Raw genomic sequence first — 57,671 nt, forward strand, 5'->3', positions numbered from 1 at the left:
CCACTGCTCGAAGAGATTCGTAAAGTAACCGAAGGACAGTCTTACCGTATTCCAGAAGAGACCTATATCAAAATTGCCAGACTGTCTTCAGATCAGATTAAAGAGATGAAACCTGTGGCAAGAGAGCTTGTCTCTCGGCTTATGGTGGACCAGATTACAGATGCATCTATTCCACGTGCAAAAGTAGCGGAAATGGTCAATACAAGCTCGCTTAATGACCGTACTTCTCGTGAGGTGGTTCAGGAACTTACCCGATTTGTTATTACATCAAATAAATTCTACGATGAAGAGGCGACAAAAGAAGCCAAAGCGAAGGCGCGGGAGAATACGCCGCCTGTTTACATCGAAGAAGGGGAAACGCTTGTAGCCAAAGGGGAGATTATTACTGAAGAAGTGTACAAGCTGCTTTCAGATAATAAACTTTTGCGTGATGAAGTAAATTATTGGCCGCAGTTTGGTTTATTGTTACTGTCGCTGTTTCTGTCGTTAGGCATACTCATGTACATGAAGCAAATGAGTAATCCGGAGTTCAAATATAACAATGCGCAGCTGCTCATGCTGTTATGTGTATTTGTGATTACGATAGGCAGTATGCATTTAGTTGCTTTTCTTCAGACAGATGGTAGAGTATTCGTCGGATACTTGGCTCCGGTAGGGATTGGAGTCATGTTAATTACCCTGCTGCTCGATATACCTTTGGCCTATATCTCTGCTATTATTTTTGGGATTGTAGCCAGCATTATACTAAATACGCAGCAAAACGAAAATTTTGACTTCAATTTTGGATTGTTTACTGTCATTGTCAGCTTTGTTGCTATTTTTGCTACGGACAAGGCTAGCCAGCGTTCTACTTTGCTCAAAAGCGGCATTATGGTGTCTTTGATTGGTTCGCTTGTGGTCTTCATGCTTTCGATCCTGGGAGATGGAGATTGGGATCGTACCAATGCGCTATACGGAGTAGGTTTTGCTTTTGCCGGTGGAATTCTGATGGCGATTCTTGCCATTGGTCTTATGCCGTTCTTTGAATCTACTTTTGGAATTTTATCCGCTTTGAAGCTTGTAGAGTTGTCGAATCCGAATCACCCGCTATTACGTAAACTGCTTACAGAAACACCGGGAACTTATCATCATAGTGTGATGGTAGGTAACTTGTCTGAGGCGGCTGCTGAAGCGATCGGTGCAGATGGCCTCTTATGCAGAGTGGGTTCCTATTACCACGATATCGGAAAAACAAAACGTCCGATTTATTTTATCGAGAATCAGAACAATATGGAAAATCCACATGATACACTGGATCCCAAGCTTAGTAAGTCCATTATTATCGCTCATGCAAGAGATGGCGTGGAGATGCAAAAAGATTATAAACTTCCCAAGCGGATTCGTGATATTGCAGAGCAACATCACGGAACAACCTTCTTGCACTTTTTCTATCAAAAGGCGATGAAGCAGGCAGAAGAGGCGGGAGTAGAACCTGATTTTACCGAAGAAGATTTTAGATATCCAGGTCCTAAAGCTCAGTCCAAAGAAGCAGCTATCGTAGGGATTGCAGACAGCGTGGAAGCCGCAGTTCGTTCCTTACGGAAACCGACGGTAGAACAGGTGGAAACGATGATTGAGAAGATTATAAAAAGCAGGCTCGATGATCATCAGCTGAATGATTGTGATTTGACCATGCGTGAACTCGATATTGTGTCGAAGACGTTAAAAGAAGCGGTAATGGGCATTTTCCATTCTCGAATTGAATATCCGGAAGAGATAAAGAAACCAAAAAGTTAAGTGAGAGCGGGTAGCCATTGCTTTAGACTTAACAGCTTATTATGATTAACTATAGAGTATACAGATAAGGAGCATACGAAAATGAGTGTGCAACTCGTATGGAATAATAACCAAGAGGTTGTTGAGATCACGGAAGAATTGATTGGGACTTTGGAAAGGTTGCTTGAAAAAGCTGCCGAGATGGAGAAGATTACAGATGGTGAGGTCGCCCTCACTTTTGTAACAGATCAAGAGATTCATGAACTGAATAAGGAGTATCGGGGAATCGATCGTCCTACCGATGTACTTTCTTTTGCCATGAATGAATCAATTGATGAAGAACTGGATATTATTTATGATCTTGGTGAGAATGAAGCTATAGATCTTCCTGAAATCCTTGGAGATATTATTATTTCGGTGGAGACTGCGATTGCTCAAAGCAAAGAATACGGTCATTCTATTGATCGTGAGATCGGATTTTTGTTTGTGCATGGTTTTCTCCATTTGTTAGGATATGATCATCAGGACGAAGCTAGTGAAGCTGAAATGATGGGAAAACAGGAAACAGTTCTTGCTGAGGTGGGGCTCAGTCGATAATGAAGAAGCGCTCATGGGGTGATGTATTTCGTAACGCAATGGAGGGCTTAATTGAAAGTTTTCTAACGCAGCGAAATCTGCGTGTTCATGCGGGGTGTGCTCTCCTTGCTGTTGTTGCGGGCCTATTTTTTCATATTTCGCGGGTGGACTGGATGTTCATCTGTGTGGCTATTGCTGGTGTGATGATAACAGAGCTGCTTAATACCGCTGTTGAACGGGTCGTAGACCTTGCCTCCCCTGAGTTTCACTTGCTCGCAAAATCCGCTAAAGATACCGCTGCTGGAGCTGTGCTGCTGGCGGCGGTTTTTGCCGTGATTATTGCAATGTTTGTTTTTTGGGAGCCGCTGATTACATGGGCTTTCTAAAATAAATAACATTTCGTTCTAGAAAGAGGTAAGATATATGGATAAGCAAAGTTTGATGAAAGAAGCTATTGAAGCTCGTAAGAAAGCTTATATCCCATACTCTCACTTTGGAGTGGGTGCTGCACTGGTTGGGGAAGATGGCCATATCTATCATGGTTGTAATATTGAAAATGCAGCTTACGGTCCAAGTAACTGCGCAGAGCGGACGGCTGTGTTTAGTGCAATCGCGAGCGGCCATAAGCCTAGAAAATTTAAAGCAATAGCTATCGTAGGAGATACAGAAGGTCCTATCTCTCCTTGTGGTATATGTCGTCAGGTGATGTTTGAATTGTGTGAACCAGATATGCCTGTTTACTTAGGAAATCTGAAAGGTGACATTGTGGAAACAACCGTCTCCGATCTACTGCCAGGGGCATTCGGACCTCAAGATCTTGCGAAAGTATAAAATCAATGTACAGGGCTCAGCCCTAATTTGGAGGAAATATGTCAAAAAAAGAATTTAAATCCGGTTTTGTAGCCATTATCGGTAGACCGAATGTGGGTAAATCCACTTTAATGAATCAAGTCATCGGGCAGAAAATTGCCATTATGTCCGATAAACCGCAAACAACGAGAAATAAAATTCATGGGGTATACACCGCTGACAATATGCAAATCGTTTTTCTAGATACACCAGGTATTCATAAACGTCAATCTAAACTGGGCGATTTCATGAATATGACGGCACTTAATACGCTTCGAGAAGTAGAAGCGGTTCTATTTTTGGTCGATGCTGCGGAAGGAATGGGCGGCGGTGACCGCTTTATTGCCGAACAGTTGAAAGATGTAAAAACACCTGTAATCCTTGTGTTGAACAAAATCGATCAAATCGAGCCAGAAGCTCTATTACCTTTAATCGAACAATACAGAAAGCTGCATGAATTTGCCGAGATCGTTCCTATATCAGCTAAACATGGCAATAACGTAAATACACTTTTAGATCAAGTTAAAAAGTATTTGCCGGCGGGTCCTCAGTATTATCCTGAAGATCAAATTACAGATCATCCGGAGCAGTTTGTTATTGCTGAGCTCGTGCGGGAAAAAATTCTGCATATGACGCGTGAGGAAGTGCCTCACTCCATTGCTGTTACCATTGAAGAAATGCGTGCACAAGAAAATGGGACAGTGTATGTATCTGCAGTGATTTATGTGGAACGTGATTCCCAAAAAGGAATTATTATCGGTAAACAAGGTGCTCTTCTTAAAGAAGTAGGGAAGCGAGCTCGTCACGATATTGAAAGACTCCTCGGGTCTAAAATATTTTTGGAACTTTGGGTAAAAGTGAAAAAAGACTGGCGAAATCAAGACCGAGTTCTCCGTGATTTAGGTTTTCATCGAGACGCGTAAATAGTTTGAATATTTGAGAAATGCCTTTTCTGCCGTACACTTCCAGTGTTATTTTGCGCATAGAAAGAACTCCCTTGTACATCCTATCTCTTAGATGCTTATCAAGTCATTTCCACAAGAGAGGATGAATACTTATGCGAGATTTTTCGTGGACGTATTTTGCAAAGACTGGAGATGTTGATGCTTACTTGCTGTACAAAGAAGCTTGTGCATCTGTCCTAGATGAGGTAGGAATCGAAGCTGAAGGGGAGGTTGAGCCTTTAGATGCGATTCAGATCGAATCTTAGTAAGGTACGGCAGGAGTGGCTTGTGGGGGACGAAACATGCTATACAGGGTGGAAGGGATCGTCATCCGCAGTATGGACTACGGCGAAGGGAACAAGATTATTACGCTTTGCACCGAAAGTGGAGGTAAAGTAGGAGTTCTTGTTCGTGGAGCTAAAAAGGCAAAAAGCCGTCATGCTGCCCTGACACAGCCGTTTACGTATGGGGAATATGTTTTTTTTCGTAATCAGGGACTTGGTACCTTAAATCAAGGCGAAATAATTGAATCTCACCATCTACTGCGTGAGGATATTATAAAGGCAGCATTTGCCTCTTATGCTTGTGAGTTATTGGATCGGGTGCTGCAGGATGATGAAACAGGGACCTTTTGGTTCAAACAATTAAAGGCATGCCTCGGGGCCCTTCAAGAAGATAAAGATCCGGCTATTATTATTCATCTTTATGAAATGAAAATATTACAATCCGCTGGATATGCACCTGAGCTCCAAGCTTGTATTTCCTGCGGACGGGAGAGACCGGATGAAGAATATTTCATTAGTCCGGGTCTTGGAGGCGTTCTATGCCGTGCGTGTAAACACTTTGATCCACCGGCTATGAATATAACCCCAAGGGCTCTAAAGTTGTTACGTTTATTTTCAGCGCTGGATTTACAGCGTCTTGGCAATATCTCTGTACGTGAAGAGACAAAGGCTGAAATTAAGGTGATCATGCGTGCTTTTATGGATCAGCAATTAGCCTTAAAACTAAAATCTCGTCATTTTCTTGATCAGATGGAGAAATACGGTTTATAAATTCTAGACTTATAAATGGCTTTCTGGATGTTTTCTTGACAAGCGCATTATCACTAAGTTATTATGAATCATAATAGTCTCTTTGAGACATGCGTTGATCGAGAAAGTACTGAACAGACAAACCTTAACTAGCGAGTCGGTGCAGGTGAGAGTCCGGCAGGTTTTGTTCAAGAAAAGGCACTCGTGAGCAGAACATGATACGGAAAAGTGGATTACTTTAGAAGCTCCTCCTGAGTTTTGAGGGTAATCAAGTAGGGTGGAACCGCGGGATTAACTCTCGTCCCTACGTCTGTATAACAGGCGTAGGGCGGGGGTTTTTTGCTGTCCTACAGCTGATGAAAAAGGAGAGAAGTATATGAATTTTCAGCAAATGATTTTAACGCTGCAAGAGTTCTGGGCAGGCCAAGAATGCATTATTGTACAGCCATATGATACGGAAAAGGGCGCAGGTACAATGAACCCAATGACTTTCCTTCGTTCGATTGGACCTGAACCTTGGAAAGTAGCTTATGTAGAGCCGTCAAGACGTCCTTCGGATGGAAGATACGGAGAGAACCCGAACCGTTTGTATCAACATCATCAGTTTCAAGTCATTATTAAACCTTCCCCTGACAATATTCAGGAACTATATCTGGACAGCCTCAAAGCGCTCGGTATCGATGCGAATAAGCATGATATCCGTTTCGTAGAAGATAACTGGGAGAATCCTTCTCTTGGTTGTGCAGGTCTTGGCTGGGAAGTATGGCTTGATGGTATGGAAATTACACAGTTCACTTATTTCCAACAAGTAGGCGGAATTGAAACAAATCCTGTTTCTGTGGAGATCACTTATGGAATGGAGCGTCTAGCATCCTATATCCAGGACAAAGACAATGTATTTGATCTGGAATGGGTAGGTGATGTGAAATATGGAGACGTATTCCATCAACCGGAAGTGGAACATTCTAAATATACGTTTGAAGTTTCTGATGTTCGTATGTTATTCACGCTCTTTAACATGTATGAAGAAGAGGCAAAAAAGGCAATGGATCAGGATCTGGTATTCCCAGCTTATGATTATGTGCTCAAATGCTCTCATACGTTTAACCTTCTAGATGCGCGTGGAGCGATTAGTGTAACGGAACGGACGGGCTATATTACGAGAGTACGTAATCTCGCGCGTCAAGTCGCTGCAACGTATCTAGCGGAGCGCGAGAAGCTCGGATTCCCATTGATTAAGCAAGGAGGTGCGGATCATGTCTAAAGATCTACTATTTGAGATTGGTCTGGAAGAAGTGCCTGCAAGATTTGTGCGCGGAGCGATTGAGCAGCTTCAGGACCGTATGGAGAAATGGCTGAGCAGTATCCGGGTAAACCATGGTGCTGTAGAAGCTTATGCGACACCACGCCGTTTGGCTGTCATTATTAAAGACGTTGCTGAAAAGCAAGAGGATATTGAAGAAGAAGTAAAAGGACCGTCACGCAAAATTGCAGTTGATGAAAACGGAAATTGGAGCAAAGCGGCACTTGGTTTTGCGAGAAGCCAGGGTGTTTCTCCAGAGCAGTTTACGTTTAAAGAACTTGGCGGAGTAGAATATATCTACGCAACGAAAAGCAGCAAAGGTACGGAAACTTCTGAAGTCATTGCAGAAGGTTTGTTGCAAATCTTACATGCCATGACATTCCCTAAGTTTATGCGCTGGGCTTCCTATGATTTCAAATTCGTTCGTCCGATCCGCTGGATGGTCGCGCTTTTTGGGACGGATGTTGTCTCTATAGAAGTTGCGGGTGTAACTTCAGGCAATATTACGCGAGGACACCGTTTCCTAGGAAAAGAAATCGAGATAAAAGAGCCTTCTGCTTATGTTGAAGCATTACGTTCGGAGCATGTAATTGTCAATATTGAAGAGCGTCGTGCGATGATTGTGGAACAAATCGAAGAGCTAGCTAAAGAGAAAAACTGGACAATTGGTGTTAAAGAAGATTTGCTCGAAGAAATTTTGTTCCTGGTTGAGACTCCAACGGTGTTATACGGAACGTTTGAATCTTCATTCCTTCATATTCCGCAGGATGTACTGATTACTTCTATGCGTGAACATCAACGTTATTTCCCTGTGTTTGACGACAAAGGTACACTGTTGCCATATTTCGTCACTGTACGTAACGGCGGAAAAGAATCGCTTGATGTGATTGCAAAAGGGAATGAGAAAGTCCTTCGTGCACGTTTGTCGGATGCGAAATTCTTTTACGAAGAAGATCAAAAATTGCAAATTAAAGATGCAGTATCCAAACTTGAAAGTATCGTTTTCCAAGAAGAAATGGGTACGGTTGGAGATAAGGTTCGTCGTATTCGCAAAATTTCAGATGCGCTTGCAGCGAAGCTGAATATCCCAGCAGATCAGGTTGAATCGGTCAGCCGTGCAGCTGATATTTGTAAGTTTGATCTTGTGACACAGATGGTATATGAGTTCCCTGAATTGCAGGGTGTTATGGGTGAAGATTACGCTTTGAAAGCAGGGGAACGTGCTGAGGTAGCTAGAGCGATCTTTGAACATTATCAACCAAGATCAGCTTCCGACAATGTTCCAGCATCGATGATTGGATCTATCGTAAGTATTGCTGATAAGATAGATACGATCGTAGGATGTTTCTCTATCGGTATTATTCCAACGGGTTCACAAGACCCTTATGCTCTACGTCGTCAAGCAGCTGGTATCGTACAGATTGCTTATGAGCATGAACTGCCAGTAACATTGGATGATATTTTCGAAATTGGAATCGGCGTTCATGAAAGCATGAGAGTTATGAAACGTCCGGCTGATGAAATACGTAAAGATTTACAAGAGTTCTTTGGTTTACGGGTCAAAAAACTCTTATCTGAAACGATGCGTTATGACGTAGTGGATGCAGTGATTAGTGCTCAGTACAATGATATCGTATCCGTTACGCGCCGCGGAGCTGCTTTGATGAATGCTGTGGTCTCTGAAAATGATTTCAAGACAACAGTGGACTCCTTTAATCGTGTAGGTAATCTGGCGGCTAAAGCTTCTAATGCTTCGGTTAGTGAAGAGGTATTTGTGGAGGCTGGAGAGCGTAAACTATATGATGCATGGAAGGCTACTTCTCTTGCTTACCAAGAAGCTATTGCTCGTCATGATGCGGAAAAGGCCCTAAGTTTGGCTAGCTCCTGGAAAGAGCCTATCACCGAATTCTTTGATTCTGTCATGGTTATGGCAGAAGACGAAGCTGTCCGTGCTAATCGCTTAGGCTTACTCGCTTCTATCGATCAAGACTTGAAATCGTTCGCTGATTTCTCCAAGTTGGTTTGGTAATAATGAGCGGGGTCTATACTGGACTTTGAGATCGCCAAAATAAAATAAAGAGAAACAAAGGATATATTAATGGACAGCGTATATCGCTGTCCTGTGTTATTTTCTTTGTTTGCCGTATTTGATGCCTGGGCAGGAATTAGGATGGTCTCAGGCGTATATAATAATATCCCGGACATAATTTTAAAATGAGACGGGTGATGGATATGCAAAGGCGAATTGTAGTCGATGGCGACGCTTGCCCCGTAAAACGTGAAATTGCAGAAACAGCTCCTAGGTTTGACATGCATGTGCTAATGGTATCTTCATTTGATCATCGATTAGAGGCAGCAGAAGGGGTAACGGTAATCCAAGTGGATCGCAGCGATCAGAGTGCCGACCTTTACATTGCGAATCATATACGTGCTCATGATGTGGTTGTAACTCAAGATTATGGACTTGCTGCACTGGCTCTTGCTAAGAACTGCAGTGTTATTACTTTTCGAGGTAAAATAATTGATAATCAAGACATCGATTTTCTGCTTGATTCTAGACATACTCATGCAAAAGCAAGAAAAAGAGGTCATTATGGGAAAGGTCCGAAGCCACTGACAGATGAGGATCGAAGGACATTTCAACATAAACTGACAAAACTTTTGAAAGATTTGCAGGAGTTTGTGTGAGTTTAGCGAATTATATTTACGTGTTAAGAGATGAAGGTGGTTAGGATGAGTGCCGGACAGGGTAACATACCGGAAAGTGTTATCGAATCAGTTCTTCAACAACATGATATCGTAGACACGGTAAGTAAATTTGTACATCTGACCAAGCAGGGCAAATACATGAAGGGACTTTGCCCGTTTCATTCAGAGAATACCCCTTCGTTTACGGTTACACCAGAACGCCAAATTTTCTATTGCTACGGTTGCGGCAAGGGTGGAAATGCCATCAAATTTAGGATGGAAATCGAAGGATTAACCTTCCCCGAGGCTGTAAAATCGATGGCAGAAGAAACTCATATCCCTCTAGGGGATTGGCATGGACGTGATGTTGCACACCACAATCCGGAAACGGAGCGTCTGCTGCAGGCGAACGAACTTACTGCGAAATTATACCATTATCTACTCAAAAATACGGAGTACGGAAAAGCAGCGATAGAATATTTGCGTGGTCGGGGTATGAACGATAAGGCAATTGATCATTTTCAGATTGGCTATGCTCCTGCAGGATGGAATACACTGGTTCAATTTCTTGAGAAACGTTCTTTCTCACTTCCTGAAATGGAGAAGGGTGGACTTATTTCTTCTCGACATGAAGGCGGGGGATATGTAGACCGTTTTCGAGATCGTATTATTTTTCCTATTAAGAGCAGTAGTGGCAAGGTCATTGCTTTTGCGGGACGGATCATGGGAGATGGCCAGCCCAAATATCTAAACTCACCCGAAACGAGATTATTTAATAAAAGTCGTGTCCTCTATAACATGTATAATGCGAAGTCTTCCATTCGTAAGAAAGGGCAGACGATTTTGTTTGAAGGATACGGTGACGTAATCTCGGCGTGGGAGCATGATATTCTTAATGGTGTCGCTGGAATGGGAACCGCATTAACAGAAAACCAAGCACGAATGCTTAAATCACTCAGTGATGAGGTAATTATTTGTTATGACGGTGATAAAGCCGGACAAGCTGCTGCACTAAAAAACTTGCCCATCTTGGAATCCGCTGGTCTTGTAGTAAAGATTGCGCTTTTAACTGATGGAATTGATCCGGATGAATTCATTCGAAAGCATGGCGGTGACCGCTTTACTCATCAAATTATTGATGGTGCAGTGTCTCCGATAAAATTTAAGCTTATAAACCTGAAGAAAAACCATATACTGCTAGAAGAAGGTGGTCGGATTGCTTACTCGCGAGAAGCCATCAAACTGATAGCTCCCCTGTCTTCACCGACAGAAAGGGAAGTATATCTTCGGGAACTTTCATCTGAAGTAGATGTTGATTTCGAGACTTTAAAGCAAGAATGCAACCTCGAAAGACAACAAATACAAAAAAACGAGCATCATGGGGATAATATCGATAATAGGTGGAATAATGGTAGGCAACAAAATAGGCAGATTCCTACACCTAATCTTCTTCCTGCCTATCATGCGGCCGAGAGAAGGCTTCTATCCTGGATGCTTCAAGACGAGGAAGCTGCAAGGTACGTCAATGAGCATCTTGGCGAGGCTTTTAACATTAACGATCATGCAGCAATTGCTGCTTATCTATATGCTTATTACGCACAAGGAAAAGCACCGGATACAGGGCTGTTCATGCTATCCCTTCAGGATGACCGGTTAGAAAAAACAGTGAGCTCGATCATTATGATGGATGCTCCTGGTCAGTGGGATCAGAGTGCCCTGGATGATTGTATACGAGAGGTGCTTAAATACCCTGTGCTTAGGCAGATTGATCAAAAGAAAGAAGAAATGATTGCTGCCGAACGATCCGGAGATTTTTTGCGCGCAGCACAAATTGCAAGTGAGATTATAACCCTAGAGAGACAGTGATTGTTTTTAGCATAGCATGTTTCTAGGGAGGAGGGAGTCGGAATATGGCGAATGATCAGCATACTGAACTAGAAACAGAATTGACGCTGGATCAAGTAAAAGACCAACTGATTGAACAAGGTAAAAAGAGGGCGTCACTAAACTATAAAGAGATCATGGAGAAGCTTTCTCCATTTGATCAAGATCCTGAACAAATGGATGAGTTTTATGAACAACTCAGTGATTTGGGAATCGATGTAGTGAATGAAAATGATGAGGAGAACCCACTTCGTCCAAGTGAAGACTCCGAAAACAATGATAGTGATGATTTTCGTTTTGATGATGATTTAAGCTTACCTCCAGGTATCAAGATTAATGACCCGGTGCGTATGTATTTGAAAGAAATCGGCCGTGTCCCACTTCTATCCGCAGATGACGAGGTTGAACTCGCTAAGCGTATTATGAATGGAGACGAAGAAGCAAAACGTCGTCTAGCAGAAGCTAACTTACGACTCGTTGTAAGTATTGCGAAGCGTTATGTTGGTCGTGGTATGCTTTTCCTCGATCTAATTCAAGAAGGAAACATGGGATTGATCAAAGCGGTTGAGAAGTTTGACCATAATAAAGGTTTTAAATTTAGTACGTATGCAACTTGGTGGATTCGCCAGGCGATCACCCGTGCAATTGCTGACCAGGCTCGTACCATTCGTATTCCGGTGCATATGGTAGAGACCATCAATAAATTGATTCGTGTATCTCGTCAGCTCCTTCAAGAATTGGGACGCGAACCAACACCGGAAGAGATTGCAGCTGAAATGGATTTGAGTGTAGAAAAAGTAAGAGAAATTACGAAGATTGCACAAGAGCCAGTTTCACTGGAAACTCCGATTGGTGAGGAAGATGATTCTCATTTGGGAGACTTTATCGAGGATCAGGAAGCACTTGCTCCTGCAGATGCAGCAGCTTATGAACTCCTTAAAGAGCAACTGGAAGATGTGCTGGATACGCTGACTGAGCGTGAAGAGAATGTGCTTCGCTTGCGTTTTGGTCTTGATGATGGACGTACAAGAACACTTGAAGAAGTAGGTAAAGTGTTTGGCGTTACACGTGAGCGGATTCGTCAGATTGAAGCAAAAGCATTGCGTAAGCTACGCCATCCAAGTCGCAGCAAACGCCTGAAAGATTTTCTTGAATAGTTGAAATAGTGGGCCTTCTGCTGTGTGATGTGGCAGGAGGTCCTCTTTATTTATAATTAACACGAACAAGTTTTCTTGTTTTTGGAACTAATGTATTGAATTTGCTAATAAACATTATTTTATCTCTTTTTTTGTCTGATTGCAAATGAGAATGCATTACTGCGTAGGTCCTCTTGGACTGTAAACCAAGTAAATACTGGATGGTGTTGTGAAGTGAAATTGTCAAAAAGATTGCAACTATTACATGATCTAATGGATCCGGGACGGATCCTTGCTGATATCGGTTCAGATCATGCTCTTCTGCCGGTAGCTTGTGTTCGCAGCGGGCAAGCTGTGAAGGCGATTGCCGGCGAACTGAACGAAGGTCCATTTGAAGCTGCAAAGAAACAAGTGGCAAGTGCGGGACTCTCAGCAAAAATTGAAGTACGCAGAGGAGATGGCCTTGATGTCATCGAACCAGGCGAAGTAGATACGGTTACGATTGCGGGTATGGGAGGAGCGCTGATTGCCGCTATCTTAGACCGGGGCATTCATAGGCTGGAAGGCGTCACTCGGCTTATTCTGCAGCCTAATGTTGGAGAAGATATACTCCGTAAATGGTTATATGAGCATGATTTTGTCGTTGAAGCAGAACGAATCATTGAAGAAGATGGGAAGATTTATGAAGTCATTGCTGCAGTTCCCGCTTATTTTTCACATATTGCCAATGATGAGATCTACGAACCGAAATTAATCGGTACTGGGAATAATGAAATGGAACTGAGCAAGGAAGAGCTAATTGCCATGGGTCCTTTTTTAGTAGAGCAAGGAGGCCCTGTCTTTATAAAAAAATGGCACTGGGAAATGGACAAGCTAAAATATGTATTGAAATCCTTATCTAACTCGGATCTACCTGCTGCAAAAGAAAAAGCCGAAGAGATTCAAAATAGATTGAAACGGATTGAGGAGGTTCTGTTATGTATGCAAAAGGACAAACAGTAATTTCATATATGGAACAGCTGGCACCCAAACACTTGGCTGTCCCTGATGACCGAATTGGTCTTCAGCTAGGAACTCTCCAGAAAGAAATCAAGAATGTTCTTGTTGCTCTCGATGTCACAGAAGAGGTTATCGATGAAGCCATTCGTATTCAGGCTGATTTAATTATTGCCCATCATGCCATTATATTTCGGCCATTAAAATCGCTTCAAACCGATTCTCCGATGGGGAAGTTGTATGAAAAGCTGATTAAGCATGATATTGCAGTATACATTAGTCACACGAACCTAGATGTCGCAGAAGGCGGAATTAATGATTGGATGGCAGAAGCCATCGGAATCCAAAATGGATCTCCCCTCGAGGATTTGCATACAGAAAACTTATATAAACTGGTGGTATTTGTACCAAAGACTCATCATGAGAAAGTATTGCAGGCCATTCTTGGAGCAGGAGCCGGTGCTATCGGTGATTACAGCCACTGCAGCTTCAATATAGACGGTGTAGGAACTTTTGTACCTGGAGCAGGAACTAAGCCTTTTATTGGCTCAGAAGGTCAAATGGAGCGTGTAGAAGAGGTGCGGATCGAAACGATCGTTCCTGGGTCTGTAAAGAGCAAAGTCGTTCAGGCTATGCTAAAAGCACATCCTTACGAGGAGGTAGCTTATGATCTCTATCACATGGACCTGAAAGGTCGATCGCTTGGTCTGGGTAGAGTAGGGAAATTGGCTGAACCTGTCTCACTGCAGACACTCGTAGATACAGTGAAAGAACAGTTCGATGTCAAAACAGTTCGTGTTGTTGGTGATTTGAACCGTACTGTGAAAAAAGCAGCCGTGCTTGGAGGTTCAGGAAGCAGGTATGTAAATCCTGCCCTGTTCAAAGGTGCGGACGTAATTGTAACGGGGGACATCGACTACCATACTGCTCAAGATGCTTTGATGGCAGGGATTGCGATTATTGATCCAGGACATAATATTGAGAAAATCATGAAGCCAAATACAGCCAAATGGCTGCGTTCTAAACTTGAACAAAATCGATATGAAACGAAAGTACATGCTTCCGAAATAAACACAGAACCATTTCAATTTGTGTAAACAGATAAATCCCAGGAATTGTACTTGTATGAAGCAAGAGTTCCGAGTATAATATGTAATGTTGTTTTGGAAAGTTTAACAGACAATCGCTGGTGGCCTTGTTGCCACGAGAGGAAAGTCCGGGCTCCATAGGGCAGGATGCTGGATAACGTCCAGTCAGCGCGAGTTGAAGGATAGTGCCACAGAAATGGACCGCCGATGGCTGGTTTATCGCCAGCACAGGCAAGGATGGAACCGAGGTGTAAGAGACCCCGAGGAACGCTGGTGACTTCGTTCCTGGTAAACCCCATCTGGAGCAAGACCTAAAGAGACACAGTCACTTGTGACGGCCTTAGCCCGAGGCGTGTCTAGGTTGGTCGCTTGAGCTGTTCAGCAATGAATGGCCTAGATAGATGATTGTCGCTTGAAGTGGGAGGGTAGTTCCCGTGATACCACGAAGAGTACAGAACCCGGCTTACGGAAAACTTTCCTAACTGACAACAGTTAACATTTTCAATGTAAATACAAACGGCAGTGTCGATCCTCAAAAGGATGACATTCTGCCGTTTTTTTATTTTTTACATATATTTTTGTCATTAGGAGACAAACATCCAATCCGATAAGACGATTTCGAATAGATTATATTATCACAAGAAAAGGAGTTGTTGAGTTATGAATTATCAAGGTCATCATCATATGAAAAAGCATTGTCCAATCCTGAAGCCAATTGTTTGTGAACCTGTTCATGTTGTGAAAAATCACTATCATAAAGCGATTCAACCGATTATTCACCCTGTAGAGATCATAAACAAACATCATGTAATTCCTGTTCCAAAACATGAATGGGCTGTAGTTGAAAGTGATCAAGAAGGACAAATGGGTAACCTCGGTGGCGGTTGCTGCGGTCCAAATCGCCGTAGATAGTACGGATGAAAAAGAGCAGACCAGAGGCTTAGGCTACCTCGTCTGCTCTTTTTTTATATTTTAGTGAAGCTATTTTACATATTTTTTTACTGTATCTTCCATTTTGTTTCGTAAGTTTTGCGGCCAGAATTGAAGAGGACTGTCTTTCTTCATATTCGCTCCTGCTTTTTCGAGTGCTTTATATACATCAATTTGTCCGTAGCCAAAATATTTATCATATCCCGAATCTCCAAGATCGATAACGCTTGAACGCATTAAATCCATCACCTCTTCATTACTGAGATCGGGATTAACGGAGCGAATTAGTCCAGCCAGAGCAGCCACATGGGGGCTTGCCATTGATGTACCAGACAGGGCAGCATACTGATTTCCAGGATAAGTGCTGGCGATGCTTGCTCCTGGTGCCACTACGTCAATATAATCTCCGTAATTAGAAAAATCAGCTCGTCTCATTGCCGCATCTGTTGCAGATACCGCAAAAACTTCAGGATAGGCTGCCGGATAACCAGGGCGTTCCGTATTATCATTACCGGTTGCTGCAATAAGAACGACATCGCGATCATAGGCGTATTTGATTGCGTCATGTAAAAATTCAGCATCGGCATAATTTCCGAGGCTCATGTTAATGACCTTTGCCCCATGATCTGTAGCCCATATGATTCCTTCAGCTACCGCATAAGTTGTCCCAGACCCGGATGAGTCGAGTACTTTGACCGGCATCACTTTGTTGTACCAGGTCATTCCTGCCACACCTTCATTGTTATTCACTTTGGCAGAGATGATACCAGCGACATGCGTTCCATGTCCTACATCATCATATGGTTTCTCTGCTGGGTTAACGACATTAAAGCCTTCCACAAACTGCCCTTCCAGGTCAGGATGATCAAGATCTACTCCCGTATCAACGACGGCAATGGTAACATTATCGCTACCTTTGGACAAAGACCAGCCTTTATTGGTTTCTGTGGCAGGGAGGTTCCATTGATATCTGGAGAAGAGTAAATCGTTCGGAATGTTGCCTGCACGTAAGTTATCATCAGATGATTCGTTAGTTAGATACAGATAGTGAGGCTCTGTATACATAGGATCCCAATTCTTCTTAAAGTACGACGCTAAAGCTTCGTAGTCTTTATCTTTTGATTTGAATACATAGGTTTCACCCATTTTATGAACATGGTCAAGTTTAATTTCTTTCTTAATCTGTTCCATTTTGTCTGTTGAGAGGTCTTCTTTGAAGCGAATTACAATTTCATTCTCATAGTAATGACTTGCATTCTGGTTGTCATGTCCTGTTTTTACCGTAACTCCTTTTAAAGATCCAGGAAGTACGGAGTTCACGTTATATTTTCCTTCTTTTGGATAGGGGATCATACGCAAGTTGCGTCGCTGATGTTCTTCTACATCGTTAAGGATATGCTGGCTCATCACTGCAACAACGGCATGCTTACCATCTAGAGCAGGCTGACCGACAACAAAGTATTTCTCTTCTCCGAGCAGCATAGAATTAGATTCATAAGACTTATGCTTACGTAATGCTTGTTTAGCCGATTTAATACTGGACATCAGCTGCTGATTTTTTTCGAGAACAGGTTTTTGCTTGTTTTTCTGTAATGAATAAGATGTAGACGTTCCATCCTTAAGATTCATCCAAATCAGTGTATGCAGCTGATGATGTGAGGACTGGAGCTTATCGATGTAGGAAGTAATTTCTGCTTCGTCCGCAAGTTTTAGTTCTTTTAGCATATTCTGCAAATGCTGCTCGGCATCCATTCGTGATAAACGCTCCGTCGTCTGAATATCCTGAGATTTATATTGCTGTTTAAGCTGCTGTTCTTGTTTTGGAGCAGGCGATTCGGCTGTGTTGTTCTTATTTTGAGAAGGTAAGAGCAGGGTAATAACTAAGACAGAAGCGGCTAAAATAAGAGCCAAGTAAATCCATTTATTTTTCGTCATGTAAACTAAATTCCTCCTGCTATTTTAAGTGGGATCAGGTCTCTTTAGCCTGAGGAGGAAAAGCCTATTTTATACGGACACGACTCGGAAATTCAAAAACTTCATCCACCCGTTTTATTTAAGTACCGCTTGTTATTATTTTATGATAGGATAGTAGCTGAGAATTACTGGTAACAGTCTGATTCAAAATGCAGATCAATGTACAAGAGGTCTATAAGGACTTATTTCTTTAAGGGGGAACTACCTTTATGTCAGCCAATGTGCAGAAGTTATGTGAATCCGCACGAGAGAAATTGAAACCTGCAATAGAAAAGTTGGAAACGTTTCTGAATGAAAATTCACTTGCTCAGCTGTCTGCTGATCAAGATGAGGAAACCGTACTATTTTACCAAGGATTTCTTTCTGACTTACGCCATTTGTTAGTTTTTTCTGAGGTTTCTTATGAGAAACTGGGGACTGTTCTACGACGTGCAAATTTTGACGTTGATTTCGCCGAAAAAGCACTTTACCATTTGTACCATCAAAGTGTGAACAGCTTCTTTTATCCGAGAAATGAGTGCTATTCGGAAGATGGACGTTATGCTTATACAGGACAAGATGCAATTCGTTTCCGTCTAAAACCCGTTCGCTCAGCACGTGACATTATTATGGAAATAACAAAAACTTATGAAGAGCTTAGAGATGATCTCAATTATTATGAAAGTGATTATCTGACACAACGAAGAATGCAAAATCAGCGCAATCACGCCTAGTGTTTACGTAAAAATTGTATAGATACAATGAAGCCGCCGTGTGCGGCTTTTTTTATTTTTTCATAATAAAGAAGGAATATAGGGCTGTGCATAACCACTTTAGAAAGGGGAACGATAGTAAAGAGGTGATAACAATGAGTGATAAACCAATTGTAAGATGCAGCGTATCTAACTGTTCGTATTGGGGTGAAGAAAATTTTTGCAAAGCAGATTTAATTATGATCAATATTGATGCTTATGCAACAAAGCACCTGAAAGAAGAATATGCAGGTGAAACCTTTGACTCCGATCACAAAGATGTAGCTTCTACTTCTTCTGCGACTTGTTGCCATACTTTTAAACCTAAACATTAATTATTGGATTTGTGTACCACGGCTTATTTGAAAAGTAGCTTTACCCTGTCAAGCTTTTTTGCTTCGGAGGTGCCTTCATTATGACGACTTCAAAAAAATACGATTCGAAGCCGGTTAGAGAACGAGTTGACTATCCGCGCAAAGAGCATCAACATGTGGCTGAACAACATGAAGAATATGCAGCTGAATTAACCTCTCCGCTTTCCGTTCAAAAAAGACATGACAAAAAACTGGAAAGTAATGAAGAGGGGACCGAGTCAGAGAGTCTCGCATCCTATCGAATCGGATACCTTGGACTTGCCGTATCATTTATCTCATTATTTGTATGGTCTTTTGTGCTTGGTACCATCGGAATTGTCCTTGGTTACTATGCTTTTAAAGAGGGAAGACGAACGGTTGGAGGATGGGCTGTAGGCATCGGGATCGCCGCTCTGCTAAGTTACTCCTTTCTTGTCATGTTCACTTACTATCAGTAGAAAATGTATTGGCAGGCATCTCTGTATTTTAGGGTTGCCTGTTTTTGTGATTCTATATTCACACAGCAAAAACAGGTCTTGGCACTTCTAGTTCATAGCGTGTACAATAGAGCGTGGACAAAACAAATGGGAGGCCATTTATACATGCATATTGATCCGGTGAGGAATACCCTTTGGTATGACTTATCTTCACCTTCTCAGTCGTCGAATTCAGTTTCAAATGACAGCAATCATACTGCATCTTTTGAACAAGTATTGGGACAAGTAGGGCAGAGTCCAGAGCAGTCCAGTTCAAGAACGATTTCGAATCGCGAGGATGGACTTTTATGGATGCATCTTGGAAACGGAACAGTAACAGAGGAGCTGAGTAATGTAAGTGCAGCCCCTGGAACTTCTTCGGATACTGTATCCACAGCCCATGAAGGGATCTCCACAGACTACGATGCATTAATTAAGCAGGCGAGTCTAAAATACGGCGTATCTGAGTCTTTGATCAAAGCGGTTATTGATACGGAATCTTCCTTTAATCCAAATGTGGTATCTAGTGCTGGGGCAAAAGGGCTTATGCAGCTTATGGATGGTACCGCGGCAGGGTTAGGGGTTACGAATGCTTTTGACCCGGCCCAAAGTATAGATGCAGGCACACGATATTTATCTTATCAGCTTCAGCGTTTTAACGGTGAGGAGAAGCTGGCTCTTGCTGCTTATAATGCAGGTCCAGGCAGAGTCGGACGCTTGGGTGTCGACACCGATGAGGAACTGATGACGGTAATGAGCCGTTTACCGCTTGAAACGCAGCGCTATATTACTAAAATAGAACAGGCCCAGGCGAAATACACTGTCTGATTATTTTATAACTGTATAGATCTGCGAAGAAGATCATATGAGAAGGTCATGGAAACCGACCTTTCTTTCATTGGTCTTTTTGCTTTTTAAATATGATGAAAGACATTGTGCTTAAGGAGGTGAAACCATTGCTTTATTTTGATTATGCAGCATCAACTCCGCCATATCCTGATGTGATCACGACAGTCAGTGAAGTGATGAATCGACATTATGCGAATGCTTCCTCTATTCACGGATATGGAGAAAATGCTGAAAAATTGCTCAACAAATCACGTGAAGTCTGCGCGAAAACACTGGGTACCAAAGCATCTGAAATTATTTTTACCTCGGGAGCTACAGAAAGTAATAATATGGCGATAAAAGGGGTTGCCCTGCGTTATCATTCTCGTGGTAAACATATGATAACAACGAAAACAGAGCATGCCTCTGTATATGAAAGTTTTCGGTTTTTGGAGCGAATGGGGTATGATATCACTTATCTACCGGTGGATTCCAAAGGCCGGGTGAATGAGGAAGATGTACTTCATGCAGTAAGAAAAGATACTATTTTGGTAAGCATAATGCATGTGAATAATGAAACGGGTGCAATTCATCCCGTTGCTGAGATTGGGCGCAAACTTAAGAAAGAACATCCAAAGGTTATTTTTCATGTAGATGGAGTTCAAGCTTTTGGCAAAATAAAGGTAGATCTTGTACACTCCGGGATTGATTTATATAGTATATCTGCCCATAAAATACGTGGACCAAAAGGTGCGGGACTTCTCTATGTTAGAACAGGTCTCGAACTTGCTCCACTGATGTCAGGTGGTTCTCAGGAAGGGGGAGTTCGGGCCGGAACAGAGAATATTCCGCTGATCGCTGGTATGACGAAAGCCATTCGTTTAGCAGAAGAAAATAGATCTGATCTTTATGCTCGCCTTATCCCGCTCAGAGATCGCTTGATGGAGGAAATTCGTCGTTATCCCGAATGGGAACTGAACAGCTCTCCGGAAGGTGCACCACATATTGTGCATTTTTCTTATCCTGGTATGAAAGCAGAGGTAATACTGCATACACTCGAGCAACTAGGTGTGGTTGTTTCAACTCAGTCAGCTTGTTCCTCCAAATATACAGAACCGAGCAGAGTACTGCTGGCGATGGGAAAATCAGAAGAAGCTGCGCGTTCGGGTATACGCATTAGTCTCGGAGATGTTCATAATGATGAACATATCGATCAATTAATACACGCACTACGGGAAATGAAGAAAAGACTGGCTAATTTTGAAGGGTGGAACCGCTAAACCATGAAATACGATATGCTACTACTTCGTTTTGGGGAGTTTACGTTAAAAGGTAAAAACCGCAGACGTTTTGAAAAATCAATGAAAAGTCATGTGGAATCTAAGCTTACGGCATACCCGGGAGCAACAATTGTAGAAGAATATGGGCGTATGTACGTCGGGCTTGGGGGACACGACTATCTGGCTGTAATAGAGGATTTACGAAAGATTTTTGGACTAGTTTCGATCAGTCCTGTCAAGGTAACAGCCTCAGAATTGGATGAAATCGTAGAAACTTCACTTGAATTCATGGAGGAGATGCGACCTGCCCCGGGCACTACATTTAAAGTGAATGCCAGACGTGTATGGAAAGGTTTTGAACACTCCTCTCATGAAATGAATCATCTGGTAGGGTCACCTTTGCTGCGTAGGTTCCAGGAACTTAAAGTAGATGTGAGAAAACCGGATATTGAACTAAAAATTGAAATCAGGGATACAGGAACGTACCTCTTTTTTGAATCTTTTTCTGCTGTAGGAGGTTTTCCAAGAGGGACGAATGGCAAGGCAATGATGTTGTTATCAGGAGGAATTGATTCGCCTGTAGCAGCCTGGTCTTCCATGAAAAGGGGATTGGAACTGGAACTTGTTCATTTCTTCAGTTTTCCTTTTACTAGCCAAAAAGCCAAGGACAAAGTCATTGACCTTGCTAGAGTGCTGGCTGGATATTCGGGGGAAATCAAGCTGCATCTGGTTCCTTTTACAGAGGTGCAAACTTCGTTTACCCAATTGGGGCAAGACAATCTGATCATTACTTTAATGCGGCGTTCCATGCTCCGTATTGCAACCATGCTGGCAGAACGTGAAGGAGCCCTTGCTATTGTAAGCGGGGATAGTCTCGGTCAGGTTGCGAGTCAGACGCTTGGCAGTATGAATGTCATCGGAAGAGCAACGGATCTACCTCTTCTGCGGCCGCTTGTTATGATGGACAAGATGGAAATTGTAAAAATAGCAGAGGAAATTGGAACCTATGATTTATCCATTTTGCCATATGAGGACTGCTGTACTTTATTTGTTCCTAAATCTCCAGCAACCAATCCAAATCTTCGGATTGTAGAGAAGTTAGAAGCATCCATTGATCATTTATCTGAATTATTAGAACAAGCCGTAGCTAATACGGAAACGATCATGCTTGGGGACGGCAAGGAGCTCGAATCCAGCGCTATTGATGAGGATTGGTTGTAATTATCATAGTAAAAAGAGCTGTCTCTAACATCACCGGATGTATAGAAACAGCTCTTTTTTATTGTTATGGTTACTATGAATAAGAATGCTGCTGACCGTGCTTCGCATTTTTTTGTTTACGATAGCCTGCGAAGAGTACACCTGCAATGACAAACACAATGAATAGAATACGTACTACAGGATGTGCAGTAAAGAAGGGTTCAAGCATTCTCTCTTCTGTAATCATGTTGGAAGCTGTATAACCAAGGACCCCAGCACCAAGGAAAATAATCCACGGAAAACGGTTGATGAGCTTAATAAACAGCGTACTTCCCCAAACAATAATCGGCACACTAATTAACAATCCTAGCACAACGAGAAGTAAATGTTGTTCTGCCGCACCTGCCACAGCGATGACATTATCAATACCCATAGCTGCGTCGGCAATAACGATCGTTTTTACTGCTGTCCATAAAGAAACTCCTGCTTTTACTTCAGTATGCTCGTCCCCTTGATCCGCGAGCAGTTTATAAGCGATCCAGATAAGAAGCATGCCTCCTACAAGTAACAGCCAAGGAATCTGCAACAGCCAGAGTACGACAACTGTAGCTGCAATCCGAATCAAGACAGCACCGCCGGTGCCATATATAATCGCTTTTTTTTGAGTTTCCTGAGGCAAATTTCGGGCAGCGAGTCCGATGACGATTGCATTATCGCCGGCTAATATAAGGTCGATGAATACAACCTGCAGCAAGCTGACTAAAAACTCGCTGAAATTCATGTAGGTCACTCCTTTTATTAAAACACTCTGCTTGGTATAAATCGGAATTCATTATATTCCTCTGCCTGAACATCGTCAAGCATAGGCTTGGCAATGTGAACATACATCTAATGTATGGGGGTGTTCGTAACGTATGAACGAGCTATGGTTGCTGGCACAAATACTTATGATCAATCTTGTGCTTAGCGGAGATAATGCAGTTGTTATTGCACTAGCAAGTCGTAATCTGCCGGAACCTAGAAGAAGACAAGCTGTATGGTGGGGCGCATTTGGAGCAGTCTTATTAAGATGTATCCTAACCTTTGTTGCTGTGCTTATTCTCGAAATTCCGTACATTCAAGCTGCAGGTGGACTGATGCTTCTTTATATCGCATTCAAGCTGCTACTCGAAGATACAGGAGAGGTGAATGTCCGTGAGTCCTCGACACTGTGGAGTGCCATTCAAACGATTCTTGTTGCGGATTTTGTGATGAGTCTTGACAATGTTTTAGCGATCGCGGCAATCGCAGACGGAGACCTCGCTTTGATCGTCATAGGAATTGCGATAAGTATACCTATCGTCGTATGGGGGAGCGGAATTATCGTAACTTTATTGCAAAAATATCCGATTCTCGTATTTGCAGGTTCTGCAATCTTAGCGTATACGGCAGGAGAGATGCTGCTTCGCGATCCTAAACTAGGCATCTGGCTGCAGGAATATCTGTCCGGATATCAGGGGCTGATTCCTGTCTTCGCGGCTGTATGTATTATGGTTAGCGGTGTTTTCCGTAAATTAACACATTATCGTGTTTAGTATTTCCTTACTACCAATATTTTATAGGAAAAGTACCGGCAGAAATTGCCGGTTTTTGTTTGCTTTGGATGTGCGATGAACATAGAGAAACCTACTTTTATCTTTGAAGAATGGAATTAGCTGACAGAGTAGTTTTTTGTAAAAACATAGGATAAACTATACATAGATCGGATGCTCAGTCCTTTATATTTTTGGATGTCAGGATAAGCCTATTTAAGGTAATAAGAAACAACATATATATCAATTTTGATGGATGAGGTGAAGGGATCGTGAGAGGAAAAAATGAGCGTGCTATCGGCATATTCATCGTGGTAGCCGGTCTTGTTATTTTGCTAGGTAAACTTGGTGTATTTGGTTATATTGGCCGAAACTTTTGGCCGCTTGTTCTATTGATACCTGGTATTTTACTGCATCTGTATTACTTTTTAAGAAAAACAAGTACAGTTGTATTGATTCCAGCTGGAGTATTTACGGTTTATGGAATTTTGTTTCTTATCTGTAATCTGACCGGATGGCATCTTCTTGCTTATCTCTGGCCGGTTTTTATCTTTGGTATCGCCCTGGGACTTTTCGAGTACGCCTTATTTGAGTACCCAAGACCGGCAACCATATATTCCACTTCGATTATAGTGCTTGCTGTTTCGATCGTACTTTTATTTATAACTCTTCTTACGACCGGATTCATCTATCTATTTGCGGCCATTTTAATCTTCGCAGGCATTTGGCTCATTTTTGGCAGACCTAAACCAAATCGCAGATTTCGATAATAATAGACTTGATTTTTGGTGGAATTAGTCTATAATATAAGGGATATAAGTGGATATAGCTCGGACAATCCGGTGCTTCTTTTTTGAGCATTCCGTTTTTATTTACAAATAGACTTGATTTTGGAAAGGATATGGATACAAACCATGCATGTAAGAAAAAACATTCGCAATATTGCGATTATTGCCCACGTTGACCACGGGAAAACGACTCTAGTCGACAAATTGCTTCAACAATCAGGAACATACCGTGATCACGAGGCTGTACAAGAACGCGCGATGGACTCTAACGATCTAGAACGCGAACGCGGAATTACCATCCTAGCTAAAAATACAGCAATCAACTATAAAGATTTCCTCATCAACATTGTGGATACTCCAGGACACGCCGACTTTGGCGGCGAAGTAGAACGGATTATGAAAATGGTTGATGGTGTACTTCTCGTTGTTGATGCTTACGAGGGATGTATGCCACAAACGAAGTTTGTACTTCGTAAAGCGCTTGAGCACAATCTTACTCCGATCGTAGTTGTTAATAAGATTGACCGTCCGGCTGCACGTCCAGCTGAAGTTATTGATGAAGTACTTGATCTGTTTATCGAACTAGGTGCTAGTGACGAACAGCTTGACTTCCCAGTGGTATATGCTTCTGCTTTGAATGGTACATCCAGTCTTGACCCTGAAAAACAAGACGATAACATGATGACTCTGTACGAAACAATCGTAGAACACATCCCGCATCCAACCGAAAGTGTGGAAGAACCTCTTCAATTCCTCGTTACTTTGATGGACTACAACGAATACCTTGGTCGTATCGCTATCGGACGTGTGAACCGTGGTGTAATCAAACAAGGACAACCTGTTACGGTAATGCTTCGTGATGGTGGTATGAAGTCTGCTCGTATTGAGAAATTGTTTGGTTTCCAAGGATTGAAACGTATAGAAGTAGCCGAAGCTGGCGCAGGCGACATCGTTGCTATTGCTGGTATTAAAGATATCAACATCGGTGAAACCATTGCTGATCCGAATAACCCTGAAGCTTTGCCAGTTCTGAAAATTGACGAGCCTACACTTCAAATGACGTTCCTCGTAAATACAAGTCCTTTTGCTGGCCGTGAAGGTAAATGGGTTACTTCCCGTAGACTTCGTGACCGTCTCTTCAAAGAGCTTGAAACAGACGTGAGTCTTCGTGTTGAAGAAACAGACAGCCCGGATGCATATATCGTTTCAGGTCGTGGTGAACTTCACCTTAGTATCTTGATCGAGAACATGCGTCGTGAAGGATATGAACTTGCGGTATCCAAACCAGAAGTTATCATCAAAGAAATTGATGGTAAGAAAATGGAACCGATCGAGCGTCTTCTGATTGATATTCCTGAAGACAGCATGGGAGCTGTTATGGAAAGCCTTGGATCACGTAAAGCGGAAATGGTGAACATGGTGAACTCCGGAAACGGTCAAGTTCGTCTTGAATTCCTGATTCCAGCACGTGGACTCATTGGTTACCGTACAAACTTCCTAACCCTTACTCGTGGTTATGGTGTAATGAATAATGCATTTGACAGCTATGGTCCTCTCGTGGGCGGTCAAGTTGGTGGTCGTCACCAAGGCGTACTCGTATCCAGTGAGAACGGAGTATCTACTTTCTACGGTATGATTGGAGTAGAGGATCGCGGATCGTTATTCCTTGAGCCAGGAACTGAAGTATACGAAGGTATGATCGTTGGCGAGCACAACCGTGACAACGACATCGTCGTGAACATTTGTAAGGAAAAACAATTGACTAACGTTCGTTCTGCATCTAAAGACGATACAGTTAAAATGAAGACTCCAGTTATTTTCTCTCTTGAGCAAGCTCTTGAATACTTGAATGATGACGAATATTGTGAGATTACTCCAAAATCTGTTCGTCTTCGTAAAAAAATTCTTAATAAGAGTGAGCGCGAACGTGCAGAGAAACAACGTAAGACGGCAAAAGTTAACTAACTCTTAATCGTCTTCAGTTAAGATAAGGAAAAGAGAGCATGAACCTAAGGAAGGAGTTGACTCGCCATGCAAGCATGGTTAGCGTCACACCCGATCATAAGTTATGTGGTGATTTTTGTACTGATCACGTATGTCTACAATAAGGTATTTCGTCCACAGCAAAAATTGTCGTTACCAAAAGAGATATTACTGTACATTTTTATGGCCATAGGTGCTTTCATGCTTCTTATTTTCCAAATTGACAAACTGCCAATTATACAATGCTTACTTGTTGCTGTGGGACTGATGCTACTCGTTCGAATTCGTTATTTCGTCGAAGGACGTCAGAAGAAAAAGACACAAGCGGCTGGACAGACAGGTAAGTTATAATTCGGAAGAGTTATAAGGTGCATACCCAAAACTTATTTCATAAATTTAACTGGAGAAGGCCGCTCTTTGAGCGGTCTTCTCCTTATTTAAAGGTATTTATTTCTATGGATTTGATATAAACCGATAAAAAGCGTTAATATAAGTAGAAGTCAGAAGATAGAAACAGGTAAAGGTGTTGAGAGAATGAGTATGGGTTCAAATGGACTTCCTCCTCGAAATCAGGGAGATAAGAAGCCGCCTTCTAACATGAAACAAGACCAACCTCAAAAGAAGAAAAGGAAGAGTCCTTTTCGTAAATTAATGAAATTGATTATGATCCTTGTAATTCTCGGTGTGGTGGCAGGTTGTGGCTATTTATATATGATTTATAATAATGTAATAAATACAGGGACGGATTCACCCGTTGCTGCTGAGAATTCAGCTAAAGTAAAACCGCTGACGATGTTGATTCTGGGTACAGACTATCGCGAAAAGACGAATACGCATCTTACCGACGTCGTTATGGTGGCTTCGATGAATCCAGCAACAGATTCAGCTACGCTAGTGTCTTTGCCGAGGGATACACTGATTCAGCTTGATGGTTATTCACAGCGTAAGCTTAATGCCTATTATCCAAGATTTAAAGCTGCAGAAAAAGAATCAGGAATATCCGCAGAAGAAGAAATGCGTGTAATGCTCAGCAAATACTTAGACCTTGATATTGATTATGTGACGGTTCTGAACTTTCAGGCTTTCTCAGACGCAGTAGATGCACTTGGCGGTGTTGACGTAAATGCATCGCAGAATATGTGCTACAAAGATACAGCTGATGGCACAGACATTAATATCAAAAAAGGCCCGCAGCATCTGGGTGGAGATCAAGCACTTGATTATGTCCGTTATCGTAAATCGAATTGTGATCCTAAGACGCCAGCTTCTGATGACTTCTCTCGTAATCAGCGTCAAAACGAAGTGTTACAATCGATGATGGATCAGATGAAATCACTTGGTGGTGTAGTGAAGATTGGAAAAGTGGTCGGAGCAGTAAGTGATAACATCACGACTACGGTAGAAAGTGATCAAGTGAAAAATTTCATCTCGGCCTACTGGGATATGTCAAAGGATAACGTGAATTTTGTGCCGGTGACAGGAACTTGGAACAGCCCTTATGTATATATTAATCAAAATGAATTAACTAAAGCCAAAGAAGCACTCGCACAGGAACTTGCAGGAGAACACGTCTCTGTTAACTCCACTTCTAGTGAATAGAGGGAAGCGAGGCTTCAGAAACCCAGTGAATCCAATTCACTGGGTATTTATTTTGGCTCAATTTAATGCATTTCATAAATAAATTGATTTATCTCAGGATATTTTCAGGAAAATGAACAATTATTTGCTCCTTAACGAATACATTTAAATATGGGATGCGAGATTGTCCTTACCGCTGCTACAAAGCTTGCCTAACTGTGCTTAAAAGACGCCGCCTTGGAGGGGATACCAATGAAAAAAATTTTTGTATTGGATACGAATGTGCTGCTTCATGACCCAGGCGCCATTTATGCTTTTGATGAGCATGAGGTCGTCATTCCAGCAGTTGTCTTAGAGGAAATTGACTCGAAGAAACGAAATGCGGACGAGATTGGACGCAATGCAAGATATGTATCGCGTTTATTAGACGGCTTAAGGGAGCTGGGGCATCTGCACAGCGGGGTACCATTGCCAGACGGCGGCAGATTAAAGGTGGAACTAAATCATCGCAGTTTTGTTCGAGTGCAGGAAATGTTCGGAGAAGTAACGAATGATAATCGTATTTTGGCTGTGGCGCTGAACTATCACCTCGAAGAGCAAGAAAAGGAGGAAGCGGATCAGGTTGTTCTAGTGAGTAAAGATGTGCTTGTCCGAATTAAAGCGGATGTGCTTGGTTTATATACGCAAGATTATCTATCAGATCGTACGGCAGATCCTAGTGAATTATATCCTGGATATTCTACAATTAAAGTTCATCCTTCCGTCATTGATGAGTTCTATACGTATCGCTTTCTTCCTATTAAGCCTTTACAGCTGCCCTATGCTTTATACCCGCATGAATTTGTTATTCTTAAGGATGAGATGGGTACGGGGAAATCAGCCTTACTAAAAGTGAATCAAGAGGGAACAAAGATGGAGCCACTGTATTTAAGTAACGATCCCGTGTGGGGAATTGTAGCGAGGAATGCACAGCAACGGATGGCTCTTGAACTTTTATTAAATGATGAGATCCCGCTGGTTACGATTACCGGAAAGGCCGGAACAGGTAAAACGTTGCTCGCTTTAGCAGCAGGACTGCTCAGAGTGGAAGATGATCATAAATATAAAAAACTTCTGATTGCAAGACCGGTCGTACCGATGGGGAAAGACATAGGTTATCTTCCTGGCGAGAAGGATGAGAAGCTCCGTCCTTGGATGCAGCCTATTTATGATAATCTCGAATTTTTATTTGATACGAAAAAATCAGGTGATATTGATAAAATTTTGATGGGGCTTGGCAGTATTCAAGTAGAAGCCTTAACTTATATTCGAGGAAGGTCGATACCAGGACAATTTATTATTATCGATGAAGCTCAGAATTTGTCCAGACATGAAGTGAAAACCATTGTCTCGCGAGTAGGGGAAGGTAGTAAAATTATTCTCATGGGAGATCCGGAACAGATCGACCATCCTTATCTGGATTCATCAAGTAATGGACTCACTTATATTGTGGAACGTTTCCGTCAGGAAGGGATTAGCGGACATATCATGCTTGAAAAAGGAGAACGATCCAAGCTTGCGCAGTTAGCAGCTGATTTATTATAGGAGAATAAGGCCTATTTATTTCCCGGGAAAAGGGCTTGTGATTCTAAAATCGGAGAACCGGCATAAGAACCGGTTCTTTTTGTATGAAAAAAGAAAAGAAAAGATTAAAAACATAAAGGAAGTAGGACAACAGGCCTACTAATTTGTTACAATAGTTGGTAAATGGGAAGCTATAGTTATGCGGGAGGAGTAAGAGCCTTGAAACGGAGAAATCATTGGATTCTGTTTGTTGTATTGTTATTGTCACTAACTATACTTTCACCGAGTCTTGATCTCGTTCAAGATCAAACAAAAGAAGAGAGAGACGATGTAACAGATATATTCTCGGTTCCTGCTCCGGAGACTACGCATAAAAATAAACCTCTATCTGTTCTGGTATCGATGGACGATGAGGAATACAAAATATTTCAGAGTTTTGCTATGAATATAGCAAAAGAGATAGACATGGAAATTAGTATAACAAATATAGAATCAGCCGATTTTTATTCAGCGTTTAAGGAAACATTCATGATGGGGGAAAGCCCGGATACTTTACTTATTGATAATCGGTATATAAAATGGTACGCAAAAAAAGGATATGCTCGGCCGATGACGGGTGGGGATGGAAATATAGCTGCTGGTGATTCTTTTGATTCTGTGCTTCGAGCTGGAGAGTGGAACGGGTACCTGTGGTCTATTCCTATGGATATAGATCCCTATGTGTATGCGGAGTATCGTAACGAAGAAACAAGTAAGGAGCCGCTGCAATCAACTAGTACAAGGGATGAGTGGATATCTCGTCTTACGGAGTGGGGAGAAAGGCTGAATAAGCCTTTTTATTTCAATGGGGAAGATCCCGTAGCCTATGCTTCTTGGCTTACCTTCCTGGGTATTTATTCAGAAGTTTCGCACGTGTTTCAGTTAAATGATGAACAAGAAGAGGATGGGTTACAGAAGGTTCGAGATATACAATCTCTGTTTCCTTATATAAAAACAGAGAGGTACAATCTCTCATCCGTCAGAGCAGACTTTCAAGCAGGAATCATTACTCTATCAGAACTCATTCCTGTTCATAGAGAAGAACTTTCTTCCTACATTAATAATGATGTGACATCTCAGTCACTTGCTGTAAAAGGACGTAGTTTTATTATCTCTCCTAAATCAACGCAAAAAGAAGCAACAGTAGAGTTTCTTACGAAACTCACATCGCCAAAGTCAGCAAAAACCTGGTTTACTCTCTCAGGCAAGCTTCCGGTATATTCCACTCTGTATACGGATCCTGATCTGTCTGATATAACTAATGCGATCCCGCTGCAAGCTTTAGAAGAAAGTATGGACGAATCGTTACTTCAGGATGAAGATCATGTTTTATCTGATCCTGAAAAGTCTGGGGCAGCAGCGGAAACGATTGAGCAATTTGTGCATGGGCAGCTTTCTTTAGAAGAATATGAGCTCCATCTCAAGCGATTAATAACAGATTTAAGATAGCAGTTTTATGAGTTCTTAATAGACACATGCTATTTGAGTGAAAGTTCCATCGTTACTTCAAGTGTTTGTTCTCTGGTTGATACGCCGGTCGCCTTAATGAAGGACATTAATTTCTGAGGGTAAAATCCAAGGTCGAATTCTTGCTCAAGCATCGTACGTGTCGTATCAGGGAGTTCGAACTGGTTAAAGATGAGTTTATCAACATGGAAGAGAATGCCGTTCTCTGGTTCATCAATCACGGAGTAGTGACCGTAAACCGCGAGTTCGAGGTCGTCACGTTTTCCAGATGCAATAATGTAATCATCACTGAACTCAAACGAAAAATCTTGAAAAATTTCATTCTCTGATCTTAAAAAATCATTTAACTGCGCTTCGGTAATTGAAATCGTATAAGTGCCGCCATTCATAGAGAGAATGCCAGGTTCTTTCTGCACGTAGGAGGGGAGATTTTCCATTGCCACAGCCAGCGCATTGAAATATTGATGTACTTCATGAACTCCGACGTTATTCCAATATGAAGTCAGTTCTACAATCAACTTCTCCATCAGTTCTCTTTGATCACTCGAGGTGAGTCCTTTTTCCACTTCTTCCTCAAGGGCTAACACTCGTTCTCTCTGATAGATCAGATTTTGTTTTAACTGCTCAAGTTCATAGGCACTTTGATCCAATTCTGCAGAGGTAGCTGTTAATTCATTGTATCTTTTATGATAGGCACGTAGTGTTTCTTGATCACCCAATATAATCATCTCATAATAACCGGCTACGATCTGAAGTGACCGAAAAGAATCCGAATTCAAAAGAATACGGAGGAACTGAGCACGCTCACCCATATAATAGGATCTAACGATAGAACCTGCTCGCTCTTCGTGACCGACCATTTCCTCCTTGTGTTGTTTGAGTTCTGTTTCTAGCGACCGCTGCTTTTGCTGGAGTTCTTCTTGCTTATCTTCGGTGCGTTTAATTTCATGATCAATCTCGACGATCGAGAGACTGTTCTGGAGTATATTCAGGTTACCTTCTTCTATAGAAAGTTCAGCATGGACATAAGAGGCAGAGTTCGCCATAAGAAGAAAGAAAATGGTAAACCATATGATCTTAGTGTGTAACCGGTGTCGCAATCTATTCTCCTCCCAACGCAAGCTTGTACCTTGTTAAAACATAATATGAAAAAAAGAATAAATAAAGAACGGTTTGGCAGTAACAGCCAAACCGTTCTTTATTATGATCTCTATAGAGGATTGCTCATTATAAATACAGTCCAATAGCTGAAACCGGAAAAACTAACAATCATGTAAGCCCAGAATAACAGGATGTACGTTCTCTCGGTGAATTTCAAATAGCCAAGTGCAACAAAAAAGACGGTTTGAAAGAAGAAAAGAAAGGCCATTTCTAGCATATTTGCGGCAAAAGCCATAAGTCCAATCGTTAGAGTGAAAAAACCAAGCACACGAAACATGCGCGCCACGATAGCAACCCCCTTTCTAATAATACGATCAAATGTATACTAAGTAACATTATAGCCTTTAAGGAAAAACCTGTAAATAAAAATTGAATTTGAAAGCGAAATCTTTTTGTGTATGACAATGCTCGAAATTGGAAATACATTTTAATATGAAATAGATTCTATGAACTCTATGAAGGGCATAAGAATGATTAAAGCTGCTTTTATAACCGGCTTACACCGCAGCTTTTATGCTGGGGTGAGGTTGTGATAATGGATGCAAGTTAGGAGGTTTATAGCATGACTGCTGTGAGACAAGATGCTTGGAGTGCAGAGGATGATTTGATTCTGGCTGATGTGACGCTTCGCCATATTCGTGAAGGAAGTACTCAGCTGGCTGCTTTTGAAGAAGTAGGGGATAAGATTGGAAGGACTTCTGCTGCTTGTGGTTTTCGCTGGAATAGTTTCGTACGCAAAAAGTATGATGAAGCTATCGGAATCGCAAAGGCTCAGCGTCAAAAAAGAAGTTATTCAAAAAGACAATCTTCAGTACAGCCGCAGGTTGCAGCCCTTTCTGTAACAGACACGGAGGAAATGGTATATCGTTCAGAAGCATTCTCAGAAGAAACGTTATCTATTGATGCGGTAATCCGGTTTCTGAGACAATGGAAAGGTATGGTTCACGAAAATGCTAGACATTTGAAACTCTTGGAGAAAGAACTTCGAGAGAAAGAAGAAGAGTTACACGAATTGAAATTTGAGAATGAACGATTGTTTAAACAAGTAAATGAAGTTCAGACCGACTACCGTGTAGTGAACGATGATTACAAGGCGCTCATTCAGATTATGGATCGGGCAAGAAGACTAGCATTTCTTTCGGAAGAAGAGGAAGAAAAGTCCCGGTTCAAAATGGATGCGAACGGCAATCTCGAACGTATTGATTAATACTCAGATTAAGCCTGTATCTAAGACCCGTATTATCGCTTTTATGCGGTAAACGGGTTTTTGTCATCTTATTCTTTCTGTTATCATATTAGATAAATTATTTGAAATGGGAGTGGGATTTGTTTTGATCATTGATGTAATTGGTGCAGGGGCACTTGGATTGCTATATGGAGGCCGGCTTGCAGCTTCAGGTGAGTTGATACGTTTATGGGTGAGAACGGAGGAACAAGCGAGTGAACTTGGGAAGAATGGAATACACATAACGGACCCCAAGGGACATACATCTAAAGTACAAGTCTCTAATCTGCAGATTTATGTTATAAACCGATTTAAAGAGATATGGGAGGGCCAGCCGGGGGATTTAATGATGATCATGACAAAGCAAGGAGCGATCAACGATGTGATTGAGATGCTGACGAGTGCTGATGTTGATATACCTATCTATTGTTTTCAAAATGGGACAGGACATACTCGCAAAATTGCTTCGGCCTTACCTAAAGCCTATGTGTTTGCAGCGGTAACTACAGAAGGGGCGAAAAGAACAAGCAAGCATGAAGTTATTCGAGCTGGTTATGGGGAAACACTCCTACAGTCTTGCGAAGAAGATCAAACGAAAGCAGTAAATGTAATGATGTATTTTATTGAAGCGTTGTCGAAAGCAGGATTTACCACGAAATCGTCGAATGAAATCGATAAGCTGGTTTACCGAAAACTGATGATCAACGCAATTATCAATCCGCTGACTTCGATTTGGAGAATTACAAATGGTGAGTTATTACATAGTTCCTATCGATTGCAGGCGATGAAACAGTTATATATAGAAGCGGCACTTGTGTATGATGCGCTGTCTATTCCTTATGAAGCAGACTTATGGGAACAAGTGATTCAAGTGTGTCGTTCAACCGCAAGTAATCGGTCTTCGATGTGTACAGATGTTGTGAATGGTAAAGCAACAGAGATCGATGCAATTAACGGTAGTATTATCGATATGGCAAAGGAGGCAGGGGTAGCTACTCCTGGACATGAGCTTGTATATAAAATAGTTCAAGGGATGTTAATAGAGGAGGAAGTGTGAAATTTGAATACAATCGAATCTTTCCTGAGCGTGCTAAGCATGCTCCCTTTTTTTCCGTTTCTCATTGTGTATTTCCTCGTTCTTTATTATAAGAAGCAAAAGAAAGTTGCCCTTCTAACCGCAATGGACGTAACTACGATCTTTCTTATTGCTGCGGTTGCGGCTCTATTTAATAATACATTTGACACAGGATTTGGATTCTATTTGATTCTAATCTTGTTACTTATTGCTCTCGGTCTGATCGGAAGTGCCCAAACTAGATTAAAAGGAAAGATCGATTATAAGCGTATGTTCAGGGTCGTTTGGCGCATGGCTTTTGTTTTGATGGGGTTCAGTTACCTAGTTCTTATGGCCTTTGGATTATTCAGTTACATAATAGCTTTAATGTAAGAAAATCTGACACAGATTGTGTGTGTTATGTGTCGAAAGAGTCGAAATTTGAAAAAATATGTAGAAGAAGAAAAAGTTATATAGATTTTTTTGACCACTGGTTGTATAATCTATAAACATATACCACATTTTTAGGGGGAAATGCTAGATGAAGAGGAAAAGTTTGCTAGTCCTTTTGACGCTTGTTCTTGCATTTGGTACCGTACTTGCAGCGTGCGGTTCAGATAATAGCAATGATAGCAGTCAAGGTGATGGTTCTTCCACACCAACAGAACAGGTTTTGAGAATTAACTTGAGCGCTGAACCACCAACTTTTGACCCTGCTCAAGCGCAAGACAGCCAAACAAACACCGTTTTGAAAACGATGTATGAAGGCCTTGTTCGTACGGATTCTGAAGGCAACGTAATTGCAGGTGTAGCTGAAGATTGGGAAATTTCCGAAGATGGACTGATCTACAAGTTCAAACTTCGTGAAGATGCTAAATGGAGCAATGGCGACGCAGTAACAGCAAATGATTTTGTGTTTGCTTGGAAACGCGTACTTGATCCTGCAACCTCCCCAGCGCCTCCGTATTCCTATCAACTTTACTACATTAGCGGTGCAGAGGAATACAATGCTGGCGAAATCACAGATTTCTCCCAAGTCGGCGTTAAAGCTGTGGACGAGCATACTTTGAAAGTTACTCTTAAAGATCCGACTCCTTATTTCTTGGGTCTGACTTCATTCTATACTTACTATCCGGTTCACCAATCGGTAGAAGACAATGATAAATGGGCAACTAACAAAGATTCGATGATCACTAACGGTGCATTCACGCTTACCCAGTGGACAACAGGACAAAAAATTGAGGTAACAAAGAACGAACAATATTGGGATAAAGATAATATCAAACTTTCAAAAATCGATATGTCTTTGACGCCTAGCGGTGCAACTGAGCTTTCCTCTTATAGAAGCGGAGAACTTGATTATGCTGGACATCCTAACGGCGAAATCCCTACTGACCAAATCCCAGGCGTAAGTAAAGAATTGCCAGAGGAATTCCATTCTACTGGTATTGCAACTACTTACTATTATATGTTTAATACAACGGCTGAGCCGTTCCAAAACGCAAAAATCCGTAAAGCATTTGCAATGGCACTTTCTCGTCAACCCATTGTTGATAATGTAACCCTTGGCGGGCAAATTCCTGCTTACGGTTTTGTACCACCAGGTATCAAAGGTGAATCAGCACAATTCCGTGAGGAAGTAAAAGATGCAGAATACTTCCAAGAGAATGCAGATGAAGCGAAGAAATTGCTAGAAGAAGGTATGAAAGAAGAAGGATACACGACTCTTCCTAAGATCACTTTGATCTATAACTCGAGTGAAGCTCACCAAAAATTGGCTGTAGCTGCTGCGAATATGTGGAAAACGGTTCTTGGTGTGGAAGTAGCTACACAAAACCAAGAGTGGGGCGTATTCCTAGAAACTCGTAACAATCTTAACTATCAAATCTCGCGTGCAGGTTGGTCTGCTGACTATAATGATCCAATGACATTCATGGATATTTGGACAACAGGTAACGGTAATAATGATTCTGGTTATGCGAATCCTGAATATGATGCTTTGATTGAGAAAGCGGCAGGGGAAAAAGATCTAGCTAAACGTAATGAGTACTTCGCACAAGCTGAGAAAATCTTGATTCAAGATGATATGGTTATTGCACCGGTGTACTATTATACGAATGTGTCATTGACTAAACCTAATCTTAAAGGTGTGAGCCTTGACTTTAGCGGAGCGATTGATTTCACCAGAGCTTATCTTGAGAGCAAGTAATCATGTAACAGTATAGTTATTTCGGGATATATATGTGGGTAACCCCTTATATATCCCGATTTTTTATTTGTTCTACTAATTTCCATAATTAAGTAATTTTTGCAAAGAATAAGAATTACCTTGCTATTCTTGTTCTTATACACTAGCAATTTACAGCTGTTAATCTATGCGGGAGGTGTTCAAGGTCATGGTAAGATACGTGATCAATAGGCTTGTCTTTATGCTGATATCATTATTTATCCTCATCTCCGCAACGTTTTTCTTAATGAAGGCGATTCCGGGTAACCCATTCATGGGGGAAAAAAATGTATCACCTGAGATTGAAGCTAGACTGATGGAGCAATATGGGCTTGATAAGCCGGTTTTCGAACAATATATAAAGTATCTTAGTGATATTGTCACAGGTGATTTAGGTGTTTCAATGAAAAAACTTAATCAGGATGTAGGTAATATCATTGGCGACACATTTGCTGTTTCTCTTAAACTCGGAGCCGTTGCGATCGTAGTTGCTGTCATTGTTGGTATTTTTCTAGGAATGATTGCAGCTATGAATCATCGCAAGATTATTGATAATGTAGCGATGATATTAGCCGTACTGGGTATAGCGGTACCGAGTTTCGTACTTGCATCCCTCCTGCAATTTTATCTAGCTCAAGAGGCTGGCTTATTCAAAGTAATGGGGCTTAATGGCCCACTTGACTATGTTCTTCCGGTAGCAGCGCTGTCTGCTCAGCCGATTGCGTTTATCGCCAGGTTGACACGTTCGAGTATGCTCGAAGTGCTTCATGCGGATTATGTGAAAACTGCGAAGGCGAAAGGTCTTAACAGTATTACGATTATGTTTAGACATATTATTCGTAACGCAATCCTTCCGGTCGTGACTTATGTTGGACCGATGACGGCCAATATTATTACAGGATCGGTTGTCATTGAACGTGTATTCGGTATCGGCGGTATCGGAAAAGTATTCGTTGAAAGTATTACAACTCGTGACTATACGATGATTATGGGAATTACTATTTTCTACGGACTTATCTTGATGGTAGCGCGCTTTATTACAGATATCGCTTATGTCATCATTGATCCGCGTATCAAATTATCCAACGGGAAGGAGGGCTAGGTAATGTCTGCAAATCAATCTCATATCGATCCAAATAATATGCAGCTTACACCCGAAGATTTTAGAAAAATCGGGGTAGACGAGAAGCAGGCAGAAGTCATTCAAAGACAAAGTGTCTCTGCCATGCGAGATGCTTGGGAACGCCTTCTGAAGAACAAGCTTGCCATGGGCAGCCTAGTCGTCCTCATTACCATTATAATTATGGCTATCTTAGCTCCGATATTTTCGGGGTATGAATACGATACACAAGATCTTATGAAAACCAACCAACCGCCATCTTCTGAATTTTGGTTTGGAACGGATGATCTCGGACGCGACATGTGGGTACGTACCTGGTCTGGAGCGCGGATTTCACTGCTTATTGGTTTTGCAGCCGCTTTTATTGACCTTGCGATCGGTGTAATTTACGGCGGTATCATGGGTTTCTACGGCGGACGTGTCGGCGAACTCATGAACAAATTCTCTGAAATCTTATATTCGATCCCTTACCTGCTAGTAACGATTCTACTACTTGTCGTATTTGAACCAAGTATAGGTACGATTATATTAGCCTTATGTATCACGGGCTGGATTAATATGTCCTGGATTGTACGCGGTGAGATTATGCAGCTGAAGAATCGGGAGTTCGTCTTGGCTTCTAAGTCGATGGGTGCAAATTCCTCTAGACTTATTTTCAAACACTTATTGCCAAACGCAGTAGGTCCTATTATTGTCACGCTTACGCTGTCTGTACCAAGTGCCATCTTTAGTGAAGCATTCCTAAGTTTCTTGGGTCTTGGTGTACAAGCCCCTAAAGCTTCTCTTGGTTCTATGATTGAGAATGCACTGACTGGATGGATGTACTATCCTTGGCGGATGTTGTTCCCAGCAGGTCTAATCAGTTTGATTATGCTTGCGTTCAACTTGTTTGGTGATGGTCTTCGTGATGCACTTGATCCAAAACTGAAAAAATAGGAGGTGGATGTAATGGATTCGTTGTTACAGGTTAAAGATCTTAACGTTTCTTTTAAAGTGAGAGACGGAGAGGTGAAAGCCGTTCGCGGCATGAACTTCGAGATCGGCAAAGGGGAGACAGTTGCGATCGTAGGTGAATCAGGTAGTGGTAAAAGTGTAACAGCTCAAACCATTATGCGTTTGATTCCGTCTCCACCGTCTATCATTAATAAAGGTGAAATTATCTTTCAAGGGCAGAACTTGCTCAAGAAGACAAATAGACAAATGGAAGCAATCCGCGGTAAAGATATCGGAATGATCTTCCAAGATCCAATGACTTCACTGAATCCAACGATAAAAATTGGACATCAAATTACTGAAGTTCTGATTAAGCATCAAAAGATGTCTAAAGAAAAAGCGAAAAAAGAAGCTATCGCGATGCTGAAGATGGTAGGAATCAAGAATGCGGAAGCTAGATTTAATCAGTATCCGCATGAGTTCTCTGGCGGTATGCGTCAACGTGCGATGATTGCCATCGCCCTTGCCTGTAAACCAGCTCTTCTTATTGCAGATGAACCGACTACGGCTCTTGATGTAACGATCCAAGCCCAAATTATGGATGTAATGAAAGATATGCAGGATAAGCTGGGTACATCGATCATTTTGATTACGCATGACCTTGGTGTTGTAGCCGGAATTGCGGACCGTGTTATCGTTATGTATGCAGGTGAAGTGGTAGAAACGGGAACCAAATATGAAATATTCAAAAATCCGCAGCATCCATATACAAGAGGACTCATGCGCTCCATGCCTCGTTTGGATCAGAAGAAGGATGAGCCTCTCATTCCTATCGTGGGTACTCCGCCGGATCTGATCAAACCGCCGGTTGGCTGCCCGTTTGCAGCTCGCTGCGATAGTGCAATGAGCATTTGTCAAAAAGTGGACCCAGCGGCTACTGTATTCAGTGATACGCACTCGGCTCGTTGCTGGGAACATCATCCTATGGCGAAGGAGGTACATTCCTCATGATGAGTAACAACTTGATTGAAGTAGAAGGTCTAAAGAAGTATTTTAATGTAGGAAATAATCGCACGCTTAAAGCGGTAGATAACCTAAACTTTAACATTCGTGAAGGAGAGACTCTGGGCATGGTAGGGGAGTCTGGCTGTGGTAAATCAACAGCTGGTCGTACCATTCTTCGTTTGTATGAGCCAACTGCAGGAAGTGTAAGATTTAACGGAACGGATATTTACAAATTACCTCCGAATAAAATGAAAGCAATGCGCAGAGACATGCAGATGATTTTCCAAGATCCTTATGCATCCCTCAATCCGCGGTTTACCGTGGCTGACATTGTTGGAGAAGCGCTTGATATTCACAATATGGCAGGAAGCAGCAAGGAACGTAAGAAACGGATTGAGGAATTGCTTGATCTGGTTGGTCTGAACGCGGATCATGCCAACCGTTATCCTCATGAATTCTCGGGTGGTCAGCGTCAGCGGATCGGTATCGCTCGTGCACTGGCTGTAAATCCAAAGTTCATTATTTGTGATGAGCCCATCTCTGCACTGGATGTATCGATTCAGGCTCAGGTGGTTAACTTGCTCAAAGAACTTCAGGGTCGTCTCGGTCTAACATATCTTTTCATTGCTCATGACCTTTCTATGGTTAAGCATATCAGTGACCGGGTTGCTGTTATGTATATGGGTAAAATGGTAGAACTAGCTGAGAGCGATGAGCTTTATGCAAATCCAATTCATCCATATACCAAAATGTTGTTATCTGCGATTCCGATTCCGGATCCAGATATTGAAGCGAACAAAAAGCGTATCATTATGCCAGAAGATGATGCGGGTCCAATTAGTAACGGTAAAGAGGGACAGGGTGCAAAAAGTGCATACAACCTCGATAATGCTAAACTTATTGAAGTATCAAAAGGTCATTTTGTAGCTGAACCATATGCTTAATTTATGATCAGAAGAAGCCATCGATGAAATCATCGGCGGCTTCTTTCGTTTGGAGTGGAAAAGCTGAATGTTCAGCCCTTTACCAAGGAATACTCCATGTATAGTTGAAGTATCGTTCTGATTATTACTTTGACGGAAACTTAAGCATTCGGTACAATCGAGTAAGGCTTTAAATGAATAGGGAGGTTGACCTCATGAATGTAATTCCTGAGGCGCTTCGTAGTGGATCACCACTCGCGGAACATTATTTACGTTACGATGAGGCCATACATCATTTGTACGAATATGATTTTCGTGATGCGGGAAGCTACGCAGCGCGTGCTGAATGGCTGGATCGAACCGAAGATACACGGGTGGATCGCCAAGATATCGTACGTTTTTTGCGTTCATATAATAGAAGACTAAATTCACATCCCGCAGTAATGGAATCTATCGAGCGTTTGGCACAGCCAAATGCGCTTGTTATTTCGGGCGGACAACAAAGCGGACTCTTCACTGGATCCTTACTTGTTATTTATAAGGCGGCAACGATCATTAAGGCTGCAGAGGAAGCAGAGAAGAAGTTAAATCGTCCTGTCATTCCTGTCTTCTGGATCGCAGGAGAAGATCATGACTGGGATGAAGTTGATCATACTTACATGATGACAGCTGATCTGAATATCGCTAAGGTAAGAATGCCGGGTCGGTATGATGGAAGAGCATCTGTCAGTGAAGTCAGCGTAGAGCGGGAAAACTGGCTCCAGGCGATACATAAGCTTGAAGAGCTGCTTCCTGACACCGAGTATAAGCCGGGCCTCATTTCTGATATCAAGGCAGCGATTCAGGATGATAACCTTAGTTTAAGTGATGTATTCGCTAAAATGATGGGTCAGTTGTTCGGTTCTTATGGACTGGTTATGCTAGATTCGGCAGATCCGGAGCTGCGCAAACTTGAAGTTCCTATTTTTGAACGGATGATTGAAGATAACGATTCTTTGGAACGATGTTATCATGAATCCGCAGGGCGTGTAGTAACCAGTGGATTTGGTATGCAGGCTGAGGTAACTGCAGACTGTGCTAATTTATTTTATATCCATGAAGGTTCCAGGTTGCTGCTACATAAAGAAAACGGGAAGTTTATTGATCGTAGAGGATATGTTTCTTTTACCAAAACGGAACTCATTGATATATTAAAGCAACATCCGGAGCGTTTTAGCAACAATGTTCTGACAAGGCCGCTGATGCAGGATTCTTTGTTCCCTGTGTTATCCACAGTTCTTGGTCATGCAGAGATTGCTTACTGGGCTTTGGCAAAAGAAGCTTTTCATCGTTTTGGGTTAAGAATGCCGATTTTGCAACCAAGGATGTCTTTTACGATCTTGGATCAACATATTCAAAAACTAATGGATAAATATGATTTAAGTTTTCATGATATTCAGTATGCTTTTGATGACAAAAAGGACACTTGGCTCAGCACTCTAGATGAATTTAACATGAATGAACAATTTGAATTACTGAAAACTTCATTCCATAAACTGTACGCTCCTGTACTGGAGCAGCTAAATCAGATTGAGCCTGGGCTTGGTCGGCTTGGCGTTACTAACAGCAGCAAGATTGAAGAACAGATTTCTTATATGCAGCTGAGAACAAAACAGGCCATCGCACAGAGACATGATGCTTCAGTGAAACAATGGGATACACTAGACCTGACATTATTCCCAATGAAACGTCCGCAAGAGAGAGTCTATAACGTTTACGGCTATTTAAATCGCTATGGTACACGCTGGCTTACGGATCTCATGAATATTCCTGCTGATCTTAGCGGCCATCATCATATTCTGTATATATAATTGGAGGAACAAGGATGACTACGGAAGCACTGAGAAATAGTATTGTTGCAGATATGGGGCTTGCTCCAGAAGGACATCTCAAAATTGATTGGGTAGAAGCTCACATGCCGGTTCTTAACCGGGTGCGCAAAGAGTTTGAGGCAGATTTGCCTTTTAAAGGCCTAAATATTACGATTTGCCTTCATCTTGAAGCAAAAACAGCTTATCTTGCGAAAGTCATTCAAGCGGGTGGGGCGAATGTAACCATTACAGGCAGTAACCCACTATCCACACAAGATGATGTATGTGCAGCCCTCGTTGAGGATGGGATCACGGTATTTGCTAAATACAATCCTGACCCTGCTGAATATAAGCAGTTGATTATTAATGCGTTGGAAACAAAACCTGATTTCATCATTGATGATGGCGGGGATTTGGTTACAATCCTTCATTCGGAGAGACCTGAGCTGCTTGAAACGATACGGGGCGGGGCAGAAGAAACGACAACGGGAATTATTAAGTTAAAAGCCCTCGAAAAAGAGGGAGTGCTGAAACTTCCGATGGTCGCGGTTAATGACGCTTACTGTAAATATCTTTTCGACAACCGTTATGGCACAGGACAATCTGCATTTGATGGCATTATTCGGACAACGAATCTTGTCGTAGCAGGCAGTACAGTGGTGGTCGTGGGTTATGGTTGGTGCGGTAAAGGTGTGGCTATGCGTGCAAAAGGGCTCGGAGCGAATGTGATCGTAACCGAAGTAGACCCGATTAAAGCGGTTGAGGCTCACATGGATGGATTCCAAGTTATGCCGATGATCGAAGCTGCAAAACTCGGTAACTTCTTTATAACCGTTACGGGTAACAAGGATGTCATCACAGGTGAACACTATGATGTGATGAAAGACGGAGCGGTTTTGGCGAATGCAGGTCACTTTGATGTGGAAGTGAACAAACCTGAACTTGCTAAACGTGCTGTTTCCATCCGCACGGTCCGTAAAAATATCGAAGAATACCGCTTTGCAGATGGCAGAAGAATGTATCTTCTTGCTGAAGGACGTCTAGTTAACCTGGCAGCAGCAGATGGGCATCCAGCAGAGATTATGGATACTACATTTGCGCTACAGGCACTCGGACTTCGTTATGTAAGAGAAAATCATGAAACGCTTGATCGTTCTGTCATTAAAGTCCCTTATGAGATCGATGAGAAAGTTGCAAGGTATAAACTGGATAGCCTAGGGATTGTCCTTGATACATTGACAGAGAAACAAAAAGTTTATCTCGATAGCTGGAATGCATAATTATTTCTGAGTAGAGAAGAGTGATGTGGAAGCCTGAATAAGGCGGAACACATCACTTTTTTTGTGCGTCAAGGTAGTCTCTTTACAGCTTTTCCAAAAAGTTTCATAGCAAGCTAGAAGGGTTTTGATTTTTACAAGCGAATCTATTATGCTTAAGTGGTGGAAAGTGGAGCAAAGTGGAGAGTCTAGGGTGAGGAGTGGTGGACAATGTTTATGGGGGAGTTCCAACATAGCATTGACGATAAAGGCCGAATCATTATTCCGGCTAAATTCCGCGAACCTCTTGGACCTAGCTTTGTGATCACTCGAGGCTTAGACCAGTGTCTGTTTGTGTACCCGATGGAAGAATGGGTGATCATGGAACAGAAACTTAAAGCTCTTCCGCTGATGAAATCCGATGCTCGTGCATTTACACGCTTTTTTTTCTCAGGAGCAACAGAATGCGAACTCGACAAACAGGGCAGGGTAAATTTACCGCCCAACTTGCGAGATTACGCCAAGATGGACAAGGAATGTGTGGTTCTTGGTGTTTCGAATCGGGTGGAGATCTGGAGCAAAGGCATTTGGGAACAATATTACAGCCAATCTGAAGAAACGTTTAATGATATTGCCGAAAAGCTGGTCGATTTCAATTTTGAATTTTAACAAAGGCAGTAAGGAAATCAACAAGAAATCACATAATTGTGCAGATAAGAAGTAGACAAATCTGTAAATCAAAACAATGTCTGGAGGACAAGCAAGTGTTTCACCACATTACCGTACTTAAAGAAGAAGCAACCGAAGGACTTAACATCAAACAGGACGGGATTTACGTGGACTGCACGTTAGGCGGTGCGGGTCATAGCTCGGTCATCGCTTCAAAACTGGGTCCAGAGGGAAGACTCATTGCCCTTGACCAGGACGACTGGGCTCTTGATCATGCCAAGAGTAAGCTAGCGGAGTTTGATACTAACATTACACTCGTAAAGACTAACTTTCGGGATTTGACCGAAGTGCTAACTGCGCAGGGCGTGCCTATGCAAGACGGGATACCACAAGTGGACGGTATTTTGTACGATCTAGGTGTGTCATCACCCCAGTTCGATGAAGGAGAACGCGGATTTAGTTATAACCATGACGCACCACTTGATATGCGAATGGATCAATCTGCTCTTTTGACGGCAAAAGACATCATTAATGAGTGGAGCGAAGAAGAAATTGCTCGGATTTTGTATGTTTATGGCGAAGAAAAGTTTTCAAGACGCATTGCGCGGGTAATAGTTGAAAAAAGAAAGTCTGCACCTATTGAAACTACAGGCGAATTGGTCGATATCATAAAAGAAGGTATTCCGGCGGCTGCCCGGAGAACGGGCGGTCATCCTGCCAAACGAAGCTTTCAAGCACTTCGAATTGCCGTGAATGATGAGCTCGGTGCATTTGAGGAAGCTTTACATCAGGCTGTGCGTTGTCTTAAGCCTGGAGGCAGAGTATCTGTTATTACGTTTCATTCCTTGGAAGACAGGATATGCAAACAGATTTTTAGCAGTTATTTAGAAAAATGCACATGCCCAACTGACTTCCCGTTATGTGTCTGCGGAGGTAAAGGAACGCTACGACTCGTGAATCGTAAGCCAATGGTACCCACAGAAGCAGAACTGTCGCAAAACCCCAGAGCGCGTTCAGCAAAGCTGCGTGTAGCGGAGAAACTGTAACCTATTGAAACGTAAGGAGAGTCGACTATGGCCTATACACGTGGCAATCTGGCAATGAAAGAGAGAGCAAATGCTGAACAGCTGAAACCTAATCGCTATAAAGAAACGACGAAAGTCGTTACTCGAAGAACAGGTCTGCCTGCAAGAGAGAAGTTCTTGTATCTGATGACTGTCATCGTATGTATAGCGATCGCGAGTGTTTTGGTGGGCAGATATGCAAATATTTACGATCTGAACAAGCAGATGCACACGGCAAACCAGAGTATTGAAAAGTCTAACAAAGAAATGGCTGTAATCGAAGTTCAGAAAGAAAAACTGGAAAGCGATATTGTGGCGAAAGCGCGGGAGCTGGGTTACATTGAGCCATCTGCCGATCAAGAGGCAATCCGAGTTCAAAGAACGTCAGTAACGACCGGGACTCCGTAAGGAAGGACAATGCTGACGAGTGAATGTGAGGTTTGATTATGGGGAACACAGGAAAAAGAATAAAACTTCGCACGTTACTTATTGGAGGGATCATCACCCTCTTTTTTCTTGTACTTATTGGGAAAGTATTTTGGATTCAAGTAGTTGATGCGAATACATGGAAAGAGCATGCTTTGGAACTTATCGATCGTACGAAGACGATCAATGCCAAGCGGGGAACGATCACCGATCGTAATGGAGATATTCTTGCTAAAGATGCCCCTGCTTATACGGTGGCAGTTAATCCTAAACTCATCGCTGAAAAAGAGATTGAAGATGAGGTTGTGAAGGGGCTCCATAATTTGCTCGGCAAAGATGAGGCTGGTCTGCGAGAGGATATAACTTCAACAACAGATAAAGGTGAGTTACGTGTTCATCGGGAAGTTCGAAGCGAAGGGTACAAGATTAGCCAAGAACTCAAGGATCAAGTTGAAGAATTTAGAGAAAAATTGGACAAAGAGTATGGAGCCAAAGATGCGATTATTCTGACGGAAGAATCCAAACGGTTTTATCCTGAAAATAATTTGGCGTCTCATGTCCTTGGCTACCTGAATAAAGAAGATGACCCCGTCTATGGCTTGGAACTGTATTATGATGAAAAGTTAAAAGGACAAGATGGCAAAATGGTGTACCAGGCTGACAGGAAAGGTGTAGAGATTAATAATTCAACGGTAGACTATACCCCTGCCATTAATGGTAAGAATTTGACTCTAACCCTTGATGATACGATCCAGTTCTATATTGAAGAAGCGATGAAAAAAGCGGTGGATCAGTATGATCCGATCAGTATGACTGTTATCGCAGCAGATCCAAATACGATGGAAATTTTAGGAATGGCAAATATGCCGAATTATAATCCGAACACGTACTGGGAATCGGAACAAGAAGACTTTTTTAATCACGCCATACAGTCCATATACGAACCGGGGTCTACCTTTAAGATTGTTACCCTTGCAGGAGCGGTAGAAGAAAAACTGTTTAATCCGAATGCTACCTATGAATCTGGAAGTATTACGGTGGGAGGTCGCACAATTAGTGACGTAAGCCGCAATTGGGGGACAATAACATATCTCGACGGTGTCAAACGTTCCAGTAACGTTGCATTCGTAAATCTTGGATATAAAATGCTTGGCGGAGAAAAGCTGCGTAGCTATATTGATAAGTTTGGGTTTGGCGTAAAAACAGGTATTGATTTACCTAATGAATCTGCTTCTCCGATCCGTGAACTGCATTACGCCGCAGATATTGCTGCGGCTTCATATGGCCACGGGCTTGTACAGGTTACCCCTCTTCAGCAGGTGGCAGCCGTTTCTGCTATCGCTAATGGCGGCAAATTAATGGTTCCGCATCTGGTCAAGGAGATTACAGATCCGAACACGGGTGAAGTAGAAAAAGTGGAACCTGAAGTCGTGAGACAAGCCATTTCCGAGACCACATCAAAAACGGTCAGCGGCTATCTTGAACAAGTGGTTGCTGATCAGGAAAAGGGATCTGGAAGACGTGCTTATATTGATGGTTATCGTGTAGCGGGTAAAACAGGAACAGCAATTAAGTACATTGACGGAAAATATGATCATACGAAGGCAGTTGTATCTTTTATCGGCTACGCACCTGCGGATAATCCTAAGATTGCGATGATCGTCGTGATTGACCAGCCGAATGACCCTACGGTAGGTGGAGGAACAGCAGCTGCTCCGGTATTTAAGGAGATTATGTCAAAATCTCTTACGTATCTGGGTGTACCAAAAGAAACAGCATCTGCGGATGATACCGACGAATCAAAAGTGGTAAGTAAAAAAGCACCGGATCTGACTGGGAAATCAGGCAAAGAAGCAAGATCACTGCTCCTTGACCAAGGGATTGCTTATGAAACGCTTGGTAAGGGAAGTGAAGTCGTCAAGCAATATCCAGAATCGGGTACTGCTTTACAGCCTGGACAACGAGTGTATTTGTTAACGGAAGACAGTGATACGATGGAAGTGCCGGATCTGACCGGTGAATCCCTGCGGGATGCCCTCGAAGTACTGACTCTGCTCAAAGTAGGAGTTAAAGTCGAGGGTGAAGGCTTCGTATCGGAACAAAAGGTAGAAGTGTCCGGAGAACAACGAACGGTTGTCCTTACACTAAAACCGGCGAAAGAAACCGTTACTGGGGAAACAGGGGAAGATGTACTTTCTTCTGAAGAGGCAGAGGATGTAAACAATACCGAAGCCAATACCGAAGATCAAAAATCTGCAGAAACAACGGTAACCGAACCTGCTGATATTAATGAACTAGAAGGTACTACAGCCGAAGAACGCGGTGATAACTAAAGGCTTGTTCTATTCTCTGATTGTCCTGAATATTCATAATGATGAATGCTATTGTGAATGAAGGAGACAAGTCGGGGGGAGATGAATATGGCCAAAGTGTCCAGTGTGATGCTTCGTCGCCGTTTGCTATGGTGCATGCTGATACTTCTTATTTTATTTACAGCACTAGTCGTACGTTTAGCTTATGTGCAATTTGTTAAAGGACCACAATTATCGGAAGAAGCGGAGAATTTGTGGCGAAGAGAAATTCCGTACACAGCAAAAAGAGGACAAATCCTTGATCGGAACGGGATTTCTCTTGCTTACAATATTACAACGCCATCCGTGATGGCTATTCCTGTACAGATTAAGGACAAGGAGCAGACTGCTACGGCTTTAGCGCCCTTACTAGGTATGACGAAGGAAAAAGTACTGGGTATCATCTCGAAGAAAGAAAGAATAGTACAGATAAAGCCCGGGGGCCGCAAAATTACGATGGAGAAAGCACAGCAGATTCGTGATTTAGAGCTTCCGGGCATTGTTGTAGCTGAAGACAATAAACGTTATTATCCTTTTGGGGATCTTGCAGGTCATATTCTTGGGTTTACCGGAATTGATAATCAGGGATTGACCGGTGTTGAAAAAACGTATGACGATAATCTGAACGGAATTGGTGGAGGTATTGCCTATCTCTCTGATGCCGCAGGCAGATTAATGCCGGGATCAAGCGAGACTTATCAAGCTCCTCAAGATGGACTAAACCTTAAACTTACGATTGACCAACCGATCCAATCTATTATAGAACGTGAACTTGATCAAGCTATGGTCAAATTTCAAGCTAATTCGGCTCTTGCTATTGCGATGAACCCGAAAACAGGCGAAGTACTGGGAATGGCGAGCCGCCCAGGTTATGAACCGGGTAGTTATCAGGAATATGACGCTGATATATATAATCGGAATTTACCGGTATGGATGACGTATGAGCCGGGTTCCACCTTCAAGATTATTACGCTCGCTGCTGCTCTCGAAGAAAAGAAAGTCGATCTCAAGAATGATCGCTTTTTCGATCCGGGCTTTGTTGAAGTCGGTGGAGCTAGACTTCGGTGCTGGAAGAAAGGCGGCCATGGTAGCCAGAGTTTTTTACAAGTTGTGGAAAACTCCTGCAATCCAGGATTTGTTGCACTAGGTCAAAAACTTGGCAAAGAGTCGCTTTTCAAGTATATTAAAAACTTCGGTTTCGGCTCCAAAACAGGCATTGACCTTAGTGGGGAAGCCTCCGGGATCTTATTTAAACTTTCACAGGTAGGACCTGTAGAGCTTGCTACGACTGCTTTTGGTCAAGGGGTATCTGTTACTCCTATCCAGCAGATTACGGCCGTCTCTGCCGCCATTAACGGTGGGAAACTGTACAAACCATTTGTAGCCAAGGCCTGGGTTGATCCGGTGACAGGTAAAATAGTAGAAGAGACCAAGCCTGAATTGGTTAGGCAAGTCATATCTGAAGAAACATCGAAGCAGGTTCGAGAAGCTCTCGAAAGTGTAGTGGCTAAAGGAACAGGCCGCCCGGCATTTATTGATGGGTACCGAGTAGGCGGAAAGACGGGTACGGCACAAAAAGTAATTAATGGAAGATACTCGTCGACGGAACACATTGTTTCCTTTATCGGGTTTGCTCCAGCAGATGATCCGCAGATTGTAGTATATACGGCGGTTGATAATCCGAAAGGAATTCAATTTGGAGGCGTTGTTGCCGCGCCAATCGTACAGAATATACTGGAAGATTCGCTTCACTATTTGCAGATACCGGCTCGGAGTGATCAGATTGCTAAGGAATACAAATATGGCGAAACACCGATCGTTACTGTTCCTGATCTTACAGGGGCGACAGTGCAGGACCTTTATGAAGATCTTAATATGAACTTCATGCTGTCGAAATCTGGGTCTGGAAAAACAGTAGTGAGTCAAGCTCCAAAACCAGGTGCACGGGTGGAACGCGGTTCGACCATTCGAATCTACATGGGTAGTGAACCGGAAGATGCGCATCAGAGCGAAGAGAAGACAAAGGCAGAAAATGAAAAAGAAGAGCCTTAACGTTTTTACTCATCTATCTATGGACCATACTGGCAAGTAACGGATACAATAGGTAAGGATGACGTCTTATTTTATGGAAAGAAGGAATACATGTGCAGTTAAAACAATTTGCTTCCCTGCTGGCAGTATGTGAACTCTCCGGCAATGGAAACACAGAAATCAAAGGAATTCAAACCGATTCAAGACAAGTTCAAGAAGGGGATATGTTTATATGTCTACCTGGTCACACCGTAGATGGTCATGAGTATGCTGACAAAGCAGTGGCCCTCGGTGCAGTTGCACTTGTCGTGGAGCGTAAACTTGAACTCGATGTACCTCAACTAATTGTAAGTAGCTGTCGATTTGCAATGGCTGTATTCTCGGATTGTTTTTTTGGTCACCCGAGTCAGAAGCTGAACCTGATCGGCGTTACAGGTACAAACGGAAAAACAACGACAACTTATCTGATTGAACAAATATTGAATGATGCTGAATCAGAGACTGGCCTTATTGGAACGATTCAAATGCGTTATGCCGGTCAAACGTTCCCGATGTCAGGAACAACACCAGAAGCTCTTGATTTGCAGCGTAGTCTTTATCATATGGTTGAGGCAGGCGTGAAAAACTGTGTCATGGAAGTTTCTTCTCATGCGTTGCAGCAAGGGCGCGTAAAAGGAACCGAATTCCGCACTGCGGTGTTTACGAACCTCACTCAGGATCACCTGGACTATCATCACACGATGGAGGAGTACCGAGGTGCGAAATCCCTACTTTTTGCTAGATTAGGCAACGAATTTGATGGGGACCTTCATAAACGCAAGTATGCGGTTCTTAATGCAGATGATGCAGCGTCGGCTTATTTTGCGGATTCTACTTCAGCTGAAGTGATTACATACGGAATCGATGCTGATGCTGACGTGCGGGCTTCAAATATTAAAATTACAGCACGAGGCACTTCCTTCCACGTAGATTCCTTTAAAGGAAGTGTGGATGTAGAGCTTCGTATGGTGGGTAAGTTTAATGTGTATAACGCGCTCGCAGCGATTACTGCAGCTCTGCTTGAAGGGATTGAGCTTGATTCGATCAAGCGTAGCCTTGAAGCCATTCCAGGTGTTGATGGCAGGGTAGAAGCGGTGAACGAAGGTCAGCCGTTTGCAGTGATCGTAGACTATGCTCATACACCGGATGGACTCGAGAATGTACTGCGTACAGTCAACGAATTTGCTGAAAAAGAAGTATTCTGTGTCTTCGGATGCGGTGGAGATCGTGATCGCACAAAACGTCCAATCATGGGTCAAATCGCTGCTAAATACAGTGATAGAGTGTTTGTTACTTCTGATAATCCTCGGACAGAAGATCCGGATGCCATTCTTGAAGATATCAAGCAGGGATTAGTTGCAGATGGTGTTCCATCCGAAAAATATGAGTTGATTGTTGACCGTAAGGCAGCCATTAAACGTGCTATTGAACTGGCAAGCCCAGGCGATGTAGTATTGATAGCGGGCAAAGGTCACGAGACTTACCAGATTATCGGAACTGTAAAAACAGATTTTGACGATCGTCTCGTGGCGAAAGAAGCGATAAGGGGAATAACAAAGTGATAAAAAGAACGTTAGGTCAAATAGCACATATGTGCAGCGGCACCCTTGTAAGAGAAAGTGACCGTGAAACGCTCATCGAAGGAGTATACACGGACTCACGCAAACCATCAGCGGGACAATTATTTGTTCCGCTGACAGGGGAGCATTTTGATGGGCATGAATATGCGTCTGCCTGCCTGGCTTCGGGAGCTGCAGGGACACTGTGGCAAAGAGACCATGGAGATGCACCTGAAGGTGCAGTCATCCTCGTTGATGACACGCTAACGGCACTTCAGGAGATCGGAGCTGCCTATCTCAAAGAGAGCGGTGCTTCTGTAGTTGCAATTACGGGCAGCAACGGTAAAACAACGACAAAAGATATGGTGTACTCCCTTTTATCTACTACCTTTAAGGTACATAAGACACAAGGGAACTTTAACAACCATATCGGTCTGCCGTTAACGATTCTAAGTATGCCTGAAGATGCGGAAATTGCGATTTTGGAAATGGGGATGAGCGGGCGTCAGGAAATAGAACGTCTAACGCAAATTGCTTGTCCAGATGTAGCCGTTATTACGAATATTGGAGAAGCGCATCTGTTACAGCTGGGTTCAAGAGAAGAAATTGCTCGGGCTAAGCTGGAGATTATGGCAGGACTCAAAAATGGCGGACTTCTGATATATAACGGTGATGATCCTTTAGCAGATCGTGTTCTTGCAGAACCTGCGACCAAAAAACCGATGGAATTTAAACGGTTTACTTTTGGTATGAATCATACGAATGATGATTTCCCTACGGGAATGATGAATCACCCTGAAGGAATGGTATTTACTTCGGTACGATCGGGGGAAGAAGCGTTATCTATTCCACTGATTGGTGCACATAACGTGGTGAATGCACTCGCCGCACTTGCTGTTGCAAGACATTATGGCGTGTCCTACGAAAATATGAAAAAAGGTCTTTCTGAGATAAAACTAACAGGGATGCGAATTGAGGTCCTAAAAGGTACGAGTGGGATTACGGTACTTAATGATGCTTATAATGCGAGTCCTACAGCGATGAAAGCTGCGATTGATGCTCTTGCTGGTCTTTCTGGATATTCTCGCAAAGTGGCAGTACTCGGCGATATGCTTGAGCTTGGACCGAGAGAGGAAGAACTTCATGAAGAGATTGGACAATATTTGACACCTGATAAGCTTGATCTGGTTTTCACATATGGTCCCTTGTCTTCTTACATTGCCAAAGCCGCACGGCAGCACATGCCTGCTGAAGCAGTGTTCGCTTTTGAAGATAAGGATGCTTTAATTTCCCACCTTAAGGATACAATGAATTCTAAGGACGTAGTGCTTGTAAAAGCATCCCGGGGAATGAAGCTGGAAGATGTGGCGAATGCCTTAATTACGGAACCATTACAGATCTGAAGTTAACTAGAGAGGTGTTTTCATGGATTTTCAATTAATGCTCTTAACAATCGGGGTATCTTTTATTCTTGCAGTGATTGCAGCCCCTTTACTTATTCCACTTTTAAGAAGAATGAAGTTTGGACAGCAGGTCAGAGAGGATGGTCCGAAAAGCCATCTTAAAAAATCAGGAACGCCTACGATGGGTGGAGTAGTCATCGTCTTGGCTTTTACACTTGCATTTCTAAAGTTTGCTCCTGTTAAAAACACAGATTTTTATGTTCTGCTCGTGGCTACTTTAGGGTTTGGTCTGATTGGATTTCTTGATGATTATATCAAAATTGTCGCTAAAAGATCGCTTGGTTTAACAGCGAGGCAAAAACTCATTGGTCAATTGATTTTCGCTGGAATTATGTCTTTCTTGCTCATTCAAAACGGACATAGTACAGAGATTTCCGTGCCAGGTACGGACTTTGGATTTGATTTTGGCGGCTGGTTCTACTATCCGTTTATCGTCATCATGATGCTTGCTATTAGTAATGCAGTAAACTTTACAGATGGACTTGACGGACTGCTCTCTGGAGTAAGTGCAATCGCCTTTGGTGCATTTGCGATTGTGGCAATGCAGGCAACTTCACTTCCTGCTGCGGTATGTGCAGCTGCAATGATCGGTGCAGTACTTGGTTTTCTAGTATACAATGCGCATCCTGCCAAAGTGTTTATGGGAGATACAGGTTCACTGGCCATTGGCGGTGCGATTGGAGCTATTGCCATTGTCACGAAGACAGAACTACTATTTTTAGTTATCGGCGGTGTTTTCGTTGTGGAAATGTTGTCCGTTGTAATCCAGGTTATTTCTTTTAAAACAAGAGGCAAACGGGTATTTAAAATGAGCCCGATTCACCATCATTTCGAATTGTCTGGGTGGTCTGAATGGCGTGTTGTTATCACGTTTTGGGCCGTAGGACTGCTGCTTGCAGGACTCGGACTCTTCATCTACAAGGGGTTGTAATTATGAATCATCCGGAGAATTACAAAGGAAAGAACGTCGTGGTCCTTGGCCTAGCCAAGAGCGGCGTTCAAGTTGCTAAAGTGCTCCATCAAGCTGGAGCTCATGTGACGGTCAATGACCAAAAAGAGAGAGAACAGTGTCCCGAAGCATCCGAATTGGAGGCTTTGGGAATTTCTGTTCTATGCGGAGGTCACCCAGATGACCTCATTCACGAAGATGTTGCTTTGCTCGTGAAGAATCCGGGTATCCCTTACAAAGTGGCACCGATTCAGAAGGCAATCGAGCTTGGTATTGAAGTAGTCACTGAGGTAGAAGTAGCTTATCACTTGTGCAAGGCACCGATCATCGGTATTACCGGTTCAAATGGAAAGACAACTACGACCACTTGGGTGGGAATGATGCTTGATGCAGCCGGTTTATCACCGATTGTTGCCGGTAACATTGGAACACCTCTTTCAGAGGCGGCTACCGCAGCTACAGAGAAGGATATTATGGTCGTTGAACTTAGTAGTTTTCAGCTAAAAGGGACGACAGACTTCAAACCAGCTATCAGCTGTCTGCTCAATGTATCTGAGACTCATCTCGATTACCATGGAGGAATGGAAGATTACGTTGCTTCAAAAGCAAAACTCTTTCTTAATCAGACGGAAGAAGACAAGGCTGTTCTAAACTGGGATGATCCCGTATGCAGACAGCTCGTACCTTATATTAAAGGGGAATTGATTCCTTTTTCGATGACAGAGGCTCTCCAAACCGGTGTTTATGCTGATCCTCCTTATGTAGCAAATGTAGAGGATGATATCAATAGAACCATTGTTTATCGAGATAAGGAAGGCAAGGTTCATCCGATTATATCTGTGGATAAGATTGCAATTCCAGGTCGATTCAATGTAGATAATGCACTTGCATCTTGCGCCATAGCTATTGCTGCTGGAGCATCACCTGATGTACTTCATGGACCGCTTTCTTCTTTTAGAGGAGTAGAACATCGACTCGAGTACGTTCTTACCCATAATGAAACGGCATACTATAACAATTCAAAGGCAACAAATTCAAAAGCAACGACGATGGCACTTACCTCGTTTAAGGAACCTATTGTCCTTATTGCAGGTGGACTTGACCGAGGGTCAGATTATATGGATTTACTTGCTGTTTTCAGTGAAAAAGTAAGAGCTGTCGTTTTGCTGGGTCAAACAAAAGACAAATTGGCGGAAGTTGCGAAACTTGCCGGATTAAAGGAAATCCAGGTTGTCGATAATGAGGTAGATGCCGCTGATACACTAAGAAAGGCGGTTTCGATTGCCGCTTCGATAGCTGTACCTGGAGATGTGGTTCTACTATCCCCTGGATGTGCAAGTTGGGATATGTATTCTTCCTATGAAGAGCGTGGACGCATTTTTAAAGAGGCGGTGCATAACCTGTAAGTAGGGGGGTTGGATAAGCCCCTACTACATATGTAAGAGGTGGCCTCCAATGAAACAGACCCGTCCGGCGCCCGATTTTTGGCTGATCATCTGCATTGTATCTTTACTTGCCATCGGTCTTGTAATGGTATACAGTGCGGGTTCCGTCCTGGCTTTCCGTCAATACGGCGACTCTTTCTATTTTGTAAAGAGGCAGTTGTTATTTGCGGGGCTGGGGCTAGCTGCCATGTTTTTTACTGCAAATGTGGATTATCGGATTTGGCGCAATTATGCAAAGTATATCCTTATTTTTTGTTTTATCATGCTTATTATCGTATTGATTCCCGGAGTCGGCGTTGTTCGCGGCGGAGCGAGAAGTTGGCTCGGAATCAGTTCGTTCGGTATTCAGCCCTCCGAGTTTATGAAGCTCGGGATGATCTTATTTCTGGCCAAATGGCTCAGTAAAGACCCGGCTGCAATCAAAAATTTTACATCGGGTTTATTGCCGCCGCTTGCTTTAATGGGAACCGCATTTGGTCTTATTATGCTTCAACCAGACCTTGGAACCGGCACGGTAATGATGGGAGCTTCTATGCTGATTATTTTTACGGCGGGGGCAAGAATGAAACATTTGCTGTTTCTTGGTTTGGGTGGATTAGTGGGTTTTGCTGGCCTTATCGCAGCAGCACCTTATCGTCTGCAACGGATCACCGCTTTTCTTGATCCCTGGTCAGATCCGTTAGGTTCTGGTTATCAAATTCTCCAATCCCTATACGCGATCGGTCCGGGGGGACTGGGAGGGCTGGGTCTTGGAATGAGCCGACAGAAATATAGTTATGTTCCGGAACCGCAAACGGACTTTATTTTTTCTATTCTAGCCGAAGAACTTGGGTTTATAGGCGGCCTCATCGTACTTGTACTCTTTTTGATGCTGGTATGGAGAGGGATGCGAGTTGCGATGACGATTCCGGATGCTTTTGGAAGTCTGCTTGGGGTAGGAATTGTGGGAATGGTTGCTGTTCAGGTAATCATTAATATTGGAGTTGTTATTGGGCTGATGCCTGTTACGGGGATCACGCTCCCATTGATCAGTTATGGAGGTTCATCTCTGACGCTGATGCTTACAGCACTTGGAATTTTACTTAATTTATCACGTTATGCGAGGTGACGGTATTCATGCGCGTTGTACTTACTGGCGGCGGGACAGGCGGACATATTTATCCGGCTGTTGCTGTCGCAAGACAATTAGAATCAGAAGATAAAACGGCGGAATTTTTATATATCGGAGGTAAAAAGGGGCTGGAAAGCAAACTTGTTCCACAAGAGAACATCCCTTTTAAATCGATTGAAATATCTGGTTTTAAAAGAAAACTATCGTTTGATAATGTGAAAACGATCCTTCGTTTTCTTGAAGCTGTAAAGGAATCCAGAAAAATGCTGAAGGAATTTAAACCGGATGTAGTGGTAGGTACTGGCGGTTATGTATGCGGTCCTGTTGTGTATGCTGCAGCAAAACTAGGTATCCCAACCATTATACATGAACAAAATGCGATTCCTGGGCTCACTAACAAGTTTTTGAGTCGGTATGTCGATACGGTGGCTGTTAGCTTTGAAGGGGCTGAGAAAGCCTTCTCTTCAGCTAAGAACACCATCTACACCGGTAATCCCCGTGCTACTACGGTACAACATGCAAACCCAGAGCGTGGATTTGCATCGCTAGGTATTCCGAAAGGAAGCAAAGTGGTGCTAGTAGTAGGCGGTAGCAGAGGAGCCAAAGCAATCAATGATGCAATGATCGAAATGGCTGAGCAGCTGAAGAACTTAGGCGAAGTTCATGTGGTATACGTAACAGGAGACGGCTATTATGAATCAACGCTTCAGGCAATAAAAGAACGTTTGGGACATATTCCAAGTCAACTACATGTTCTCCCATACGTGCATAACATGCCTGAGGTTCTCGCAGCTAC

The 57,671-nt window shown here is 42.6% G+C and carries 53 protein-coding genes and 1 other RNA gene (2 of these 54 only partly in view); 50 read left to right on the forward strand and 4 right to left on the reverse strand.

Annotation, left to right across the window (positions count from 1 at the left end; genetic code table 11):
* The 16 genes from H9647_RS05940 to H9647_RS06015 form a co-directional block, all read left to right on the forward strand.
* Window positions 1–1,776, forward strand: the 3' portion of a protein-coding gene (locus tag H9647_RS05940; RefSeq protein ID WP_191798845.1) for an HD family phosphohydrolase. The gene continues 453 nt to the left of window position 1, outside the view; 1,776 of the gene's 2,229 nt are visible here — the last part of the coding sequence; the start codon falls outside the window, past its left edge; its stop codon occupies window positions 1,774–1,776.
* Window positions 1,777–1,857: 81 nt separating this feature from the next.
* Window positions 1,858–2,352: an rRNA maturation RNase YbeY gene (gene ybeY / locus H9647_RS05945; RefSeq protein ID WP_191798846.1), complete on the forward strand. Its 495-nt coding sequence runs from the start codon at window positions 1,858–1,860 to the stop codon at window positions 2,350–2,352.
* Window positions 2,352–2,717, forward strand: a complete 366-nt coding sequence (locus tag H9647_RS05950) for a diacylglycerol kinase family protein (RefSeq protein WP_191798847.1) — start codon at window positions 2,352–2,354, stop codon at window positions 2,715–2,717. Before ybeY ends, H9647_RS05950 begins: the two co-directional genes overlap by 1 nt.
* Window positions 2,718–2,754: 37 nt before the next feature.
* Window positions 2,755–3,162 (forward strand): cytidine deaminase, encoded by a 408-nt coding sequence (locus tag H9647_RS05955; RefSeq protein WP_191798848.1) that lies wholly within the window; start codon window positions 2,755–2,757, stop codon window positions 3,160–3,162.
* Window positions 3,163–3,200: 38 nt separating this feature from the next.
* On the forward strand, window positions 3,201–4,103 hold the full coding sequence (era, locus tag H9647_RS05960) for a GTPase Era (RefSeq protein WP_191798849.1): 903 nt from the start codon (window positions 3,201–3,203) through the stop codon (window positions 4,101–4,103).
* Window positions 4,104–4,237: 134 nt separating this feature from the next.
* On the forward strand, window positions 4,238–4,390 hold the full coding sequence (locus H9647_RS05965; RefSeq protein ID WP_191798850.1) for a YqzL family protein: 153 nt from the start codon (window positions 4,238–4,240) through the stop codon (window positions 4,388–4,390).
* Window positions 4,391–4,426: 36 nt separating this feature from the next.
* Window positions 4,427–5,179 carry a DNA repair protein RecO gene (recO, locus tag H9647_RS05970; protein WP_191798851.1) on the forward strand — a complete coding sequence of 251 codons (753 nt, stop codon included), beginning with the start codon at window positions 4,427–4,429 and terminating at the stop codon, window positions 5,177–5,179.
* Between the two features lie 355 nt (window positions 5,180–5,534).
* A complete protein-coding gene (gene glyQ, locus H9647_RS05975) occupies window positions 5,535–6,422 on the forward strand; it encodes a glycine--tRNA ligase subunit alpha (RefSeq protein ID WP_191798852.1) in 888 nt (295 codons plus the stop codon).
* Window positions 6,415–8,490 carry a glycine--tRNA ligase subunit beta gene (gene glyS, locus H9647_RS05980; RefSeq protein ID WP_191798853.1) on the forward strand — a complete coding sequence of 692 codons (2,076 nt, stop codon included), beginning with the start codon at window positions 6,415–6,417 and terminating at the stop codon, window positions 8,488–8,490. The genes glyQ and glyS overlap by 8 nt, the downstream gene beginning before the upstream one ends.
* A gap of 197 nt (window positions 8,491–8,687) precedes the next feature.
* Complete coding sequence (locus H9647_RS05985) at window positions 8,688–9,149, forward strand: YaiI/YqxD family protein (protein ID WP_191798854.1); 462 nt, start codon at window positions 8,688–8,690, stop codon at window positions 9,147–9,149.
* A 45-nt stretch (window positions 9,150–9,194) separates the two neighbouring features.
* The gene (dnaG, locus tag H9647_RS05990; protein ID WP_191798855.1) at window positions 9,195–11,015 is read left to right on the forward strand and encodes a DNA primase; all 1,821 of its coding nucleotides are present in this window, start codon (window positions 9,195–9,197) and stop codon (window positions 11,013–11,015) included.
* A 44-nt stretch (window positions 11,016–11,059) separates the two neighbouring features.
* Window positions 11,060–12,190, forward strand: coding sequence for an RNA polymerase sigma factor RpoD (gene rpoD, locus H9647_RS05995; RefSeq protein WP_160034146.1), 1,131 nt, complete (start codon window positions 11,060–11,062; stop codon window positions 12,188–12,190).
* A 213-nt stretch (window positions 12,191–12,403) separates the two neighbouring features.
* Entirely contained in the window at window positions 12,404–13,171 is a 768-nt protein-coding gene (locus tag H9647_RS06000; protein ID WP_191798856.1) for a tRNA (adenine(22)-N(1))-methyltransferase, read from the forward strand.
* Window positions 13,147–14,262, forward strand: a complete 1,116-nt coding sequence (locus H9647_RS06005) for a Nif3-like dinuclear metal center hexameric protein (protein ID WP_191798857.1) — start codon at window positions 13,147–13,149, stop codon at window positions 14,260–14,262. The genes H9647_RS06000 and H9647_RS06005 overlap by 25 nt, the downstream gene beginning before the upstream one ends.
* A gap of 70 nt (window positions 14,263–14,332) precedes the next feature.
* An RNA gene (gene rnpB / locus H9647_RS06010) (RNase P RNA component class A) lies at window positions 14,333–14,734 on the forward strand.
* Window positions 14,735–14,913: 179 nt separating this feature from the next.
* A complete protein-coding gene (locus H9647_RS06015; protein WP_191798858.1) occupies window positions 14,914–15,165 on the forward strand; it encodes a hypothetical protein in 252 nt (83 codons plus the stop codon).
* Between the two features lie 69 nt (window positions 15,166–15,234).
* Here the strand turns inward: H9647_RS06015 and H9647_RS06020 are convergent, their stop codons facing one another.
* On the reverse strand, window positions 15,235–17,118 hold the full coding sequence (locus tag H9647_RS06020) for a S8 family peptidase (protein WP_191798859.1): 1,884 nt from the start codon (window positions 17,116–17,118) through the stop codon (window positions 15,235–15,237).
* 248 nt (window positions 17,119–17,366) lie between these two features.
* Between H9647_RS06020 and H9647_RS06025 the strand changes: the two genes are divergently transcribed.
* The 6 genes from H9647_RS06025 (at window position 17,367) to thiI (ending at window position 22,046) form a co-directional block, all read left to right on the forward strand.
* The gene (locus H9647_RS06025) at window positions 17,367–17,870 is read left to right on the forward strand and encodes a YpuI family protein (protein ID WP_191798860.1); all 504 of its coding nucleotides are present in this window, start codon (window positions 17,367–17,369) and stop codon (window positions 17,868–17,870) included.
* A 134-nt stretch (window positions 17,871–18,004) separates the two neighbouring features.
* A complete protein-coding gene (locus tag H9647_RS06030; protein WP_191798861.1) occupies window positions 18,005–18,223 on the forward strand; it encodes a DUF1540 domain-containing protein in 219 nt (72 codons plus the stop codon).
* An 80-nt stretch (window positions 18,224–18,303) separates the two neighbouring features.
* Entirely contained in the window at window positions 18,304–18,699 is a 396-nt protein-coding gene (locus H9647_RS06035; RefSeq protein WP_191798862.1) for a hypothetical protein, read from the forward strand.
* Window positions 18,700–18,843: 144 nt separating this feature from the next.
* Window positions 18,844–19,545, forward strand: coding sequence for a lytic transglycosylase domain-containing protein (locus H9647_RS06040; RefSeq protein ID WP_191798863.1), 702 nt, complete (start codon window positions 18,844–18,846; stop codon window positions 19,543–19,545).
* Window positions 19,546–19,673: 128 nt separating this feature from the next.
* Window positions 19,674–20,825, forward strand: coding sequence for a cysteine desulfurase family protein (locus H9647_RS06045; RefSeq protein WP_191798864.1), 1,152 nt, complete (start codon window positions 19,674–19,676; stop codon window positions 20,823–20,825).
* Window positions 20,826–20,828: 3 nt separating this feature from the next.
* Window positions 20,829–22,046 (forward strand): tRNA uracil 4-sulfurtransferase ThiI, encoded by a 1,218-nt coding sequence (gene thiI / locus H9647_RS06050; protein WP_191798865.1) that lies wholly within the window; start codon window positions 20,829–20,831, stop codon window positions 22,044–22,046.
* 73 nt (window positions 22,047–22,119) lie between these two features.
* Here the strand turns inward: thiI and H9647_RS06055 are convergent, their stop codons facing one another.
* The gene (locus tag H9647_RS06055; protein ID WP_191798866.1) at window positions 22,120–22,806 is read right to left on the reverse strand and encodes a TerC family protein; all 687 of its coding nucleotides are present in this window, start codon (window positions 22,804–22,806) and stop codon (window positions 22,120–22,122) included.
* A gap of 133 nt (window positions 22,807–22,939) precedes the next feature.
* On the opposite strand from H9647_RS06055, the gene H9647_RS06060 reads away from it, so the two are divergent.
* The 7 genes from H9647_RS06060 (at window position 22,940) to H9647_RS06090 (ending at window position 30,996) form a co-directional block, all read left to right on the forward strand.
* Complete coding sequence (locus tag H9647_RS06060; RefSeq protein WP_191798867.1) at window positions 22,940–23,599, forward strand: TerC family protein; 660 nt, start codon at window positions 22,940–22,942, stop codon at window positions 23,597–23,599.
* Window positions 23,600–23,868: 269 nt separating this feature from the next.
* Window positions 23,869–24,366, forward strand: a complete 498-nt coding sequence (locus tag H9647_RS06065) for a LiaF transmembrane domain-containing protein (protein WP_191798868.1) — start codon at window positions 23,869–23,871, stop codon at window positions 24,364–24,366.
* Window positions 24,367–24,510: 144 nt separating this feature from the next.
* Complete coding sequence (gene typA / locus H9647_RS06070; protein WP_191798869.1) at window positions 24,511–26,349, forward strand: translational GTPase TypA; 1,839 nt, start codon at window positions 24,511–24,513, stop codon at window positions 26,347–26,349.
* 66 nt (window positions 26,350–26,415) lie between these two features.
* Window positions 26,416–26,718 (forward strand): YlaH-like family protein, encoded by a 303-nt coding sequence (locus tag H9647_RS06075; protein WP_191798870.1) that lies wholly within the window; start codon window positions 26,416–26,418, stop codon window positions 26,716–26,718.
* 183 nt (window positions 26,719–26,901) lie between these two features.
* Complete coding sequence (locus H9647_RS06080; protein ID WP_191798871.1) at window positions 26,902–27,966, forward strand: LCP family protein; 1,065 nt, start codon at window positions 26,902–26,904, stop codon at window positions 27,964–27,966.
* Window positions 27,967–28,197: 231 nt separating this feature from the next.
* A complete protein-coding gene (locus H9647_RS06085) occupies window positions 28,198–29,529 on the forward strand; it encodes a PhoH family protein (protein WP_191798872.1) in 1,332 nt (443 codons plus the stop codon).
* Window positions 29,530–29,727: 198 nt separating this feature from the next.
* A complete protein-coding gene (locus tag H9647_RS06090; protein WP_191798873.1) occupies window positions 29,728–30,996 on the forward strand; it encodes an extracellular solute-binding protein in 1,269 nt (422 codons plus the stop codon).
* Between the two features lie 29 nt (window positions 30,997–31,025).
* Here the strand turns inward: H9647_RS06090 and H9647_RS06095 are convergent, their stop codons facing one another.
* Both H9647_RS06095 and H9647_RS06100 read right to left on the reverse strand, forming a co-directional pair.
* Window positions 31,026–32,114 (reverse strand): hypothetical protein, encoded by a 1,089-nt coding sequence (locus H9647_RS06095; RefSeq protein ID WP_191798874.1) that lies wholly within the window; start codon window positions 32,112–32,114, stop codon window positions 31,026–31,028.
* 110 nt (window positions 32,115–32,224) lie between these two features.
* Window positions 32,225–32,461 carry a DUF2626 family protein gene (locus H9647_RS06100; protein WP_191798875.1) on the reverse strand — a complete coding sequence of 79 codons (237 nt, stop codon included), beginning with the start codon at window positions 32,459–32,461 and terminating at the stop codon, window positions 32,225–32,227.
* A 276-nt stretch (window positions 32,462–32,737) separates the two neighbouring features.
* Here H9647_RS06100 and H9647_RS06105 point away from each other — a divergent pair, with 276 nt between their 5' ends.
* The 21 genes from H9647_RS06105 to murG all read left to right on the forward strand — a co-directional run.
* Window positions 32,738–33,382 carry an RsfA family transcriptional regulator gene (locus H9647_RS06105; RefSeq protein WP_191798876.1) on the forward strand — a complete coding sequence of 215 codons (645 nt, stop codon included), beginning with the start codon at window positions 32,738–32,740 and terminating at the stop codon, window positions 33,380–33,382.
* 124 nt (window positions 33,383–33,506) lie between these two features.
* Window positions 33,507–34,457, forward strand: coding sequence for a ketopantoate reductase family protein (locus H9647_RS06110; RefSeq protein WP_191798877.1), 951 nt, complete (start codon window positions 33,507–33,509; stop codon window positions 34,455–34,457).
* A gap of 3 nt (window positions 34,458–34,460) precedes the next feature.
* A complete protein-coding gene (locus tag H9647_RS06115; protein WP_404822589.1) occupies window positions 34,461–34,847 on the forward strand; it encodes a DUF3397 domain-containing protein in 387 nt (128 codons plus the stop codon).
* Between the two features lie 148 nt (window positions 34,848–34,995).
* Entirely contained in the window at window positions 34,996–36,663 is a 1,668-nt protein-coding gene (locus H9647_RS06120) for a peptide ABC transporter substrate-binding protein (protein ID WP_191798878.1), read from the forward strand.
* 187 nt (window positions 36,664–36,850) lie between these two features.
* A complete protein-coding gene (locus H9647_RS06125) occupies window positions 36,851–37,783 on the forward strand; it encodes an ABC transporter permease (protein ID WP_191798879.1) in 933 nt (310 codons plus the stop codon).
* Between the two features lie 3 nt (window positions 37,784–37,786).
* Entirely contained in the window at window positions 37,787–38,737 is a 951-nt protein-coding gene (locus tag H9647_RS06130) for an ABC transporter permease (protein WP_191798880.1), read from the forward strand.
* A 12-nt stretch (window positions 38,738–38,749) separates the two neighbouring features.
* Window positions 38,750–39,745 (forward strand): ABC transporter ATP-binding protein, encoded by a 996-nt coding sequence (locus H9647_RS06135; RefSeq protein ID WP_191798881.1) that lies wholly within the window; start codon window positions 38,750–38,752, stop codon window positions 39,743–39,745.
* A complete protein-coding gene (locus H9647_RS06140; RefSeq protein ID WP_318245270.1) occupies window positions 39,742–40,683 on the forward strand; it encodes an ABC transporter ATP-binding protein in 942 nt (313 codons plus the stop codon). Before H9647_RS06135 ends, H9647_RS06140 begins: the two co-directional genes overlap by 4 nt.
* A gap of 194 nt (window positions 40,684–40,877) precedes the next feature.
* Complete coding sequence (gene bshC, locus H9647_RS06145) at window positions 40,878–42,512, forward strand: bacillithiol biosynthesis cysteine-adding enzyme BshC (RefSeq protein ID WP_191798882.1); 1,635 nt, start codon at window positions 40,878–40,880, stop codon at window positions 42,510–42,512.
* 14 nt (window positions 42,513–42,526) lie between these two features.
* Window positions 42,527–43,792 (forward strand): adenosylhomocysteinase, encoded by a 1,266-nt coding sequence (locus H9647_RS06150; protein WP_191798883.1) that lies wholly within the window; start codon window positions 42,527–42,529, stop codon window positions 43,790–43,792.
* Between the two features lie 207 nt (window positions 43,793–43,999).
* On the forward strand, window positions 44,000–44,437 hold the full coding sequence (mraZ, locus tag H9647_RS06155) for a division/cell wall cluster transcriptional repressor MraZ (RefSeq protein ID WP_191798884.1): 438 nt from the start codon (window positions 44,000–44,002) through the stop codon (window positions 44,435–44,437).
* 95 nt (window positions 44,438–44,532) lie between these two features.
* Complete coding sequence (gene rsmH / locus H9647_RS06160; RefSeq protein WP_191798885.1) at window positions 44,533–45,483, forward strand: 16S rRNA (cytosine(1402)-N(4))-methyltransferase RsmH; 951 nt, start codon at window positions 44,533–44,535, stop codon at window positions 45,481–45,483.
* Between the two features lie 27 nt (window positions 45,484–45,510).
* Complete coding sequence (locus H9647_RS06165; protein WP_191798886.1) at window positions 45,511–45,909, forward strand: hypothetical protein; 399 nt, start codon at window positions 45,511–45,513, stop codon at window positions 45,907–45,909.
* Window positions 45,910–45,947: 38 nt separating this feature from the next.
* Window positions 45,948–48,260 (forward strand): penicillin-binding transpeptidase domain-containing protein, encoded by a 2,313-nt coding sequence (locus H9647_RS06170; RefSeq protein ID WP_191798887.1) that lies wholly within the window; start codon window positions 45,948–45,950, stop codon window positions 48,258–48,260.
* An 87-nt stretch (window positions 48,261–48,347) separates the two neighbouring features.
* Complete coding sequence (locus H9647_RS06175) at window positions 48,348–50,330, forward strand: stage V sporulation protein D (RefSeq protein ID WP_191798888.1); 1,983 nt, start codon at window positions 48,348–48,350, stop codon at window positions 50,328–50,330.
* Window positions 50,331–50,422: 92 nt separating this feature from the next.
* Window positions 50,423–51,910 carry a UDP-N-acetylmuramoyl-L-alanyl-D-glutamate--2,6-diaminopimelate ligase gene (locus H9647_RS06180; protein ID WP_191798889.1) on the forward strand — a complete coding sequence of 496 codons (1,488 nt, stop codon included), beginning with the start codon at window positions 50,423–50,425 and terminating at the stop codon, window positions 51,908–51,910.
* A complete protein-coding gene (locus tag H9647_RS06185; RefSeq protein ID WP_318245278.1) occupies window positions 51,910–53,310 on the forward strand; it encodes a UDP-N-acetylmuramoyl-tripeptide--D-alanyl-D-alanine ligase in 1,401 nt (466 codons plus the stop codon). The genes H9647_RS06180 and H9647_RS06185 overlap by 1 nt, the downstream gene beginning before the upstream one ends.
* Before the next feature lie 22 nt (window positions 53,311–53,332).
* On the forward strand, window positions 53,333–54,301 hold the full coding sequence (mraY, locus tag H9647_RS06190; protein WP_191798891.1) for a phospho-N-acetylmuramoyl-pentapeptide-transferase: 969 nt from the start codon (window positions 53,333–53,335) through the stop codon (window positions 54,299–54,301).
* Between the two features lie 2 nt (window positions 54,302–54,303).
* A complete protein-coding gene (gene murD, locus H9647_RS06195; protein ID WP_191798892.1) occupies window positions 54,304–55,725 on the forward strand; it encodes a UDP-N-acetylmuramoyl-L-alanine--D-glutamate ligase in 1,422 nt (473 codons plus the stop codon).
* Between the two features lie 49 nt (window positions 55,726–55,774).
* Entirely contained in the window at window positions 55,775–56,872 is a 1,098-nt protein-coding gene (spoVE, locus tag H9647_RS06200; RefSeq protein ID WP_191798893.1) for a stage V sporulation protein E, read from the forward strand.
* Window positions 56,873–56,880: 8 nt separating this feature from the next.
* Window positions 56,881–57,671 carry the 5' portion of an undecaprenyldiphospho-muramoylpentapeptide beta-N-acetylglucosaminyltransferase gene (gene murG, locus H9647_RS06205; RefSeq protein WP_191798894.1) on the forward strand. It continues 316 nt past the right edge of the window, so the window shows 791 of its 1,107 coding nt (coding positions 1–791); its start codon is at window positions 56,881–56,883; its stop codon lies beyond the right edge, outside the window.

The sequence above is a fragment of the Paenibacillus gallinarum genome, from assembly GCF_014836635.1.
GTDB classification, from domain to species: domain Bacteria; phylum Bacillota; class Bacilli; order Paenibacillales; family Paenibacillaceae; genus Paenibacillus; species Paenibacillus gallinarum.

Excerpts from the sequence above, each read along its gene's own strand:
- H9647_RS06020 (WP_191798859.1), bottom strand. The coding sequence starts at position 17,118 with ATGACGAAAAATAAATGGATTTACTTGGCTCTTATTTTAGCCGCTTCT.
- H9647_RS06035 (WP_191798862.1), top strand. The coding sequence starts at position 18,304 with ATGACGACTTCAAAAAAATACGATTCGAAGCCGGTTAGAGAACGAGTT.
- era (WP_191798849.1), top strand. The coding sequence starts at position 3,201 with ATGTCAAAAAAAGAATTTAAATCCGGTTTTGTAGCCATTATCGGTAGA.
- H9647_RS06150 (WP_191798883.1), top strand. The coding sequence starts at position 42,527 with ATGACTACGGAAGCACTGAGAAATAGTATTGTTGCAGATATGGGGCTT.
- H9647_RS05950 (WP_191798847.1), top strand. The coding sequence starts at position 2,352 with ATGAAGAAGCGCTCATGGGGTGATGTATTTCGTAACGCAATGGAGGGC.
- H9647_RS06105 (WP_191798876.1), top strand. The coding sequence starts at position 32,738 with ATGACTGCTGTGAGACAAGATGCTTGGAGTGCAGAGGATGATTTGATT.
- glyQ (WP_191798852.1), top strand. The coding sequence starts at position 5,535 with ATGAATTTTCAGCAAATGATTTTAACGCTGCAAGAGTTCTGGGCAGGC.
- recO (WP_191798851.1), top strand. The coding sequence starts at position 4,427 with ATGCTATACAGGGTGGAAGGGATCGTCATCCGCAGTATGGACTACGGC.
- bshC (WP_191798882.1), top strand. The coding sequence starts at position 40,878 with ATGAATGTAATTCCTGAGGCGCTTCGTAGTGGATCACCACTCGCGGAA.
- H9647_RS06170 (WP_191798887.1), top strand. The coding sequence starts at position 45,948 with ATGGGGAACACAGGAAAAAGAATAAAACTTCGCACGTTACTTATTGGA.
- H9647_RS06015 (WP_191798858.1), top strand. The coding sequence starts at position 14,914 with ATGAATTATCAAGGTCATCATCATATGAAAAAGCATTGTCCAATCCTG.
- thiI (WP_191798865.1), top strand. The coding sequence starts at position 20,829 with ATGAAATACGATATGCTACTACTTCGTTTTGGGGAGTTTACGTTAAAA.
- H9647_RS05985 (WP_191798854.1), top strand. The coding sequence starts at position 8,688 with ATGGATATGCAAAGGCGAATTGTAGTCGATGGCGACGCTTGCCCCGTA.
- H9647_RS06075 (WP_191798870.1), top strand. The coding sequence starts at position 26,416 with ATGCAAGCATGGTTAGCGTCACACCCGATCATAAGTTATGTGGTGATT.
- spoVE (WP_191798893.1), top strand. The coding sequence starts at position 55,775 with ATGAAACAGACCCGTCCGGCGCCCGATTTTTGGCTGATCATCTGCATT.
- murD (WP_191798892.1), top strand. The coding sequence starts at position 54,304 with ATGAATCATCCGGAGAATTACAAAGGAAAGAACGTCGTGGTCCTTGGC.
- typA (WP_191798869.1), top strand. The coding sequence starts at position 24,511 with ATGCATGTAAGAAAAAACATTCGCAATATTGCGATTATTGCCCACGTT.
- H9647_RS06030 (WP_191798861.1), top strand. The coding sequence starts at position 18,005 with ATGAGTGATAAACCAATTGTAAGATGCAGCGTATCTAACTGTTCGTAT.
- H9647_RS06135 (WP_191798881.1), top strand. The coding sequence starts at position 38,750 with ATGGATTCGTTGTTACAGGTTAAAGATCTTAACGTTTCTTTTAAAGTG.
- H9647_RS06080 (WP_191798871.1), top strand. The coding sequence starts at position 26,902 with ATGAGTATGGGTTCAAATGGACTTCCTCCTCGAAATCAGGGAGATAAG.
- H9647_RS06125 (WP_191798879.1), top strand. The coding sequence starts at position 36,851 with ATGGTAAGATACGTGATCAATAGGCTTGTCTTTATGCTGATATCATTA.
- ybeY (WP_191798846.1), top strand. The coding sequence starts at position 1,858 with ATGAGTGTGCAACTCGTATGGAATAATAACCAAGAGGTTGTTGAGATC.
- H9647_RS06175 (WP_191798888.1), top strand. The coding sequence starts at position 48,348 with ATGGCCAAAGTGTCCAGTGTGATGCTTCGTCGCCGTTTGCTATGGTGC.
- H9647_RS06165 (WP_191798886.1), top strand. The coding sequence starts at position 45,511 with ATGGCCTATACACGTGGCAATCTGGCAATGAAAGAGAGAGCAAATGCT.
- H9647_RS06130 (WP_191798880.1), top strand. The coding sequence starts at position 37,787 with ATGTCTGCAAATCAATCTCATATCGATCCAAATAATATGCAGCTTACA.
- H9647_RS06055 (WP_191798866.1), bottom strand. The coding sequence starts at position 22,806 with ATGAATTTCAGCGAGTTTTTAGTCAGCTTGCTGCAGGTTGTATTCATC.
- rpoD (WP_160034146.1), top strand. The coding sequence starts at position 11,060 with ATGGCGAATGATCAGCATACTGAACTAGAAACAGAATTGACGCTGGAT.
- H9647_RS06140 (WP_318245270.1), top strand. The coding sequence starts at position 39,742 with ATGATGAGTAACAACTTGATTGAAGTAGAAGGTCTAAAGAAGTATTTT.
- mraY (WP_191798891.1), top strand. The coding sequence starts at position 53,333 with ATGGATTTTCAATTAATGCTCTTAACAATCGGGGTATCTTTTATTCTT.
- H9647_RS05965 (WP_191798850.1), top strand. The coding sequence starts at position 4,238 with ATGCGAGATTTTTCGTGGACGTATTTTGCAAAGACTGGAGATGTTGAT.
- H9647_RS06085 (WP_191798872.1), top strand. The coding sequence starts at position 28,198 with ATGAAAAAAATTTTTGTATTGGATACGAATGTGCTGCTTCATGACCCA.
- H9647_RS06120 (WP_191798878.1), top strand. The coding sequence starts at position 34,996 with ATGAAGAGGAAAAGTTTGCTAGTCCTTTTGACGCTTGTTCTTGCATTT.
- H9647_RS06005 (WP_191798857.1), top strand. The coding sequence starts at position 13,147 with ATGTATGCAAAAGGACAAACAGTAATTTCATATATGGAACAGCTGGCA.
- glyS (WP_191798853.1), top strand. The coding sequence starts at position 6,415 with ATGTCTAAAGATCTACTATTTGAGATTGGTCTGGAAGAAGTGCCTGCA.
- dnaG (WP_191798855.1), top strand. The coding sequence starts at position 9,195 with ATGAGTGCCGGACAGGGTAACATACCGGAAAGTGTTATCGAATCAGTT.
- H9647_RS06060 (WP_191798867.1), top strand. The coding sequence starts at position 22,940 with ATGAACGAGCTATGGTTGCTGGCACAAATACTTATGATCAATCTTGTG.
- H9647_RS05955 (WP_191798848.1), top strand. The coding sequence starts at position 2,755 with ATGGATAAGCAAAGTTTGATGAAAGAAGCTATTGAAGCTCGTAAGAAA.
- mraZ (WP_191798884.1), top strand. The coding sequence starts at position 44,000 with ATGTTTATGGGGGAGTTCCAACATAGCATTGACGATAAAGGCCGAATC.
- H9647_RS06025 (WP_191798860.1), top strand. The coding sequence starts at position 17,367 with ATGTCAGCCAATGTGCAGAAGTTATGTGAATCCGCACGAGAGAAATTG.
- H9647_RS06040 (WP_191798863.1), top strand. The coding sequence starts at position 18,844 with ATGCATATTGATCCGGTGAGGAATACCCTTTGGTATGACTTATCTTCA.